52 protein-coding genes (2 of these 52 only partly in view) are annotated in these 57,325 nt (G+C 68.2%); 23 read left to right on the top strand and 29 right to left on the bottom strand.

The window, feature by feature from the left end; all coding sequences use genetic code 11:
* The 3 genes from RHCRD62_RS24825 to RHCRD62_RS24815 all read right to left on the bottom strand — a co-directional run.
* Positions 1 to 223 carry the 5' portion of an ABC transporter ATP-binding protein gene (locus RHCRD62_RS24825; protein ID WP_253277476.1) on the bottom strand. It extends 584 nt beyond the left edge of the window, so the window shows 223 of its 807 coding nt (coding positions 1–223); its start codon is at positions 221 to 223; its stop codon lies off the left edge, out of view.
* The gene (locus RHCRD62_RS24820) at positions 220 to 930 is read right to left on the bottom strand and encodes a FadR/GntR family transcriptional regulator (protein ID WP_253277475.1); all 711 of its coding nucleotides are present in this window, start codon (positions 928 to 930) and stop codon (positions 220 to 222) included. Before RHCRD62_RS24820 ends, RHCRD62_RS24825 begins: the two co-directional genes overlap by 4 nt.
* Positions 931 to 1,005: 75 nt before the next feature.
* Positions 1,006 to 1,383, bottom strand: coding sequence for a VOC family protein (locus RHCRD62_RS24815; protein ID WP_050067420.1), 378 nt, complete (start codon positions 1,381 to 1,383; stop codon positions 1,006 to 1,008).
* A 143-nt stretch (positions 1,384 to 1,526) separates the two neighbouring features.
* Between RHCRD62_RS24815 and RHCRD62_RS24810 the strand changes: the two genes are divergently transcribed.
* The 5 genes from RHCRD62_RS24810 (at position 1,527) to RHCRD62_RS24790 (ending at position 11,342) form a co-directional block, all read left to right on the top strand.
* A complete protein-coding gene (locus RHCRD62_RS24810; protein WP_253277474.1) occupies positions 1,527 to 2,405 on the top strand; it encodes a GmrSD restriction endonuclease domain-containing protein in 879 nt (292 codons plus the stop codon).
* 254 nt (positions 2,406 to 2,659) lie between these two features.
* Entirely contained in the window at positions 2,660 to 5,518 is a 2,859-nt protein-coding gene (locus RHCRD62_RS24805) for an Ig-like domain-containing protein (RefSeq protein WP_253277473.1), read from the top strand.
* A gap of 272 nt (positions 5,519 to 5,790) precedes the next feature.
* Positions 5,791 to 8,403, top strand: coding sequence for a beta strand repeat-containing protein (locus RHCRD62_RS24800; RefSeq protein ID WP_050067417.1), 2,613 nt, complete (start codon positions 5,791 to 5,793; stop codon positions 8,401 to 8,403).
* 120 nt (positions 8,404 to 8,523) lie between these two features.
* Positions 8,524 to 9,870, top strand: a complete 1,347-nt coding sequence (locus tag RHCRD62_RS24795) for an MFS transporter (RefSeq protein WP_050067416.1) — start codon at positions 8,524 to 8,526, stop codon at positions 9,868 to 9,870.
* Positions 9,871 to 9,875: 5 nt separating this feature from the next.
* Complete coding sequence (locus RHCRD62_RS24790; protein WP_050067415.1) at positions 9,876 to 11,342, top strand: pyridoxal phosphate-dependent decarboxylase family protein; 1,467 nt, start codon at positions 9,876 to 9,878, stop codon at positions 11,340 to 11,342.
* Between the two features lie 51 nt (positions 11,343 to 11,393).
* On the opposite strand, the gene RHCRD62_RS24785 is transcribed toward RHCRD62_RS24790, so the two are convergent.
* From RHCRD62_RS24785 to RHCRD62_RS24770, 4 genes are all read right to left on the bottom strand, one after another.
* A complete protein-coding gene (locus RHCRD62_RS24785; RefSeq protein ID WP_050067414.1) occupies positions 11,394 to 11,870 on the bottom strand; it encodes a Dps family protein in 477 nt (158 codons plus the stop codon).
* A gap of 252 nt (positions 11,871 to 12,122) precedes the next feature.
* Positions 12,123 to 12,584, bottom strand: coding sequence for a Fur family transcriptional regulator (locus RHCRD62_RS24780; protein ID WP_050067413.1), 462 nt, complete (start codon positions 12,582 to 12,584; stop codon positions 12,123 to 12,125).
* Between the two features lie 80 nt (positions 12,585 to 12,664).
* Positions 12,665 to 14,125: a catalase gene (locus RHCRD62_RS24775; protein WP_050067466.1), complete on the bottom strand. Its 1,461-nt coding sequence runs from the start codon at positions 14,123 to 14,125 to the stop codon at positions 12,665 to 12,667.
* A gap of 199 nt (positions 14,126 to 14,324) precedes the next feature.
* Positions 14,325 to 16,130 carry an alkyl/aryl-sulfatase gene (locus tag RHCRD62_RS24770; RefSeq protein WP_050067412.1) on the bottom strand — a complete coding sequence of 602 codons (1,806 nt, stop codon included), beginning with the start codon at positions 16,128 to 16,130 and terminating at the stop codon, positions 14,325 to 14,327.
* A gap of 147 nt (positions 16,131 to 16,277) precedes the next feature.
* Here RHCRD62_RS24770 and RHCRD62_RS24765 point away from each other — a divergent pair, with 147 nt between their 5' ends.
* The gene (locus RHCRD62_RS24765) at positions 16,278 to 17,213 is read left to right on the top strand and encodes a hypothetical protein (RefSeq protein ID WP_050067411.1); all 936 of its coding nucleotides are present in this window, start codon (positions 16,278 to 16,280) and stop codon (positions 17,211 to 17,213) included.
* 10 nt (positions 17,214 to 17,223) lie between these two features.
* A complete protein-coding gene (locus tag RHCRD62_RS24760; RefSeq protein ID WP_050067410.1) occupies positions 17,224 to 17,598 on the top strand; it encodes a hypothetical protein in 375 nt (124 codons plus the stop codon).
* Between the two features lie 82 nt (positions 17,599 to 17,680).
* Here RHCRD62_RS24760 and RHCRD62_RS24755 read toward each other — a convergent pair whose 3' ends face one another.
* Complete coding sequence (locus RHCRD62_RS24755) at positions 17,681 to 18,718, bottom strand: aspartate-semialdehyde dehydrogenase (RefSeq protein WP_050067409.1); 1,038 nt, start codon at positions 18,716 to 18,718, stop codon at positions 17,681 to 17,683.
* A gap of 4 nt (positions 18,719 to 18,722) precedes the next feature.
* On the bottom strand, positions 18,723 to 19,991 hold the full coding sequence (locus tag RHCRD62_RS24750) for an aspartate kinase (RefSeq protein WP_050067408.1): 1,269 nt from the start codon (positions 19,989 to 19,991) through the stop codon (positions 18,723 to 18,725).
* 143 nt (positions 19,992 to 20,134) lie between these two features.
* Here RHCRD62_RS24750 and RHCRD62_RS24745 point away from each other — a divergent pair, with 143 nt between their 5' ends.
* Both RHCRD62_RS24745 and RHCRD62_RS24740 read left to right on the top strand, forming a co-directional pair.
* Complete coding sequence (locus RHCRD62_RS24745; RefSeq protein ID WP_050067407.1) at positions 20,135 to 21,346, top strand: low temperature requirement protein A; 1,212 nt, start codon at positions 20,135 to 20,137, stop codon at positions 21,344 to 21,346.
* Between the two features lie 82 nt (positions 21,347 to 21,428).
* Complete coding sequence (locus RHCRD62_RS24740) at positions 21,429 to 22,988, top strand: bifunctional 3'-5' exonuclease/DNA polymerase (protein ID WP_253277484.1); 1,560 nt, start codon at positions 21,429 to 21,431, stop codon at positions 22,986 to 22,988.
* Here the strand turns inward: RHCRD62_RS24740 and RHCRD62_RS24735 are convergent.
* From RHCRD62_RS24735 to RHCRD62_RS24715, 5 genes are all read right to left on the bottom strand, one after another.
* On the bottom strand, positions 22,919 to 23,890 hold the full coding sequence (locus RHCRD62_RS24735; RefSeq protein WP_084734473.1) for a helix-turn-helix domain-containing protein: 972 nt from the start codon (positions 23,888 to 23,890) through the stop codon (positions 22,919 to 22,921). The two genes, RHCRD62_RS24740 and RHCRD62_RS24735, sit on opposite strands and share 70 nt — an antisense overlap.
* Before the next feature lie 81 nt (positions 23,891 to 23,971).
* Positions 23,972 to 24,616 (bottom strand): protein kinase family protein, encoded by a 645-nt coding sequence (locus tag RHCRD62_RS24730; protein ID WP_157051058.1) that lies wholly within the window; start codon positions 24,614 to 24,616, stop codon positions 23,972 to 23,974.
* Positions 24,617 to 24,856: 240 nt separating this feature from the next.
* Positions 24,857 to 25,474, bottom strand: coding sequence for a CE1759 family FMN reductase (locus RHCRD62_RS24725; RefSeq protein WP_050067403.1), 618 nt, complete (start codon positions 25,472 to 25,474; stop codon positions 24,857 to 24,859).
* Positions 25,471 to 26,559: an LLM class flavin-dependent oxidoreductase gene (locus tag RHCRD62_RS24720; protein WP_050067402.1), complete on the bottom strand. Its 1,089-nt coding sequence runs from the start codon at positions 26,557 to 26,559 to the stop codon at positions 25,471 to 25,473. The genes RHCRD62_RS24725 and RHCRD62_RS24720 overlap by 4 nt, the downstream gene beginning before the upstream one ends.
* Before the next feature lie 141 nt (positions 26,560 to 26,700).
* Positions 26,701 to 27,678 carry a pirin family protein gene (locus RHCRD62_RS24715; RefSeq protein WP_050067401.1) on the bottom strand — a complete coding sequence of 326 codons (978 nt, stop codon included), beginning with the start codon at positions 27,676 to 27,678 and terminating at the stop codon, positions 26,701 to 26,703.
* Positions 27,679 to 27,723: 45 nt separating this feature from the next.
* Between RHCRD62_RS24715 and RHCRD62_RS24710 the strand changes: the two genes are divergently transcribed.
* From RHCRD62_RS24710 to RHCRD62_RS24700, 3 genes are all read left to right on the top strand, one after another.
* Entirely contained in the window at positions 27,724 to 28,056 is a 333-nt protein-coding gene (locus tag RHCRD62_RS24710) for a GNAT family N-acetyltransferase (RefSeq protein WP_050067400.1), read from the top strand.
* 211 nt (positions 28,057 to 28,267) lie between these two features.
* On the top strand, positions 28,268 to 30,886 hold the full coding sequence (locus RHCRD62_RS24705; protein ID WP_084734472.1) for a winged helix-turn-helix domain-containing protein: 2,619 nt from the start codon (positions 28,268 to 28,270) through the stop codon (positions 30,884 to 30,886).
* Positions 30,887 to 30,973: 87 nt separating this feature from the next.
* Entirely contained in the window at positions 30,974 to 31,207 is a 234-nt protein-coding gene (locus RHCRD62_RS24700; protein ID WP_050067398.1) for a hypothetical protein, read from the top strand.
* A gap of 24 nt (positions 31,208 to 31,231) precedes the next feature.
* Here the strand turns inward: RHCRD62_RS24700 and RHCRD62_RS24695 are convergent, their stop codons facing one another.
* Complete coding sequence (locus RHCRD62_RS24695; protein ID WP_050067397.1) at positions 31,232 to 31,939, bottom strand: pentapeptide repeat-containing protein; 708 nt, start codon at positions 31,937 to 31,939, stop codon at positions 31,232 to 31,234.
* A gap of 332 nt (positions 31,940 to 32,271) precedes the next feature.
* Here RHCRD62_RS24695 and leuA point away from each other — a divergent pair, with 332 nt between their 5' ends.
* Positions 32,272 to 34,080, top strand: coding sequence for a 2-isopropylmalate synthase (leuA, locus tag RHCRD62_RS24690; RefSeq protein ID WP_050067396.1), 1,809 nt, complete (start codon positions 32,272 to 32,274; stop codon positions 34,078 to 34,080).
* Positions 34,081 to 34,164: 84 nt separating this feature from the next.
* Here the strand turns inward: leuA and RHCRD62_RS24685 are convergent, their stop codons facing one another.
* Both RHCRD62_RS24685 and RHCRD62_RS24680 read right to left on the bottom strand, forming a co-directional pair.
* On the bottom strand, positions 34,165 to 34,512 hold the full coding sequence (locus RHCRD62_RS24685) for an SHOCT domain-containing protein (RefSeq protein ID WP_050067395.1): 348 nt from the start codon (positions 34,510 to 34,512) through the stop codon (positions 34,165 to 34,167).
* Between the two features lie 15 nt (positions 34,513 to 34,527).
* Positions 34,528 to 34,953 carry a DUF6325 family protein gene (locus RHCRD62_RS24680; RefSeq protein ID WP_050067394.1) on the bottom strand — a complete coding sequence of 142 codons (426 nt, stop codon included), beginning with the start codon at positions 34,951 to 34,953 and terminating at the stop codon, positions 34,528 to 34,530.
* 119 nt (positions 34,954 to 35,072) lie between these two features.
* Between RHCRD62_RS24680 and RHCRD62_RS24675 the strand changes: the two genes are divergently transcribed.
* Entirely contained in the window at positions 35,073 to 35,462 is a 390-nt protein-coding gene (locus RHCRD62_RS24675) for an SHOCT domain-containing protein (RefSeq protein WP_050067393.1), read from the top strand.
* Positions 35,463 to 35,511: 49 nt separating this feature from the next.
* Here the strand turns inward: RHCRD62_RS24675 and RHCRD62_RS24670 are convergent, their stop codons facing one another.
* Complete coding sequence (locus RHCRD62_RS24670) at positions 35,512 to 36,402, bottom strand: LysR family transcriptional regulator (RefSeq protein ID WP_050067392.1); 891 nt, start codon at positions 36,400 to 36,402, stop codon at positions 35,512 to 35,514.
* A gap of 72 nt (positions 36,403 to 36,474) precedes the next feature.
* Here RHCRD62_RS24670 and RHCRD62_RS24665 point away from each other — a divergent pair, with 72 nt between their 5' ends.
* From RHCRD62_RS24665 to RHCRD62_RS24650, 4 genes are all read left to right on the top strand, one after another.
* Entirely contained in the window at positions 36,475 to 37,395 is a 921-nt protein-coding gene (locus tag RHCRD62_RS24665; RefSeq protein ID WP_050067391.1) for an EamA family transporter, read from the top strand.
* Positions 37,396 to 37,425: 30 nt separating this feature from the next.
* On the top strand, positions 37,426 to 38,682 hold the full coding sequence (locus RHCRD62_RS24660; RefSeq protein ID WP_050067390.1) for a Mur ligase family protein: 1,257 nt from the start codon (positions 37,426 to 37,428) through the stop codon (positions 38,680 to 38,682).
* Complete coding sequence (locus tag RHCRD62_RS24655; RefSeq protein WP_050067389.1) at positions 38,675 to 39,391, top strand: type 1 glutamine amidotransferase; 717 nt, start codon at positions 38,675 to 38,677, stop codon at positions 39,389 to 39,391. The genes RHCRD62_RS24660 and RHCRD62_RS24655 overlap by 8 nt, the downstream gene beginning before the upstream one ends.
* A gap of 105 nt (positions 39,392 to 39,496) precedes the next feature.
* Positions 39,497 to 40,123 (top strand): maleylpyruvate isomerase family mycothiol-dependent enzyme, encoded by a 627-nt coding sequence (locus RHCRD62_RS24650; RefSeq protein ID WP_050067388.1) that lies wholly within the window; start codon positions 39,497 to 39,499, stop codon positions 40,121 to 40,123.
* A 274-nt stretch (positions 40,124 to 40,397) separates the two neighbouring features.
* Here the strand turns inward: RHCRD62_RS24650 and RHCRD62_RS24645 are convergent, their stop codons facing one another.
* Positions 40,398 to 41,861: a lipase family protein gene (locus tag RHCRD62_RS24645; protein WP_253277472.1), complete on the bottom strand. Its 1,464-nt coding sequence runs from the start codon at positions 41,859 to 41,861 to the stop codon at positions 40,398 to 40,400.
* Between the two features lie 197 nt (positions 41,862 to 42,058).
* Between RHCRD62_RS24645 and RHCRD62_RS24640 the strand changes: the two genes are divergently transcribed.
* Positions 42,059 to 43,264, top strand: a complete 1,206-nt coding sequence (locus RHCRD62_RS24640; RefSeq protein WP_050067464.1) for an MFS transporter — start codon at positions 42,059 to 42,061, stop codon at positions 43,262 to 43,264.
* Here RHCRD62_RS24640 and RHCRD62_RS24635 read toward each other — a convergent pair.
* Together RHCRD62_RS24635 and RHCRD62_RS24630 are read right to left on the bottom strand one after the other, a co-directional pair.
* Positions 43,224 to 44,069, bottom strand: coding sequence for a helix-turn-helix domain-containing protein (locus RHCRD62_RS24635; protein ID WP_050067387.1), 846 nt, complete (start codon positions 44,067 to 44,069; stop codon positions 43,224 to 43,226). The genes RHCRD62_RS24640 and RHCRD62_RS24635 overlap by 41 nt on opposite strands.
* Before the next feature lie 122 nt (positions 44,070 to 44,191).
* Positions 44,192 to 45,619 carry an NAD(P)/FAD-dependent oxidoreductase gene (locus RHCRD62_RS24630; protein ID WP_050067386.1) on the bottom strand — a complete coding sequence of 476 codons (1,428 nt, stop codon included), beginning with the start codon at positions 45,617 to 45,619 and terminating at the stop codon, positions 44,192 to 44,194.
* 106 nt (positions 45,620 to 45,725) lie between these two features.
* On the opposite strand from RHCRD62_RS24630, the gene RHCRD62_RS24625 reads away from it, so the two are divergent.
* On the top strand, positions 45,726 to 46,652 hold the full coding sequence (locus RHCRD62_RS24625; RefSeq protein ID WP_050067385.1) for a LysR family transcriptional regulator: 927 nt from the start codon (positions 45,726 to 45,728) through the stop codon (positions 46,650 to 46,652).
* 25 nt (positions 46,653 to 46,677) lie between these two features.
* On the opposite strand, the gene recR is transcribed toward RHCRD62_RS24625, so the two are convergent.
* Positions 46,678 to 47,286: a recombination mediator RecR gene (gene recR, locus RHCRD62_RS24620; RefSeq protein WP_050067384.1), complete on the bottom strand. Its 609-nt coding sequence runs from the start codon at positions 47,284 to 47,286 to the stop codon at positions 46,678 to 46,680.
* A gap of 12 nt (positions 47,287 to 47,298) precedes the next feature.
* The gene (locus tag RHCRD62_RS24615) at positions 47,299 to 47,598 is read right to left on the bottom strand and encodes a YbaB/EbfC family nucleoid-associated protein (RefSeq protein ID WP_216596665.1); all 300 of its coding nucleotides are present in this window, start codon (positions 47,596 to 47,598) and stop codon (positions 47,299 to 47,301) included.
* A gap of 84 nt (positions 47,599 to 47,682) precedes the next feature.
* On the opposite strand from RHCRD62_RS24615, the gene RHCRD62_RS24610 reads away from it, so the two are divergent.
* On the top strand, positions 47,683 to 48,537 hold the full coding sequence (locus RHCRD62_RS24610; protein ID WP_301280737.1) for an Rv3717 family N-acetylmuramoyl-L-alanine amidase: 855 nt from the start codon (positions 47,683 to 47,685) through the stop codon (positions 48,535 to 48,537).
* Here RHCRD62_RS24610 and RHCRD62_RS24605 read toward each other — a convergent pair.
* A complete protein-coding gene (locus RHCRD62_RS24605) occupies positions 48,534 to 48,968 on the bottom strand; it encodes an SRPBCC family protein (protein WP_050067382.1) in 435 nt (144 codons plus the stop codon). The genes RHCRD62_RS24610 and RHCRD62_RS24605 overlap by 4 nt on opposite strands.
* A 212-nt stretch (positions 48,969 to 49,180) precedes the next feature.
* Here RHCRD62_RS24605 and RHCRD62_RS24600 point away from each other — a divergent pair, with 212 nt between their 5' ends.
* Together RHCRD62_RS24600 and RHCRD62_RS24595 are read left to right on the top strand one after the other, a co-directional pair.
* On the top strand, positions 49,181 to 50,632 hold the full coding sequence (locus RHCRD62_RS24600; RefSeq protein WP_050067381.1) for an FAD-binding oxidoreductase: 1,452 nt from the start codon (positions 49,181 to 49,183) through the stop codon (positions 50,630 to 50,632).
* Positions 50,629 to 51,945, top strand: coding sequence for a class I SAM-dependent methyltransferase (locus RHCRD62_RS24595; RefSeq protein ID WP_050067380.1), 1,317 nt, complete (start codon positions 50,629 to 50,631; stop codon positions 51,943 to 51,945). The genes RHCRD62_RS24600 and RHCRD62_RS24595 overlap by 4 nt, the downstream gene beginning before the upstream one ends.
* Positions 51,946 to 52,014: 69 nt before the next feature.
* Here RHCRD62_RS24595 and RHCRD62_RS24590 read toward each other — a convergent pair whose 3' ends face one another.
* The 5 genes from RHCRD62_RS24590 to RHCRD62_RS24570 form a co-directional block, all read right to left on the bottom strand.
* Positions 52,015 to 52,389, bottom strand: coding sequence for a PH domain-containing protein (locus RHCRD62_RS24590; RefSeq protein ID WP_050067379.1), 375 nt, complete (start codon positions 52,387 to 52,389; stop codon positions 52,015 to 52,017).
* 116 nt (positions 52,390 to 52,505) lie between these two features.
* Positions 52,506 to 54,647 carry a 3-hydroxyacyl-CoA dehydrogenase NAD-binding domain-containing protein gene (locus RHCRD62_RS24585; protein ID WP_050067378.1) on the bottom strand — a complete coding sequence of 714 codons (2,142 nt, stop codon included), beginning with the start codon at positions 54,645 to 54,647 and terminating at the stop codon, positions 52,506 to 52,508.
* Positions 54,648 to 54,678: 31 nt separating this feature from the next.
* Positions 54,679 to 55,893: an acetyl-CoA C-acetyltransferase gene (locus RHCRD62_RS24580; RefSeq protein WP_050067462.1), complete on the bottom strand. Its 1,215-nt coding sequence runs from the start codon at positions 55,891 to 55,893 to the stop codon at positions 54,679 to 54,681.
* A 230-nt stretch (positions 55,894 to 56,123) separates the two neighbouring features.
* Positions 56,124 to 56,762 (bottom strand): response regulator, encoded by a 639-nt coding sequence (locus tag RHCRD62_RS24575; RefSeq protein ID WP_050067377.1) that lies wholly within the window; start codon positions 56,760 to 56,762, stop codon positions 56,124 to 56,126.
* A protein-coding gene (locus RHCRD62_RS24570) for a sensor histidine kinase (protein WP_050067376.1) crosses the window boundary here: on the bottom strand, positions 56,759 to 57,325 show its 3' portion. The gene runs 1,404 nt beyond the window's last position; only the last 567 of its 1,971 coding nucleotides appear in the window; its start codon lies beyond the right edge, outside the window; the stop codon is at positions 56,759 to 56,761. The genes RHCRD62_RS24575 and RHCRD62_RS24570 overlap by 4 nt, the downstream gene beginning before the upstream one ends.

Raw genomic sequence — 57,325 nt, 5'->3', positions numbered from 1 at the left:
GGCCGAGCCGATGTCCGAGGACGTGGACCGTGCCGCGGGTCGGATGCAGGCGCGCCCCGCTCAGCGCAAGGAGCGTGGACTTGCCTGCCCCGTTGGGGCCGAGCAACGCCCACTGTTCACCGGCGGCGACGTCGACAGAGATGTCGGCGATGAGCTCTCTCCCCTGCCGGACGACGGCGACGTCACGCACGGACAGCACGGGAACATTCCCCACACCGGTCACGAGAGCGCTCCGAGGGCGGTAGCGATTCCGAGAAGATTTGTGCGCGTGAGACTTTCGGCCAGCTCGGCGTCACCCGCGAGCACGGCGTCGACGACGGCTGCGTGATCGCCCGCGTCGTGGTCGGCGACGGGCAGGAGCTCGAGGAGACGGGACATCTCGTCGACCAGGCGGGGACGGATGGTGTCGAAGAGCGCAAGGAGGAGCGGATTGTGGGCTGCGGCGACAACCGTTCGATGGAAGACGATGTCCCGGACGGCGAGATCGGCGGGCGACGCGTCGGTGTGCGCGTTCCGCTCCTCCAGTGCACGGGTGATCGCTGCGACGTCGGTGCTGTCGCGGTGGCCGGCGGCGAGCGCCGCCGCGCGAGACTCGATGGCCACGCGCACCTGGACGACGTCGGTGATCGCGGCGAGTTCGGCGAGCCGGTTCCACTCGTCGACGGCATCGACGGCGGCGACGAAGACGCCGACACCCTGGCGAGTGACGAGGACGCGCCGCGCCACGAGTTGGCGGATCGCCTCGCGGATGGTGGATCTGCCGACCCCGAGTTCGGAGGCGAGGGCCATCTCGCCGGGCAGCTGGTCGCCGACGTCCCACGTACCGTTCGCGATCTCGTCGAGCAGCGACTGGGCGGCACGCTGCGACAGCGGCACCCTGGTCAGCGCGTCCATCATGGTCGGGGCGCCCTTCGTCGGAGGTGTCGTCACCGACGATAGCCACTTGTCAGACAAGTAGCCAAGTCACCTCGGCAGCCCTCGGGCGTTGGGTGTCGAAACGGTTGCCTAGTCCTGGTGAATCTGGATCAGGTTGCCGCAGGTGTCGTCGAAGACTGCCGAGGCGCCGGACGGATCGGTGGTCGGCTCGCCGGTGAATCGGACGCCGAGGCCGATCAGCCGCTCGTACTCCGCCCTCACGTCGGGCACCCCGAACACGATCGCGGGCAGACCAAGTCCGTAGACGCCCTCGCGGTACGCGGTGGCGATCGGGTTGTCGCTCGGCTCGAGGAGCAGGCCCACTCCGTCCGGATCCTGCGGGGACTTCACGATGAACAGATTGTGGTCGGGCATGGCGAGCAGTTCCTGGAACCCCAGCGTCTGGGTGTAGAAGTCGAACGCCGCGGCGGGATCGATGACGTGGACACCGCACATCTTGATTCGCATCACCCGAGGCTATCGGTGACCGCCCGACCCCGCAGAACGCCGCGCCACACTGTCAGGGCAGAGTTGCGGGCACCCACTCGACACAGGAGCCTCCCATCGCCATGTCGCGCCGTCGTATTCGCACAGGTCTCGTGGCGATTCTGATGCCGATCCTTGTGTGGTCGTCCGGCTGCGCGAGTGACGATGCCGCGCCGCCTGCGACGTCGACGGACTCGCCGGCGGACGCGGCACTCACGGCCGTCTCCACGCCGAGTGCGCTCGAAAACGCCGACGCCGCCGAAGCACTCGCGCTGCTGTCCGGCTTGCCGATCAAGGGACGGGCACCCAAGACCGGCTACGAGCGTGTGCAGTTCGGTGAGTCGTGGACGGATGACGTCGATGTCGACGGCGGCCACAACGGGTGCGACACCCGCAACGACATCCTCCGGCGCGACCTCACTGCGGTCGTGACGAAGGACGGAACCCGGGGATGCAAGGTGCAGTCCGGGTCTCACTTCGACGAATACACCGGCAATACAAACCCTTTCGTGTCCGGGCAGGACACCTCGCCGCTCGTGCAGATCGACCACGTGGTCGCGTTGTCGAATGCTTGGCAGACCGGCGCCCAGCAACTCGACCTTCCCACCCGCACGGCGCTCGCGAACGACCCACTCAACCTCCAGGCCGTGGCGGGGGCGGTGAACCAGGAGAAGGGGGACGGCGATGCCGCGACCTGGCTGCCGCCGCGAAAGGGCTACCGCTGCACGTACATCGCGCGTCAGATCGCCGTGAAGGCGAAGTACGGACTCTGGGTCACGCAGGCCGAACACGACGCGATGGCGCGGGTGCTGGGGAACTGCGACTCGGCCGAATCCGCCGCGGCGCCGCAGCCGGAGACGGTGCCGACCGATCGCGGGGGCACCTACTTCGCCAACTGCGCTGCCGCGCGCGCCGCGAATGCCGCACCCCTACACGTGGGACGCCCCGGATACCGGGCCGAGATGGACGGCGACGGCGACGGCGTCGCCTGCGAATCCAACTGAATACGTTCCCAATTGTGTCAACAATTGTCGAAGTTAGTGTTAACCATGCGATGGAATTATTACTCGACAGTAGGTTAAACCCCAGGTAGAGGGCTGTTGCCAGAACCAACGTAGACCGAGTAGATGAATCGTCGGATCGCGCAAACAAAATTCTCCCAAACTGCAACGCGTTCTCACTTCCACTGGCATGGTGTGGTGAATTTCGCCCAGCCGAGGCCCTACGGACACGGTCCGGGGGCATGGAGGAGTGCTCGATGCCAAAACCAACAATGCGGCAGGTTGCCGTGCCGGTGACATCAGCCGCGGTCGTAGCGGGGATGATGCTGATCGGAACCCCAGCCAACGCGGCGACCAGCGTTACCAACTTCGGTAGCGCTTGCGTCGCAGGCAGCATCATCGGTGACCAGAACAAGAACGTTGCCGCCTCCATGACGGTCGACGCTCCCGACACGGTCGCCCCCGGGGAGGTGTTCACCTACCGCATCCAGCCGAACGCGTCGTCTTACCCCAACTCCGAGTCCGGCGCGACCACGACGAACATCTCCCGCATCAAGTACGACTACGAGCTCCCCGCCAACACGGAATGGGTCAGCGGCGCCGTGGTCGCCGGCACTGCCGTCGGCCTGGACAACGTCGCCCCGAACGTCCTCCTCGTGAACGACTCCGGCAATGTTGACGCCAACGGACGAGTGATCCGCCTCTCCGGCAACAACCAGGTCGCCGGTAACAGCCCGACCAGCAGCACGAACTCCGAGGGTGGCATCCGTGTCCCCAAGACCAAGAAGAACCTGGACGGCTCCAACAGCAGTAACGGAGACACCTGGTTCCGGCTGCCTGCCATCGACATCACCGTCAGGGCTCTGGCCACTGGAGTTGTCACGCCGCGGGTCCGCATCACCGGCGCCGCCGCCAACCACGGTAGCTACGAGAGCTTCAGCACCTCTCTCGCGAAAGCGAGCTTCCTGGGAACCCAATGGGCCCCGACGCGCTGCACGCCGCGCGACAACAAGGACGCCGCACTCAACGCAGGCGCCGGCCCGCTTGCGACGATCACCGTCGGCAACTCGGGTCCGGTCGTCGTGGACTCCACCACGACCCTGAACGTCCCGGCGACCGCCAAGACCGGCACCGCCGTCAACCTCATCGCCACCGTCGCCCCCGCGGACGCCACCGGCACCGTCCAGTTCAAGGACGGCGGGACGAACATCGGCGCACCCGTCGCCGTCAATAACGGCACCGCGACGCTGAACCACACCTTCACCACCAACGGCGCACACAGCATCACGGCGGTCTACAGCGGCGATGCGACGCGCAACCCGTCGACGTCCGCCGCGGGCAACGTCGAGGTCTCGACCGATCCGGTGATCGTCGACACCACCACGACGCTGAACGCCCCGGCGACCGCCAAGACCGGCACCGCCGTCGACCTCACCGCCACCGTCGCCCCCGCGGGCGCCACCGGCACCGTCCAGTTCAAGGACGGCGCCACCGACATCGGTGCACCGGTCGCTGTCAACAACGGCACCGCCACTCTGAATCACACCTTCACCACCACGGGTGCGCACAGCATCACCGCCGTGTACTCGGGTGACGCGACGAACCACCCGTCCACCTCGGCAGCCTCGACTGTCGACGTGTCCGTGAACGTCGTCGACACCACCACGACGCTGAACGTCCCGGCGACCGCCAAGACCGGCACCGCCGTCGACCTCACCGCCACCGTGGCCCCGACGGAAGCCACGGGCACCGTCGAGTTCAAGGACGGCGCAACGGTTCTCGGTTCCGCTCCGGTGAACGGTGGAACGGCCACGCTCAACCACACCTTCACCACCGACGGCGCGCACAGCATCACCGCCGTCTACAGCGGCGCCGAGGGCTTCGCCACCAGCACCTCCGCTGCGAGCAACGTCGACGTCTCCACCGATCCGGTGATCGTCGACACCACCACGACGCTGAACGTCCCCGGCACCGCCAAGACCGGCACCGCCGTAGACCTCACCGCCACCGTCGCACCGTCCGACGCCACGGGCACCGTCGAGTTCAAGGACGGCGCAACCGTTCTCGGCACCGCACCGGTCACCAATGGTGTTGCGACGCTGAACCACACCTTCACCACCGACGGCACCCACAACATCACCGCCGCCTACTCCGGTGACGCCACCAACCACCCGTCGACCTCCGCGGCCGGCACGGTTGAGGTCTCCACCGACCCGGTGATCGTCGACACCACCACGACGCTGAACGTCCCCGGCACCGCCAAGACCGGCACCGCCGTAGACCTCACCGCCACCGTCGCACCGTCCGACGCCACGGGCACCGTCGAGTTCAAGGACGGCGCAACCGTTCTCGGCACCGCACCGGTCACCAATGGTGTTGCGACGCTGAACCACACCTTCACCACCGACGGCACCCACAACATCACCGCCGCCTACTCCGGTGACGCCACCAACCACCCGTCGACCTCCGCGGCCGGCACGGTTGAGGTCTCCACCGACCCGGTGATCGTCGACTCGACCACCGACCTGAACGTCCCGGCGACCGCCAAGACCGGTGCCGAGGTGGCCCTCACCGCCACCCTGAATCCGAACACCGCGACCGGCACCGTCGAGTTCAAAGACGGCGCAACCGTTCTCGGCACCGCACCGGTCACCAATGGTGTTGCGACGCTGAACCACACCTTCACCACCGACGGCACCCACAACATCACCGCCGCCTACTCCGGTGATGCCACCCACAACCCGTCGACCTCGGTCGCCGGCACCGTGGAGGTCTCCACCGACATCGTCGTCGTCGACACCGCCACGACCGTGAACGTCCCGGCGACCGCCAAGACAGGCACCGCCGTCGAGCTCAAGGCAATCGTGAGCCCGACCGATGCCAGCGGAACGGTCGAGTTCAAGGATGGTGCAACGGTTCTCGGTACTGCACCGGTCGTCAACGGTGTTGCGACGCTGAACCACACCTTCACCACCGACGGCACCCACAACATCACCGCTGCCTACTCCGGTGACGCCACCCACAACGCGTCCACCTCGGACGTCGCGACCGTCGCGGTGACGACGGATCCGGGCACCCCGGGGGGTGGTTCGTTGGAGAACATCTTCGGATCGTGATCGCTCGATGATCGCGTGATCTTCACATCTCATACCGACGGACGCCCCCTCGCGGGGGCGTCCGTTCGGCTTTCTCCGGCCCGCCAACTCGGCGACGGCCGTTGCGACACAGCTGAACACACGCGAACCACCGTCATTCAGTCGATGTAAATTCTCCCAAACATGCTTTGGTACAACCGAACTCCGCTACTGCGAAGGTGATGGCCGGTAGCTTCCAGACTCGTACCGTCGTGGCCGGCGCCCATTGCCCGGCCTCCCCCGAGGAGGTAGCAGTGTCCCTGTCCCTGTCCCGTCGCCTCGCGACACCACTGATCGCGGCGTCGGCCGTGACCGGTCTGGTGTTCGGAGTGACCAGCGGCGTCGCCGCCGCCGATCCACCCCAGTCGTCGAGGTCGCTCCAAGACCAGCAGCTGCTCCTCTCGAAGGAAGTGGTCGGCAGCAATGTCGTCCTCCCCGGCAGCTCCGTCACCTACCGGACCACGATCGGCTACACCACCGCCAACGGCGTCGGTAACGCCACCCTGAACCAGCTGTCGATTTCGTACCTGCGCGAGGTGCCGCCGGCCGGCTGGACCCGTACCGCGCAGTCCCTGAGCTACGCCGGCGGCGGCGGAAGCTTCTCGACTCAGGACGGCGGTGCGAAGGTCACCTGCAGCAGCGGCTGCACCTTCCTCGTCGGTGGTTACGTGATCAAGTCCGGCCAGTCGGCCGTCCTCACCACCACCTACACGGTGCCCGCAAACACCGCCCCCGGCGTCTACGACAGCGGCGCCTTCTCGGCCCAGCCGAACACCTGGAGTGGTGGCGAGCGCGGCAGCAACAACTTCGGTGTCTTCGTTCAGGTCGCCGACCCAACCGTCGCGACGACCACGACGCTGAACGTCCCCGGCACCGCGACGGTCGGCCAGTCCGTCGCCCTCACCGCGAACGTCGGCCCGGCCAACTCCGTCGGCACCGTGCAGTTCAAGGACGGCGGCGTCGACATCGGAGGACCGGTCACGGTGTCGGGCGGCAACGCCACCCTGAACCACACCTTCACCGCCGCCGGGAACCACGACATCACCGCGGCGTTCACCGCAGGCGCCGGCTTCTACAACTCGACATCCGGCCTGCAGACGGTCGCGGTGTCGCTCGCCGAGTCGACCACCACCGTGAACGCCCCGGCGACCGCATACACCGACGAGGCGATCGACCTCACGGCCACCGTCGCCCCGGCCGGTGCCACCGGCACCGTCCAGTTCAAGGACGGCACCACCGACATCGGCGCGCCCGTCCCCGTCAATGGCGGCACCGCGACGCTGAACCACACCTTCACCACGGTCGGCAACCACGACGTCTCCGCCGTCTACAGCGGCGACGCCACCCACGGCCCGTCGACCTCGGCCGTGTCATCCGTCGACGTGTCCGTCAAGGTCGTCGACACCACGACCACGCTGAACGCTCCGGCGACGTCCACGATCGGACAGGCCGTCGATCTCACGGCCACCGTCGACCCGGCCGGCGCCACCGGCACCGTCCAGTTCAAGGACGGCACCACCGACATCGGCGCGCCCGTGCCCGTCAATGGCGGCACCGCGACGCTGAACCACACCTTCACCACGGTCGGCAACCACGACGTCACCGCCGTCTACAGCGGCGACGCCACCCACAACCCGTCCACCTCGGCAGGCTCCGCCGTGGACGTGACGGTCGTCGGGACCACCACCGCTCTGAACGTCCCGGCCACCGCCGTCACCGGTGCGGCCGTCGACCTCGTCGCCACCGTCGACCCGGCCGGCGCCACCGGCACCGTCGAGTTCAAGGACGGCGACACGGTTCTCGGCACCGCACCGGTCACGGACGGCACCGCCACCCTGAGCCACACGTTCACCACGGCGGGCAGCCACTCGATCACCGCCGCGTACTCGGGTGACGCGTCGAACGCTCCGTCCACCTCGGCGGCATCGACGGTCGACGTCACGGTCGCGGTCGTGGACACCACCACGACGCTGAACGTCCCGGCGACCGCCGCCACCGGCGCAGCGGTCGACCTCACCGCCACCGTCGCACCGGCAGAGGCCACCGGCACCGTCGAATTCAAGGACGGCGCAACCGTTCTCGGCAGCGCCCCGGTCAACGCCGGCGTCGCCACCCTGAACCACACCTTCAGCACCGTCGGCAACCACGACATCACCGCCGTCTACAGCGGCGCCGATGGCTTCGCCACCTCCACCTCGGCGGTCTCGTCCGTCGAGGTCGCGGTCAACGTCGTCGACACCACCACCACGCTGAATGTCGCGGCAACCGCCACCACCGGCACTGCGGTCGACCTCACCGCCACAGTCGCACCGGCAGAGGCCACCGGCACCGTCGAATTCAAGGACGGCGCAACCGTCCTCGGCACCGCACCGGTCACGGGCGGCACCGCCACCCTGAGCCACACCTTCACCACGGCGGGCAGCCACTCGATCACGGCTGTGTACGGGGGCGCCGATGGCTTCGCAGGCTCCTCCAGTACGCCGAGCACCGTCTCGGTGACCGACCCGGCACCGGGCGACGTCGCGACCGTCACGACGGTCGAGGCACCGACCTCCGCCGCCACCGGCGACCCGGTCAGCCTCACCGCCACGGTCAAGACCGACGCGGGCGTCCTCGTCACCACAGGCACCGTCCGCTTCTTCGACGGCGCCACCCCGATCGGCGAGGAGATCACCGTTGTCGACGGCAAGGCGGTCCTGACGCACGCCTTCGCTGAGACGGGTGCACGTCAGGTGACCGCCGTGTACTCGGGTGAGGCCGGGTTCACCGGGTCCACGTCGGCGGTGTCCACGATCACCGTCGCCGACCCCGGGACCCCGGGCGGCTCCGGATCGGCCGGTTCTCTGGAGAACATCTTCGGTTCCTGATCGCCGGCAACCAGCAGGACAGAGCGAATGCCCCTCACCCCGGGTGAGGGGCATTCGCCCGTTCCGGACGGTGTGCGCACAACCCTCCCCCAAGCTGGACACGTGTCCTATGTTTACCGAATGACCACGGCACCTCCCCGGCTGAGCAGGCGAACGGTCACCGGATATTCCCTCGGATCCGTCGGCACCGGCGGGTTCGCGACCCTCCCCGGCCTGGTTCTCGCGTACTACCTGACCGACACCCTGGCCGTGCCCGCGATCGCCGCGAGCGTGCTCGTGTTCGCACCCAAGGCTCTCGACGTGCTGATCAACCCGCTGATCGGCGCGCGTTCCGACGGCGACGCGGCCCGCACGGGCACCCGCAGGCGATTCCTGCTGCTCGGCGCACTCACGTTGCCGGTGTTCTTCGCACTCACCTTCGCCGTTCCGTCCGGACTCTCCGCCGCGGCGTCGGGACTGTGGGTCGGCGCGGCATTCATCGCCGCCGCGATCGCGTTCGCACTGTTCCAGGTCCCCTACATCGCGCTGCCCGCCGAACTCACCGAGGACTACCTCGAGCGGTCCCGCTTGATGTCCTGGCGGGTCGCCCTGCTCGGTGTCGCGATCCTGCTGTTCGGTGCGGGGGGCCCGGCGCTACGAGAGATCGGCGGCGGCGGACGGACCGGATACCTCGTGATGGGCGTCGTCGCGGGTGCGATCCTCGGCCTGGGAATGCTTGCGGCGTGGTCGATCGCACCGCGAGGACGAGCACAGAGCCCGGTCGAATCCCCGACGGCACACGGATTCTCCGACACGTTCGCCGCAGTTCGGGCCAGCGCACCCTTCCGGGTGCTGCTCCTGACATTCGCACTGCAAGCACTGGCGACGGGCACCATGCTCGGCGCCGCCCAGTACGTCGCGACCTACCTGCTCGACTCCGAAGGCGCGGTGTCGGTGCTGTTCGCGGCACTCGTCGGGCCCGCGGTCGCGGTGATGCCGCTGTGGATGCGACTCGTACGCAGCTGGGGCAAGCAGCGCACCTTCCTGCTCGCGTCGGCGCTGTTCCTCGCGTCTACGATCGCCCTGCTCGGCCTGCTGGTCGGCGCGGGCCCGTGGATCTATCCGGTGGTCGCCGTGGCCGGAATCGGCTATGCGGGCATGCAGATGCTGCCGATGTCGATGCTGCCCGACGTCATCACCGATCACGAGGAGCGGACCGGTGGCAGTGTCCGCGCGGGCGCGTTCAGCGGGGTCTGGACAGCCGCCGAGACCGCCGCGATGGCATTGGGTCCTGCGGTGGTCCTGTTGATCCTCGCCGCAACGGGATTCGTCTCGTCCTCGGGCGAGGACGTCGTGGCGCAGTCCGACGCGGCATTGGCGGGCATCGCCGTGGCGTTCACCGCTGTCCCAGCGGCCCTCGTCACGGTCAGCATCGTCGTGCTCCGCAGATACCAGCTCGCAGCAGAAGATCGAAACAGGAGTCAGTGAGTCGCATGCAGTTCGAGCAGTCACCCCAGGACGTTCTCGCCCGTCTCGACGAATTGCGGGAGGCGGACGCCCCCACCTCAGGCGGACGTCTGCTGTCGTACGTCTACGACTCCGGTATCGCCGAACTCGACGACCTCGCCGGGGCCGCCGCACGAAAAGCACAGCCGCTCAACGGCCTCGACCCCACCACCTTCCCGTCGGTGGCCGCCCTCGAACGCGATCTCGTCGCCCTCGCCCGGTCAGTTCTCGCCGACGGCGTGGACGGCGTCGTCGGATCGGTGACCAGCGGCGGCACCGAGAGCTGCATGCTCGCCGTGAAGTCGGCGCGCGACACGTGGCGTGCCGTGACGGGACGCGAGGATCGACCGACGTTGGTGATCGGGTCGACCGCGCATGCGGCGTTCATCAAGGCCGCGCACTATCTGGACCTGCGCCTGCGGGTACTGCCCGTCGACCCGGATACCTGTCGTCTGCGGCCGGACGACGTGGCCGCGGCACTCGACGACTCCGTCGCACTGGTGGTCGCGTCCACCCCGTCGTATCCGCACGGCGCACTCGACCCGATCACCGAGATCGCGGAAGTTTGTGCTGCGCAGGGTGTCCCGGTGCACGTCGACGGCTGCATCGGCGCCTGGGTGCTGCCGTGGTGGCCGGGCGCGGACACCCGACCGCTGTGGGATCTTCGCGTGCCCGGGGTCGCGAGCCTGTCCGTGGATCTGCACAAGTACGGCTACGCCCCCAAGGGGGTGTCCGTGTTGTTGTACCGGGACCGGGACCGGCACCGCAGGCAGTGGTTCGCCACGAGCGCGTGGCCCGGGTACGCGGTGGTGAACCCGACCATGCTCGGGTCGCGCACCGTGATGCCGATCGCCGCCGGATGGGCCGTGTCGAAGGCGTTGGGTGGAAACGGATTCGACGAGCTGACCGGGAGGATCGCGCGTTCCGCGGCACACCTGCGGGCAGTGATCGACGACATCGACGGACTCCGGATCGTCGGCGATCCGGTCGGGCCGCTGCTGGCGGTCGCGACGGACACCTCGATCCCCGAGGATCGACGCGTCGACCCGCACCGGTGGGCGGACGCGGCGCGTGAGCTCGGGTGGGTGCTGCAGCCGCAGCCCGGCCGGACCCAGTCCGACGGCACGGTCCTGCCGCGTACAACCCACCTCACGCTGACGCCGGTGACGGAGGCCGTCGCTGACGACCTGGCCACCGCCGTCACCAAGGCTGCCGACGCCGTGCGCGGAGTACCGGGCGCCGTGGCACCGGAGGATTTCATCGCGGCTGCCGACCACATCCGCCCCGAGGACCTCACCAGCGAGAACTGCGCGGCAGTCCTGACGCTCGCCGGACTCGATCCGACGGCGGGCCTCGGCGGATCCATGGCCGACCTACTCGCCCTGATCGAGGCACTGCCGGAGCCCGTCGCCGAACGGCTGCTGATCGAGTTCCTGGCCCGCTTCATGGAGTGAGACAGCGAGTGGCCGGCCCCGCAGGGCCGGCCACTCGCTCACACCACCGGATCAGGCAGCGCGGGCCTGCCACATCCAGTGCAGCTGCTCGAGGCGAGCGGTGAAACCGATGAGCAGGTCCTGCGTGACGGGGTCCGCCTTCTCCGTTGCCTCGATCCGCGCGCGCAGTCGCTCCACGACAGCGGCCAGGTTAGCGACGATCGCGTCGACGACATCGGTGTCACTGGTCCAGCCGGCACCGAAACCGGTGGTTCCGGCGTCGGAGGCGACGGTCGCCGCACGCCCGTCCGGACTGACACCGATCGCGGTGGCCCGCTCGGCAGCGGCGTCGGTGAAGTCGCGCGCGACCGTGACCAGTTCGTCGAGCGACTCGTGGACGGACAGGAAGTTACGTCCGATGACGTTCCAGTGCGCCTGCTTGGCGACGAGGCTCAGATCGATCAGATCGACGACGGTACCCTGCAGCGCGTCACCTGCGATCTGCTGCTGCCCGGCGTCGAGTGTGCTTGCGATGGGGCCCTTGGTCATTCTCTTCTCCTACTCTCGTCGAAGTTCGGTCGGCCGTGTCCGGTCGACACTGTTCTTCGGTCCGCCTTGTGTTCCAAGGCGTTTCGGTTCGAATACATTCCGCCCCACTCGCGATACCCAACGAAACGAATCCGCATACATTGCGCCGCGAATCTCGTTCGGCCGAGTTCTGCGGCGGACACTGGAGGTGTCCGGTCGAACCGAGGGGGCCGTCATGGATTCCGTTGTTCTGTTCTTGCTGGCCTGCGCCGTCTACTGGTGGTCCAACTGGTGATCCGGGCTCTTCGCGCTGCGACACCGGTCGCAACGGCCCCAGAACACCACCTCGGCCTCGTCGATCTCGAAGCCGTGCGACTGCGACGGCTCCAGGCACGGGGCGTGTCCGACGACGCAGTCGACGTCGACGACGCGGCCGCAGTCGCGGCACACCAGGTGATGGTGGTTGTCACCGGTCCGCGCCTCGAACCGGGCCGGTGACCCGGCCGGTTCGATGCGGCGCAGAAGTCCCGCGTTGACGCAGGCCTTGAGTACGTCGTACACGGCCTGGGTGGAGACCGAGCCGAGTTCGGCCCGGACCTCGGCCGCCACCTCGTCGGCATCGGAATGCGGGTTCGTGGCCACCGCTCCCAGAACGGCGAGTCGCGGCGCGGTGACGCGCAGTCCCGCCGCACGCAACTGCGCGCGGGGGTCCGTGTGCGTGCCGTTTTCCTGCATGTCCCGAGTATCCCCGCCATTTCTGGAACAAGTCAAGAAAAGGTCGGTGTGCCGCTCGCCACCCCGAGGCGGCGGACGAGTCAGGCGTCGAGCGCCGCGAGGGCCTTCGACACACCTTCCCCGTATGCCGGATCACACCGGGTGCAGTTGGCGATGTGACGCTGCACGATCTGCGGGTCGACGCCGTGAATGTTGCGCGCGGTGTTGTCGAACAACGCCTGCTTCTGCTCGGCGTTCATCAGGTTGAACAGCGCCCGCGGCTGTGAGTAGTAGTCGTCGTCGTCCGCGCGGTAATCGAAGTGGTCGGCGATGGCACCGACCGCCTGCGCCGGCTCCCGGTACTGCGGTTGTTCCTGCCACTTGCCGTACGAGTTCGGCTCGTAGTGCAGCGAGCTGCCCTGGTTGCCGTCCACGCGCATCGCGCCGTCCCGGTGGAAGTTCGCCACCGGACAACGGGGCGCATTGACCGGGATCTGGAAATTGTTGACACCCAGCCGATAGCGCTGCGCGTCGCCGTAGGAGAACAGCCGTCCCTGCAACATCCGGTCGGGCGAGAAGCTGATGCCGGGCACCACGTGCGCCGGGTTGAACGCCGCCTGCTCGACCTCGGCGAAGTAGTTGTCGGGGTTGCGGTTGAGCTCCCACTCCCCGACCTCGATCAGCGGGTAGTCACCCTTCGGCCACACCTTGGTCAGGTCGAACGGGTGGTACGGCACCGTCTGGGCGTCCGCTTCCGGCATGATCTGCACCATCAGCTTCCACTTCGGGAACTCGCCGCGCTCGATCGCCTCGTACAGGTCACGCTGGTGACTCTCGCGGTCCTGCCCGACCAGGTCAGCAGCCTCGGCGTCGGTGAGGTTCTCGATCCCCTGCTGGCAGCGGTGGTGGAACTTGACCCAGTACCGCTCACCGGCCGCATTGATGAAACTGAAGGTGTGCGAACCGAATCCGTGCATGTTGCGGTACGAGGCCGGGAGCCCACGGTCGCTCATCACGATCGTCACCTGGTGCAGCGCCTCGGGGAGACTGGACCAGAAGTCCCAGTTGTTGTTCGCGCTGCGCATGTTCGTGCGCGGGTCACGCTTGACCGCATGGTTGAGGTCCGGGAACTTGAGCGGGTCACGGAAGAAGAACACCGGGGTGTTGTTGCCAACGAGGTCCCAGTTGCCCTCCTCGGTGTAGAACTTCACCGCGAATCCGCGGATGTCGCGCTCGGCGTCGGCGGCGCCGCGCTCACCGGCCACCGTGGAGAAACGGGCAAACAGGTCGGTCTTCTTGCCGACCTCGGAGAAGATCTTCGCGGAGGTGTACTTCGTGATGTCGTTCGTGACGGTGAACGTGCCGTACGCACCGGATCCCTTGGCGTGCATACGTCTTTCCGGGATGACCTCCCGATCGAAGTGCGCGAGCTTCTCGAGGAACCAGACGTCCTGCAGCAGCTGCGGGCCACGAGGCCCCGCAGTGGCGACGTTCTGATTGTCGGGTACCGGCGCTCCGACCGCGGTGGTCAGGGTGGTGTCAGTGTTCTTCGGGTCGTTCATGGGTGATCCCTTCGCTTTCTCCACGCCGTCGGCGTGGTGCTCGTCCGGACCTCGGTTGAACTCGGCGGTGGCCGTGCCGCGGGGGCTGTTCACGGCATGGGGCCGAACTCGGCCACCGGGTCAACCACAACACCTTTTCTGGAATTAGTCAAAACAAAGCCCGGCCCGGCGTGGCTCACCACACCGGGCCGGACACGTCTCAGGGGGTGACGATCGCGAAGGCCGGGTCGGGCTCGTCGAGCACCGCCACGAGGCGCTTCAACGCGGCCGGGTCGCCCGTGTACTCGACCCCGTCGAGTCCGCCACCGGCCAGGATCGCGAGCAACTGCACCTTGGTGAGCGTGACCACCAGGTCGGACGACGCCTCGGATCTGGGGTCGGGAGTCTGAATCAGCGCACCGTTCGACAGCGCCAGCCTGATCGTGGTGTTCAGGTCGGTGAAATTCCATGTGATGCACAGTGATTCACTGGCCGCGCGCACGCCGTCGACCCGGATCGCCAGGGTGTCGAAGAGTTGCTCGACGGTCAGCGCCGCGGCCATGCCTGCACCGAGATCGATGTCCGGCGGGGTGATCTCCCCCCGCAGTTCCTTCGCACCTGTGAGGTAGAAGTTGCGCCACGTCGGGTTCTCCGCGCCGAAACCGAGCCGGGTGTACACGTCGGCGAGGGCCTCCCGGGCGTCGGTGTTGTCCGGGTCGGCGAACACGGCGTGTTTGAGGAGTTCGGCGGCGAACCGCAGATCGCCACCGTCCGTGTACCCGCGGGCCTTCTCCAGAACAGCGGGGACGCCACCGAGGACGTCGACATACCTGGTGGCGAGTTCCTGCGGCGGATGCTGCCACAGCGACGACGGATTGCCGTCGAACCACCCCATGTAGCGCTGGTAGATCGCCTTGACGTTGTGACTGACCGAGCCGTAGTAGCCGCGCGCGTGCCACGCCGCGTCCAACGTGGGCGGCAGCGTGAACTGCTCCGCGATCTCCGCACCGGTCAGGCCGACGTTGAGCATTCGGAGGGTCTGATCGTGCAGGTAGGCGTACAGGTCGCGCTGCTCGGACAGGAACCGGCGGATGCTGTCGCCACCCCAGGTCGGCCAGTGGTGCGAGGCGAACACGACGTCGGAATCGTCGACGAACAGTTCGATCATCTCGTCCAGGTACCGGGACCAGATGCGCGGGTCCCGCACGAGCGCGCCGCGCAAGGTCAGCAGATTGTGCAGGTTGTGCGTCGCGTTCTCGGCCGCGCACAGGGCCCGCTTCTCCGGAAAGTGGAAGTTCATCTCGGATGGCGCCTCGGTTCCGGGCGTGATCTGGAAGACGATCCGCACCCCGTCGACCGTCTCCTCCTGCCCGGTGTGGGTGATGTCGAGCGTGGGCGGAATCAGACCGAGCGAACCACCCGACACCGCGATGCCGAGCCCCAGCCCGACCTGGCCCTGGGGCCCGGCCTCGAGTGTGGCGCCGTACTGGTAGTTCGCCCGCCGGTTCATCGCCGTGCCCGCGTACACGTTCTCCGACACCGCCTCCGCGAGGAACCCTTCCGGCGCGATGATCGGAATGTCCCCGGCGCCGTCCGGCAACACCCCCATCACACCCCCGAAGTGATCCCCGTGCGAATGGGTGTAGATCAGGCCGGTGACCGGCCGGTCGCCCCGGTGCTCCCGGTACAGCGCGAGGCCGGCTGCCGCGCACTCGGCAGAGATCATCGGATCGATCACGATCACTCCGCTGTCCCCCTCGACCAGGGTCATGTTCGAGATGTCGAATCCACGGATCTGATAGATGCCGTCGGTGACCTCGAACAACCCGCTCCGGTAGCAGAGCTGGGCCTGCCGGAACAGACTGGGATTGACGGTCTCCGGACACTCGCCACCGAGGAAGCCGTACTTGCTGAGGTCGAACACGACGCGCCCCTCGGCGTCGGTGATCGTCACCGGGTCCAGCGTGGCGATGAACCCCCGCCCTGCGTTGTCGAAATCCGTACGGTCCGAAAAGTCCAGGGCCATTGCCGATCAACTCCGTTCGCGTGGGGACACCGGTCCGTCCCCATCGTGTCCACGTCCCCAAGGCCCTGGATCATCCGTTTCGGGTGAATGGCACCCCGCCGAGGATTTGGGGTGCCGCACCGCCCCGACGTCAGGTTGACTTGCTCTGTGAAGCCCACCAAGTTGTCGGTCGAGTTGGCCAAGGAAGCCCTCGAGGTGCGCAAGCAGTCGGCGCACGGCTGGCTGCGCGGGACCACACCGGGACGCACCGTCGCCCGGGCGATCCGCGGACTCGCCGAAATCGAACTCGCCGACCGGGCGATGACGCTCGCCGCGCAGGAGTTCATCTCCGTCCTGCCCGTCATCATCGCCGTCGGAACGTTCAGCAACCTCGACCTCGCCTCCGGCACCCTGTCGTCCCAATTCGGCATCGACCCCGGATCGCTGACATCCATCACCCGCACCACGGCCGACGCCGTCGAGGCGAGCCCGCCGACCTTCGCCGCCTTCGGCGTCGTCGGGATCTTGATGGTCTTGATCAGCGGCACTTCCTTCGCCCGCGCCCTCGGCCGCGTCTACGGCAAGGTCTGGGACGTACCGGCACTGAGCGTGAGCGGGTGGTGGCGTTGGATCGCCGTCGTCGTCGCCGTCGCAGCCGCGATCGGCCTCCTCGGCCGGGTGCGGCACTTCTCCACGGTCGAGTGGATCGGACCTCCACTCGCATTCCTGGGCGAAGCCCTCGTCTGGTTCGGCCTGTGGATGGCGGTGCCGTACCTGCTCACACAGGGCCGGCTCGCCGGCCGGGTGCTGTGGGCAACCGCTGCACTGACCTCGGCGTGCCTCACCGCCATCGGCATCGGCGGCCTCGTCTACCTACCCCTCGCCGTGGCATCCGCACAGAGCAAGTTCGGCGAACTTGGCGTCGTGTTCACCGCCATCACCTGGCTGTTCGTCCAGTCCGCCGCCGTGGTCGGGTCGACCGTCGTCGTCAAGGCACTCGCACTCGACGAGGGGCCGATCGGACGAGCGCTCCGCGGTCCCGTCGCCGACGCCGTGGTCGAAGCGAACGACCGGGACCTTCCACAGGCCGAACACAGCGGCTAGCGTTTCGACCATGACCGACAGTCGGCAGCGGCTCGACCTCGGCGCCACCGTCACCGAGGCGCAGAGACTCCTCGACCACGGATCACCGGAGGAGGCGACCGCCCTGCTTGCCGGGGCCGCGGCGTCCGCCCCGGATTCGGAACTGGAACTCTGGCAGGGCCTGGCACTGCTCACCGAAGGGCTCACGCAGATCGCGCGGAACGATGCCGCGGCACCGAGCACCCTGCGACGCGGCGCCGAACTGTTGGACGCGCACGAAGTGAGCCCGCCGCATGCCCTCGACATCGGCGGGCTCGTCGGGTGGGCACGGCACCTGGTCGCCGAACTCGGTGATGCCGCGGCCTACCCCGACGCGCCCCCGATCCCTCGGTTCCGCCTCCCCTGACCCCAATGCCTGAATGGCCCATTCATACAGTCGGACTGTATGAATGGGCCATTCAGGAAGGGTGGGAAGCAGGCAGACGGCGTCAGCCGACGAGCAGCTCCGCAATCTGGATGGTGTTCAGTGCGGCACCCTTGCGCAGGTTGTCACCGCACACGAACAGCGCGAGGCCGCGACCGCCGGGGACGCCCGGGTCCTGCCGGATGCGACCGACCAGCGAAGGGTCGCTGCCCGCGGCGGCGAGCGGCGTCGGGACCTCGACGAGTTCGACGCCGGGCGCGTCGGCGAGCAGTTCCTTCGCGCGCTCGACGGACAGCGGGTTGCCGAACTCGGCGTTGATGGACAGCGAGTGTCCGGTGAAGACGGGCACGCGAACGCAGGTGCCACTGACCAGCAGATCCGGAATCCCCAGGATCTTGCGGGACTCGTTGCGCAGCTTCTGGTCCTCGTCGGTCTCGCCGCTGCCGTCCTCGACGAGCGAACCGGCGAGCGGGATGACGTCGAACGCGATGGGGGCGACGTACTTGTTCGGTGCGGGGAACGCGACCGCCGAGCCGCTGTGCACGAGCTTCTCGGCGTCGTCGATGACCGCGCGCACCTGGGTGGCGAGCTCGTCGACACCGGCCAGGCCGCTGCCGGACACGGCCTGGTAGCTGGAGACGATCAGCCGCTGCAAGCCGGCCTCGTCGTGCAGCACCTTGAGCACCGGCATCGCGGCCATCGTGGTGCAGTTCGGGTTGGCGATGATGCCCTTCGGCGGGTTCTTCGCCTCCTCCGGGTTCACCTCGCTGACCACGAGGGGGACCTCGGGATCCTTGCGCCACGCGGACGAGTTGTCGATGACGGTGGCACCGGCGGCGGCGAACCGCGGGGCCTGCGCGCGCGAGAGGGTGGCACCGGCGGAGAACAGCGCGATGTCGATGCCCTTGAGGTCCTCGTCGGACACCGCGGCGGCGTCCTCGACGACGATGTCCTCGCCGCGGAACGGCAGGGTGGTTCCGGCCGAACGGGCGGATGCGAAGAACCGCACCTTCTCGGCGGGGAAGTTGCGCTGCTCGAGCAGGCCGCGCATGACGGCGCCGACCTGCCCGGTGGCGCCGACGACTGCAATGGTCAGTGCCATGGGGTTACCGTCCTGTTCCTGCGTGGACGACGGCCTCTTCGTCGCCGCCCAGATCGAATGCCTTGTGGATCGCGCGAACCGCATTGTCGAGGTCGGCGTCGTCAACGAGCACCGAGATCCGGATCTCCGAGGTGGAGATCAGGTCGATGTTGATGCCGGCCTCGGCGAGCGCCTCGCAGAAGGTGGCGGTGACGCCCGGGTGGCTCTTCATGCCCGCGCCGACGAGGGACACCTTGCCGATGCTCTCGTTGGAGAGAACCTCGGAGAACCCGATCTCGCTCTGGAGCGCGGTCAGCTTCTCCACCGCGGCGGGCAGATCGGTCTGCGGCAGCGTGAAGGTGATGTCGGTCTTGCCCGTCTCCACCTTCGAGATGTTCTGCAGGACCATGTCGATGTTGATCTCGGCGTCGGCGACGGCGCGGAAGACCTTGGCCGCGTATCCGGGCACGTCGGGCAGGCCGACGACGGTGACCTTGGCCTCGGAGCGGTCGTGCGCGACGCCGGTGAGGATGGCTTCTTCCACGGGAATGTCCTCCATCGATCCGGACACCATGGTGCCGGGCTTGGTGGTGTACGAGGAACGGACGTGCACGGGCACGTTGTAGCGACGGGCGTACTCGACGCACCGCAGCATCAGGACCTTCGCCCCGCACGCCGCCATCTCGAGCATCTCCTCGAAGGAGACGGTGTCGAGGCGCTGGGCGTCGGAGACGATCCGCGGGTCGGCGGTGTAGATGCCGTCGACGTCGGTGTAGATCTCGCAGACGTCGGCCTTCAGTGCCGCGGCCAGCGCGACAGCGGTGGTGTCGGACCCGCCGCGACCGAGGGTGGTGACGTCCTTGCTGTCCTGGCTGACGCCCTGGAATCCGGCGACCAGCACGATCGAGCCGCGGTCGAGGGCGTCGCGGACGCGGCCCGGGGTGACGTCGATGATCTTGGCGTTGCCGTGCGCACCGGTCGTGATGACGCCTGCCTGCGACCCGGTGAACGATCGGGCCTCCTCGCCGAGGGAGTGGATCGCCATCGCGACGAGCGAGTTGGAGATGCGCTCACCCGAGGTCAGCAGCATGTCCATCTCGCGCGCGGGCGGACCGCCGGGGCATACCTGCTGCGCGAGGTCGAGCAACTCGTCGGTGGTGTCGCCCATTGCCGAAACGACAACGACGACGTCGTTGCCTGCGCGTTTCGTCTCAACGATCCGTTCGGCGACGCGTCGGATTCGCTCGGCGGACGCCACCGAGGATCCGCCGTACTTTTGCACGACGAGTGCCACGCCAATCAACCTCCGGATCTGGGATCTGGTTACGAAGTCCGATTGTCAACCTTACCGACGGTGGCCGGGCGACTTTCATCCAGCCGGGCATCAGCAATCCCGAGGACACTGCGTGTTCATGTGACCACTGCCACGATGGGGTCATGACCTTTCCTCGGCGACTACGCCTGCAGCAGGTGCAGGAGCGTGCCTCGGTTTCCCCGCTGGAGCTGTTCTTCGACCTCGTGTTCGTGTTCGCGTTGACCCGAGTCACCGACCTGATGGCGGACGACCCGAGTGGAACCAACCTGCTGCGCGGGGTTCTCGTCATGGCCGTCGTGTGGTGGTGCTGGGTCGGGTACTCGTGGCTGTGGAACCTGGTCCGTGCCGACGAGGGCGTCGCCCGGGTGGTGATGTTCGCCGCGATGGGCGCGGTGTTCATCGTGGCTCTCACCATCCCCGAGGCGTTCGACGACCTGCCCGGCGGCCTGTCCGGCCCGGTCGTGTTCGCACTCGGCTACTTCGTGGTGCGACTGCTGCACCTGCTGATGTTCTTCGTCATCAGCAGGGAGGACCCCCAACTACGCAGTCAGGTCCTCCGATTCGTGCCGAGCATGGCGGTCGGCACCGTCTGCCTGTTGATCGCGTCCCAGCTGACCGGCCCCGCCCAGACCGCGATGTGGTTCCTCGCCCTGGCAGGCGACTACCTCGGCACAATGATCGGCGGCGCGGGGTGGCGGCTGCGATCGGTGAGCCATTTCGCCGAACGGCACGGGCTGATCGTCATCATCGCGCTGGGTGAATCGATCACCTCGATCGGCATCGGGGTGGCGGCGCTGCCGATCTCGTGGGCGATCATCGTCGCGACACTGCTCGGGCTCGCCGTGTCGGCGCTGATGTGGTGGACGTACTTCGACGTCACGTCCCTTGCCGTCGAGCACGCCTTCGAGTCCGCGACGGGCACCCGGGTGATCAGGATCGCCCAGCACTGCTACACCTTCGCGCACATGCCGATGGTGGCGGGGATCGTGCTCATGTCGCTCGGGTTGAAGAAGGTGCTCTCGTACGTCGCGGACGGAAACCACCACCGCCTCACCGACCCGCTGTACGGCTGGCCGCTCGTGGCGCTGCTCGGCGGCGCCGCCTTGTTCCTGCTGGCGCTGGTCTACTTCAAGGCGTACCCGACCGGGTCGATCACCTATCCCCGGGTCGTGACGGCGGCCGTGCTGGTCGCGTTGATCCCCGTGCTCTGGCACACCCCCGCGCTCGCGACACTGGCAGCGCTCACCGCGGTGCTGGCCGCGATGATCGGATACGAGACGTGGCGGTTCGCCGATCCTCGCGACCGGATCCGGCACCGGGCGGACGAGGGCTGAACGACCGGGACGTGTCGGGCCCGTCCTACACACTGACATCGTGAGAGTCGTGTTGGCACCGGGCCCGGAACGCGTCGTCGCGATCCGCACCGACGACACCGGCGCGGCCACCGCCCCGCCCGCGCTGTTCCCGGACGCGGCGGCCGCCGTCCGGGCGTTCGAACCCGAAGCTCCGCGCTGGGTGTGGCCGGACACCGCGGCGATCTACCCGTCGGTCTTGCGGGCGGGCCTGCGGGTGCAGCGGTGCCACGACCTCGCCCTGACCGGGGCACTGCTGCGCACCCGGGCCGGACTGGCCCCCGCTGCGGTGACGGCGGCGCCCGCCGACGAGCGGCCCGCGCTGTTCGAGACCACCCCCGCCGCCGACCCGGACGCGGTGCTCGCCGAGCATGCCGACCAGGTGGCGCGGACGGGACCCGACGCCCGCCTGCGCCTGCTCGTCGCCGCGGAGTCGGCGGGCGGTCTCGCCGCAGCGGAGATGGGGCACATCGGCATGCCGTTCTCGGCCGCCGCGCACCGGCGCCTGCTCGACGCGGCGCTCGGCCCGCGGGTGCCTGCCGACGTCCTGCCCGTACGACTCCGGGAGGTCGCAGACGAGGTGAGCGCTGCCTTCGGGCGACGCGTGAACCCGGCGTCGCAGCCGGAGGTGGTCGCGGCGTTCGCCCGGGACGGCGTCGAGTTGGCATCGACGCGGGCCTGGCTGCTCCGCGACGTCGACCATCCCGCGGTCGCGCCGCTCCTGCGGTACCGCGATCTCGCCAAGCTGCACTCGGCGAACGGCTGGGCGTGGCTCGACGCCTGGGTCACCGGAGACCGCTTCCGGCCGGTGTACGTTCCGGGTGGCGTCGTGTCGGGTCGATGGGCGAGTCGCGGCGGCGGTGCCCTGCAGATTCCCAAAGCGTTGCGTACCAGCGTGATTGCCGACCCCGACCACAGCCTCGTGATCGCGGACGCGGGCCAGCTCGAACCTCGAATCCTGGCCGCGATGTCCGGCGATCCGCTGATGGTCGCGGCGGCAGGCGCTGCCGACCTGTACGCGCCGGTCGCCGCCGAGGTCTTTGGCGGCGACCGCGCCAAGGCAAAGGTCGCGATCCTCGGCGTGCTCTACGGCGCCACCGCAGGCGAGGCACGATCCCTACTCACCTTGCTGCGCACACGTTTTCCCGTGGCGGTCCGCTATGTCGAGGACGCCGCCAGGGCGGGCGAGCGGGGAGAGGTGGTGCACTCGTGGCTGGGACGCGCCTGCCCACCGCCCGGTGAACGCTGGTGGTCGGAGGGAGACGCGCACGGCCGACCTGATCGGGACGCACGCGCCCGGGGCCGCTTCACCCGCAACTTCGTGGTGCAGGCCACCGCCGCCGAGTGGGCGCTGTGCCTGCTCGCCGAGTTGCGGCGCCGGCTGGCAGACACCGGGTCGGAACTGGTGTTCTTCCAGCATGACGAGGTGGTCGTGCACAGCCGCGATCCACAGGCCGCTGTCCGGCACGTTCTCGATGCGACCGCATCGGCAACCCGATTGTTGTTCGGCGACACCGCTGTTCGATTCCCGATGGACGTCGCGGTGCGCGACTGCTACGCCGAGCCCGCGACCGAGACCGTGCCCTCGCGCCGGATCGCGCGGGGCGTCGATCCGGTGAGCTGACGGACAGCGCGTCCGAACTGACTGGAGCCGACGAACCCACTTCGGGAAGCGACCTGGCCGATACTCAGGTGCGCATGTGCGGGGTCGACGAGCAGGTCGAGGCCCCTCGCCACCCGTCGCCGCCGGATCAACTCGTAGACCGAGTGCTTCTCCCCCTCGAACAGCTTGTGCAGGTACCGAGAGCTGACATTGAGGGCCGCGGCGACCCTGGCCACGGTCAACGTCGGATCGGTGAAGTTGTTCTCCACGAACTCGATTGCACGAGAACGATTCAGACTCCCCGAGGCGGCCGAGTCGGCGGCGCGACCGGACGCTGCGCGGATGAGGGCGACACAGAGGTCGACCACCGCGTGTTCGACGAGCGCCAGCTCCGAGGATTCGCCCGCCCCGAGATCCGACTCCGCGAACTGGCCGAGAACACCGCGAAGCATTCGGGTGAGGGGACCGTCCCCGACGACCGCACCCGCGAGGGCACCCGCGTCGACGGACCGAGCGGCGAGCACGGCGCGCGGCAGGTACGCGAACAGATAGTCACCGCGTCCGGCAAGCGCGACGTCGAACGTCTCGCCGAAATCGAGGAAGCCCAATTCGCCCGCCCCGACACGCCAACAGGTCTGCTGCTGCTCGACGGTCACCTCACCGGACTGCACGACCACGACGGCGAGGAGCTCGCTGTGCGGGTCGGCGAGCGACGCCGACGTCCGCGACGCCGACACCGCGGAGGTTCGCAATCGATTGACACGCACGGCTCCGATGTCGGTGGCGCGCAGGGTTGCTCGAAACCGGTGCGGACGCGGAGCAGCCACCTGGGCTGCGACGGACAGCGTCACGAGACCCTCGGGGCCGCTCAGCCGGACCCCGGCGCGTGAACCAGCTACTGCGGGGACCCCGCTCCCCTCCATGTGCACCCCACCCTGCCGACGAGGACAACCACGACGGGCAGCAACCCTACGCCGGCGTCCCGCACCACGACGGGGATTCGCTCACCACACGGGGGCGCCGTACCCGGCCCCGCCGCCGTGAAGCAGACCGCGCAGCGCGGACGCCAGCCCGCGGACATCCGCCAATCGGTCCGCGGAGGGCAGCGTCCCGGGGAAGGCGACGTACAGGTGTCCTCCGGCACCCACGCGCAGACGACCCGGAGCGTCGAGATGAAGCACGCCGCCGGAGCGGTGTGCGATCCGCATCGCGTCGGTCAGCGGCCGAGCTGACCGCGTCGCCTCGGAGCGCGTCGGAACGACCGACGCTGCCGTCGCCAGAGAACAACTCGACTGCCATTCGGCGACGACGACTCCGCCGGAGTCGGTGTCCACCATGTCGACGATCCGGGCCAGCGCAGGGGTGTTCACCCCGCACATCCACACTGTGCGAGCAAAGACTTCGTCGACGTCGACGGCATCACCCGCGTCGCTGGACAGGACCGTCAGACCGACGTCGCGGTCGGTGACGACGTCACGTCCGTGCCAGAACTCGAATTCCGCACCGCCACCACAACAGTGCAGCAGCCGGTATCGACCCCCGACGACGCTGCCGGGCACCCGCCCGGCAGCCGATCGAAACGCGGGCGGGCGGAGAGGCAAGGGTGGCCGAGCCACCACAGCGGACAGCCGTTCGGTGTCAGAGTGCATGCACCGACGTCCAGCCGCTCGACTGTGAGTCAACGCAGAGCATCACTGCATCCTCACGACAGCGACAGCCCCGTGCAACCCCTGCGCCTCCGGGCCGCGTCCCGACGCCACCGGCTCCGCCGAACCCGGCCGCGCGGACGGCGCAGGTAGCCGACCGGGCGCCGGCGCGGGGCGTCGCCGTCACGGGCACGAATCATCGATTCGCTGTGCGCGAATCGTTCCGTGCCCTGGACGGTTTCGCTACCCGGTTCGTTGCGCGGCCAACATCTCCTCGAACGGCACCGGCTCGTCGAAGGGATCGGGTGCAACGGTTCGCGTCCGCCCGTCGAGCACCGCGGCCAGTTCCCGCGCGACGCGGTCGACCCTGGTGTCCAGTTCGCTGCCGGACTCGACGCCGCCCGCCCAGTCCTCGGACGCCGCGAACACCGCGGTCGGAACGACGGCGGCCCGCAGGTACGCGAACATCGGGCGAACCGCGTATTCGAGCGCGAGGGAGTGCCGGGCGCTGCCGCCCGTCGCGGCGATCACTGTCGGCATCGCGTCCAACGACCCGGGCTCGAGCACGTCGAAGAACGACTTGAACAGGCCGCTGAAGGTGGCGTTGAAGATCGGCGTCACCGCGATCAGGGCGTCGGCCCCCGTGACGGTGCCGATCACCTCCCGCAACGTCGGCGACGGGAATCCGGTGAGCATCGCGTTCACGATGTCGTGAGCGTGGTCGCGCAGGTCGATCACGCGAATCCCGGTGCCGGGCCCGAGTTCCCGAACCGCGGCGGCCGCCAGCCGGTCGGCCAGCAGCCGCGTCGACGACGGCTGCCCGAGGCCCGCCGACACGACGGCAACCGTCCGCGCCGTCACGACGTCGCCTCCAGCTTCCTGCCCTCGACCAGCGTCGCGTGGGTCGGGGCGTCCGGGACGTGCGCGGGCCGCTTGGCGTCGAGTTCACGACGCAACACCGGCACGACCTCCTCGCCGAGCAGGTCCAACTGTTCGAGGACCGTCTTGAGCGGCAGTCCGGCGTGGTCCATCAGGAACAGCTGACGCTGGTAGTCGCCGAACGATTCGCGGAAGGTCAAGGTCCGGTCGATGACCTCCTGCGGGCTGCCGACGGTCAGCGGGGTCTGCTCGGTGAACTCCTCGAGCGACGGCCCGTGACCGTACACGGGCGCGTTGTCGAAGTAGGGACGGAACTCGCGCACCGCGTCCTGGGAGTTCTTGCGCATGAACACCTGACCGCCGAGCCCGACGATCGCCTGGTCCGCGGAACCGTGCCCATAGTGCTCGTAGCGTCGCCGGTACAGGTCGATCAGCCGCTGGAAGTGGTCGGTCGGCCAGAAGATGTGATTGGCGAAGAAGCCGTCACCGTAGTAGGCGGCCTGCTCGGCGATCTCGGGACTGCGGATCGACCCGTGCCAGACGAACGGTGGCGTGCCGTCGAGCGGACGCGGAGTCGACGTGAATCCCTGCAGCGGCGTCCGGAACTTGCCCTGCCAGTCGACGACGTCCTCACGCCAGAGCTTGTGCAGCAGCGCGTAGTTCTCGATGGCGAGCGGGATGCCCTGCCGGATGTCCTGCCCGAACCACGGGTACACCGGTCCGGTGTTGCCGCGGCCCAGCATCAGATCGACACGACCGTCGGCGAGGTGTTGGAGCATCGCGAAGTCCTCGGCGATCTTCACCGGGTCGTTGGTGGTGATCAGCGTCGTGGAGGTGGACAGCACGATCTTCTCGGTGCTCGCCGCGATGTAGCCGAGCATCGTCGTCGGGGACGACGGAACGAACGGCGGGTTGTGGTGCTCGCCCGTCGCGAAGACGTCGAGACCCACCTCCTCGGCCTTCTTCGCGATCGCGACCATCGCCTTGATCCGCTCGCCCTCGGTCGGGGTGTGCCCGGTCGTGGGGTCGGTCGTGACGTCGCCGACGGTGAAGATTCCGAACTGCATGGCCGCCTCCTCCTGGCGCCTCCGGCGCTGGCGCGCGGTTTCGGTGTCCCTCGACCCGAAAACCGCGCACCAGCACGAGGTGCTTGTAATTTAATGTTCAATCAGCTGAACGGAAGGGGCGACGGGAGTATTCCCCGCAGCTCAGCCGCGCGGGCGCAACCGGACGTTGGGGAGGATCGGCGCCGGAATCGTCTCGCTCCACTCCGACGGGAACGGCCCGAACCGGCTCGACCCCGGGTCACCCTGGTCGTCGCGTTCCCGCTGCCAGTCCGCCCGATACGCCGCGACCTCGTCGTGCGTGCGGCCGATGAAGTTCCACCACATGACGATCTGCTCCCCCAACGGCTCACCGCCGAGCACGACGACCCGGACCGGCCCGTCCGACGACGCCACCAACGCGGTGCTCGGTGTCCCCACCGGCAGGTACACCAACTGCCCGACCTTCGCATCGACCCCCGACACCGACACCGCTCCGGTGTCGACCATGACACCGTGTTCGAACGTCCCGTCCAGCGCGACGTCGAGGCGTTGCCCCGGACGCAGCACGATCTCCGCACCGAGGAGCGGCGTGAACGTGCGCACCGGCGACGTCTGCCCGAACAGGCTGCCCAGGAACACCACCACCTCGGCGCCGTCGACGTCGAGGACCGGTGGTGCGTGATGCTCGAACGCGGGTGCAGTGAAACGGTGTTCGTCCGGCAGCGCCACCCACAACTGGACACCGTGCAGGACGTCGGTGCCGGGGGTGGAGAACTCCGAGTGCGCGATTCCGGAGCCCGCGGTCATGAGGTTCACCTCGCGGGGCCGCACCATCGCGTGCGCGCCGGTGGTGTCGCGGTGCTCGATCTCCCCGCGGAACAGCCACGACACCGTCTGCAGTCCGGTGTGCGGATGGCCGGCGACCCGCATCCCGCCGCTGTCGGCGACGTCGTCCGGCCCGTAGTGGTCGAGGAAGCACCAGGCGCCGATCAGGGTTTGGTCTCGCTGCGGCAGCGATCGCCGCACCGTCATCGCACGCGGACCACCGAGCGGGACCTCGCGGAAGTCGAGCAGTCGTGGTGCGGATCCGTCGCGGTTCTCGCAGACGACCTCGTCGGGCGTGGTCTCGAGATTGCTCATGCGTCGAACGTAACCCCGGCGGACTGCTTACGGCACAGTGGATCCATGACAGATCACCAGAATCCGGCCGACACCGCTGTCCGCGACGCCGGCGACCGCTACGAGATCACCGTCGGGAGCGAGGTCGCGGGCCTCACCCAGTACCTCGACCACGACAACCAGCGAATCTTCTTCCACACCGAGGTCGACGACCGGTTCGCGGGCCAGGGCCTGGCGGGCATCCTCGTGCACGACGCACTCGCGGCAACCATCGCCGCGGGCAGGCGCATCGTCCCGATCTGCCCGTACGTCGCGAAGTACCTGACGAAGCATCCCGAACTCGCCGACAGCGTCGACCCGGTGACAGCCGAAGCGGTGTCCGCGGTACAGGCACGCTGACCCGATCGGGCGGGTGCGCCTCACCCGTCCCTCGATCGCTTCCGTGCGATGAACCGTAACCGTTTCGTTGCCTGACCCTCGCTCACCTGACGCGCGGCCGAGGTTCCTTCGCTATAGCCTTCGAAAACGCTGGTCCCTGCGGGTTCACCACGCAGGGAGACGTCGGTGTGTTCAGATTCCGGCGGGCCGTCAGCAGGGAGCGAGGCCAGGGATGACCGTCACGCAATGGAGCACCCGCCGGGCACGGGTGCCCACCTACGGCCGCGCGGTGATCCATCGCCGCCGACTCCACGACGCGCTGTCCGCGGTCGCGGCACCGGACCCCGACGCCCCTGGCACCGTCGCGATGCTCAGCGCGCCCGTCGGATCGGGCAAGACGATGCTGCTGGCCGACTGGGTCACCGAAACCGCTGCAACACAAGATGTCCCGACCATCGCCTGGCTCACCGTCCAGGAATCCGACAACGAACGCGGCACCCTCGCCCCGGTGCTCACCGCGCTCCGCGCCACCGACGACCCTGACGTCCTGAGCGCCCTGTCGAAGTTCCCCGCGGATGCCGCCACCGAGGATCCCAGCGTCGTCGCGGAGGCGCTGAGCGCCGTGGACAAGCCGATCGTGATGGTCCTCGACGACGTGCACCTGCTCCGCGACCCGGACACCCTCGAGGCGTTGGGCTCCTTCCTGCGCTGGGCGCCACCCGCGCTGCGCACCGTGCTCGCCGGACGGTTCGAACCGCCGCTGGCGCTGCACCGGATGCGCCTCGACGGGCGTGTCCGCGACTTCCCGCCCCAGGAACTCGCTTTCACCGAGGACGAGGCAACCCAACTGTTCGCCGGCCACCAGCTGGCGCTCGACGACTCCGACCTGCACACCGTGTGGGAACGCACCCAGGGTTGGGCGGTCGGGTTGCGTCTGGCGGCGATCGTCCTCGGCCGTGCAACCGACCCTGCCGCAATCCTCGCGGATTTCGGCGGCGACCACCGAGTGGTCGCCGACTACCTGGTCGGCGAGGTCCTCGACCACCTCGAGCCATCGGAACGCGCTTTCGTGGTCGAGTCGTCCATTCCCGACAGTTTCACCGTCGAGCTCGCCGAGGAGCTGACGGGCAACTCCAACGCCGGTGCCATCCTCGACGCTCTGGAACGCGAGAACTTTCCGCTCGAGCGGATCTCCGGGCGGCCCGGTTGGTATCGCTACCGGCCCCTCCTGCGCGAGTACCTGCAGGCCGAGGTGAGTCGCCTCGGCAGGAAGGCGGTCACCGATCTCGAGAACGTCGCGGCACGGTGGTTCGCCCGGTCGGGTGCTGACGTCCGCGCACTCGAACACGCACAGCATGCCGGCGACGACCGCGCGCTGCGGTCACTGATCGCCGGACTCGGCCTCGGATCGGTCCTCCGCGGTCACGGCGACCGGGTGATCGACGTCCTCGACCACGCTCCTCCGTCGGTGCGGGCGGGGCGCTCGGCGCGGCTGGTCCGCGCTGCAGCCGAGTTGGCCAGGGGCAACGACGCCGCAGCCGCGTCGGTGCTCGGCACGGACGACGCAGGGACGAGCACCGGGACATCGAACACACAGTTGCTCGAACACACCCTGCGTCTTCAGCTGGCGCTGCGCACGGGCGGGCTCGAGTCCGCCCTCACGCGGCTCCGCGACGATGCGGCGGGCAGGTCGGGCAACCCCGAGCTCGACTCCTTCACACTGCTCACCGCCGGTTCCGCCGAGCTGCGTCTCGGGCAGCTCGACGACGCGACGCGGGAACTCGAGGCTGCCGCTGCCACCGCACGTTCAGCCGATCTGCCCGCTCTCCGGGTCCAGGCGCACGCCTCTCTCGCCGCGGTCGCGGCATGCCGCTGCGCACTCACCGCAGCGGACCGGCAGGCCGCGACGGCGATCGAACTCGGCGTGGCGGGCGTCGTGGGGTCGGACACCGACGTACGACTCGCAGTGCTGATCCGTGACTGGGTTCGGTACGTGCGAATGGATCCGCCGGCACCGGCGTCGGTCGATCACCATCCCGCGCCGGCCGACCACGCCGAACCTGCGATCGCATCCATCGCGGCCTTCGTCGAGGGCCTGGTGGATCGTACGGACGCGGCAACGCCTCGGCAGCATGCCGGCGCCCTCCTCGACCTCCTGGAATCCGCCACCCGCCATCCGGTCCCGCCGGGCATCGTCGCGCTGTTGGCTCCGGCGGTCCAGCGTGCCCTGCTGGACGAGGGCCAGGACGCGAGGGTCGGACAATTGTCGCTCCTGCTCGACCGCATGCTCGGCCGAACTGGCGAAACGGCGCTGGTCACGGCAACCGTCGCACTGCGCCGCGGACGACTCGACCTCGCGAGCACCGAGCTCGCACCGGTACTGGACGGGACATTGCGCTGCGTCGCGCCTCTCACGTCGATCCATGCGTGGCTGTTGGCGGCCACGATCGCGGATCGGCGGGACGACGACATCCACGCACGCTCGGGACTGGCCGAGGCACTGGCTCTCGCCGAACCCGAGCGCATCACGCGCCCGTTCTTCGACGGCGGGGCGAGAATCCGGTCGCTGCTGGACCGGCACACAGGTCGATTCGGTGTACAGGACGAATTCGCCGAACACGTCCGCCTGGCGATCCCGGTCACCGCTCCTGACCGGAGTCCACCCCTCACCGCGAGAGAGCGGGAACTTCTGACGGAACTGCCGTCGTGGCGGACTGCCGAACAGATCGCCGCAGATCTGTTCGTCTCGGTGAACACCGTGAAGACCCACCTGCGTGGGATCTATCGCAAGCTGGGGGTGCGAACGCGGCAGGAGGCCATCGCCGAGGCCCGCAAGCAGGGGCTGTTGTAGCTCGTTTCACCATCGACGGGTGAGGCGCATCACGCGACCGTCCGGAAGGCTGAAGAAATCCAGCCAGACGACACGGAGGTTCGGACGGTGACTCGTACCCCTCACGACCGGGTCCGCTACGAGTTCATCGTGCGCGGAACCCTGTCGGAGCGGGCCGTGGCTGCCTTTCCGGAACTGACAGCCACGGCCGCACCGATCGGGTTCACGCAGTTGACCGGGATGGTGAGCGGAGATCAGGAACTACGCGCGATGCTCGCAAGGTTCGACGCGCTCGGCCTGACACTTGTGGAAATGCGACAGGTACCCGGTTCGGACTCCTAGCCTTCCCCGGGAGGTACAGATCTCCTAGGCGCCGGCAACCTGGCTGTCGTTCACGGAGCCGGTGATGTTCAGCCAGGAGTTCGGATCACCCGACGGAGCGTTCCCACCGCCGTTTGTACCGTCGTTTGCAAACCCGGCACTGTTCGCAGAACCGGTGATGTTGATTCCGAGCGGCACGCCTGCCTCATCCACCGGAACGGAGCTGCCTGCGCCCTGCGGCTCTTCCTTGGTAACTGCTCCGGCCAGGTCCGCGTCGACAGCGCCGGTGAGGACCGCGTCGATCAGCTTGGCGCCGCCGAGTTCGGCGTCCGTCAGCGTGGCCTTCGTCAGGTTGGCTCCGGTGAGGTCGGCGCTCGACAGGTTCGCCTTCGACAGGTTCGCTCCGGTGAAGTCCGCGCCCGTCGCATAGCCGAGGTAGAAGTTCACCTTCGACAGGTTCGCACCGACCAGCTTCGCGCCGGTGAGATCTGCACCGAGCAGGTTGGCACCCGCAAGGTTGGCGTGGGACAGATCCACGCCCGAGAGGTTCGCACCGACCAGGTTGGCACCTGCGCAGTCGGTGAACTCGGCCGCGGTGGGCGCCGAGACGATCGTGCATCCGCCGATGGTCGTGTCCGCGGACGCAAAGGGTGCCGCGAGCACCGCGCCGGCGAGCAGCAGGCCCGCTCCGAACGCAGTGACGCCAGCCCTGGCCGCAGTGTGATTCCGTCGCTTGTTGAGCCCTACCGACATGTCGATCTCGCTTCCAGTGAAACCCCCGGTCAGAGGGCCGAATCCACTCTGACCGGCACACAGTAGCGAAACGGCCGAGTCTACGAGTGACTTTAGTGAAACAAGCGTCCGAGAACGACTATATGGCCGACAATCCCCCCTTGGGGTCTGCCGCCGCCCCCATGCGCACGTTCGGCCCACGGGTCGTGCGAGTAGACTGCTCGACATGCAGCGGGCGCTCCTTCTTCACCGCCGCGACGGGGTCTGATCCAGACCGGCACCTGTCGCGGGGTTTGATGCGCCGGTCGATTCCCCTCCTGGACTACCCGTCCCCACATTTCGGAGATTCGTCAATGTCACCCGCCGACGCTTTCACTTCCGGATCGCGCATCATCACGCCGCCGTCCAAGCCTGCGCCCGCCGACCAGCCTGCCTGGAACACGCAGAAGAACTCCTCCATGCCGACGTACCGCTACCGGTCGTTCGCGGAGGAGGTCGAGCAGGTCACCCTCCCCGACCGCACCTGGCCCGACAAGGTCATCGACCGCGCCCCGCAGTGGTGCGCCGTGGACCTGCGGGACGGCAACCAGGCCCTGATCGACCCCATGAGCCCGGCCCGCAAGCGCCGGATGTTCGACCTGCTGGTCCGCATGGGCTACAAGGAGATCGAGGTCGGCTTCCCGTCCGCCAGCCAGACCGATTTCGACTTCGTCCGCGAGATCATCGAGGACAACGCCATCCCCGACGACGTCACCATCCAGGTGCTGACGCAGTCACGGCCGGAGCTGATCACCCGCACCTTCGAGGCCTGCCACGGCGCGAAGAACGTGATCGTGCACTTCTACAACTCCACGTCGATCCTGCAGCGCCGCGTGGTCTTCCGCGCCGACAAGGACGCGATCAAGAAGATTGCAACCGATGCCGCGGCACTGGTTCTCGACGAGGCGAAGAAGTACCCCGACACCAACTGGCGCTGGGAGTACTCCCCCGAGTCCTACACCGGCACCGAACTGTCGTACGCCAAGGAGGTGTGCGACGCGGTCACCGAGGTTCTCGGCGCGACCCCGGAGAACCCGGTCATCCTGAACCTGCCCGCGACCGTCGAGATGGCGACGCCGAACGTGTACGCCGACTCGATCGAGTGGATGCACCGGAACCTGGCCCGCCGCGACTCGGTGATCCTGTCGCTGCACCCGCACAACGACCGTGGCACCGGTGTCGCGGCCGCGGAGCTGGGCTACCAGGCCGGCGCCGATCGCATCGAGGGCTGCCTGTTCGGCAACGGTGAGCGCACCGGAAACGTCTGCCTGGTCACCCTCGCGCTGAACATGTTCACCCGTGGTGTCGATCCGCAGATCGACTTCTCGAACATCGACGAGATCCGCCGCACCGTCGAGTACTGCAACCAGCTGCCCGTTCCGGAACGGCACCCGTACGGCGGCGACCTGGTCTACACCGCGTTCTCGGGTAGCCACCAGGACGCGATCAACAAGGGTCTCGACGACATGAAGTTCTCCGCGGACGCGCAGGACGCGGACGTCGACGACATCGTCTGGCAGGTTCCGTATCTGCCGATCGACCCGAAGGACGTCGGCCGCACGTACGAGGCGGTCATCCGCGTGAACTCGCAGTCCGGCAAGGGCGGCGTCGCGTACATCATGAAGGCCGACCACGGTCTGGTCCTGCCGCGCCGGCTGCAGATGGAGTTCTCGCAGTCCGTGCAGAAGATCACCGACGGCGAGGGCGGCGAGGTCTCCCCCAAGGAGATGTGGGACGTCTTCCACGAGGAGTACCTGGCACCGGTCCTGCCGCTGGAACGGATGCGGCAGAAGGTCACGGCGTCCGAGGTGGACGGCGGAACGGACTCCATCGCCGCGGTCGTGAAGGTGGACGGCAAGGAGCAGGAGATCTCCGGCTCCGGCAACGGCCCGCTGGCCGCGTTCGTCGACGCCCTCGGCACCATCGGCTTCGACGTCCGGGTCCTGGACTACAGCGAGCACGCGATGTCCGCGGGCGACGACGCACAGGCCGCCGCCTACGTCGAAGCCGCGGTGACGCTCCCCGACGGCACCAGCAAGGTCGTGTGGGGGGTCGGTATCGCCACGTCCATCACCACCGCGTCGCTGCGTGCGGTCGTCTCCGCCGTCAACCGCGCCCACTGACACACCGCACTCACTGACACACAGGGTGAGGGGAACCCGTATCCGGTCCGACCGGGTACGGGTTCCCCTCACCTTTTTCGTGGATCAGGAGAGCAGCTTCGCCTTCGCCGAGGCGAACTCCTCGTCGCTGAGCACACCGGACTGGTGCAGATCGCCGAGCTGCTTCAACTTCGCGATGAGCGGGTCCTCCTCCGCAGCCGGCGGCGGCGCGGCCGCGGCCTGCTGAGCGGCGGCCTGCTGGGCGTACTGCTGCTGCTGATACGCCTGCTCCTGCGCCTGCTGATCGGCGTACGCCTGCTGTTCGGAGTACTTGCGCTGTGCCCGCCGGTCCATCGCGTTCGTCGTCGCACGCGCTGTGCCGGCGACGACGGCGGTCCGCGCGACCGTTCCGAGAAGTCCGGGGCGTCCGACGCGCCCTGCTCTGAAAACCATGTCCGTGTCCTTCCTCTACAGTGCGGCTTCGACCGCGGCGACGACGACTTCGTGCGGGATCTGTACGTGCAGCACGAGCTCGCCGCCCGCGGCCCTCGCCGTCGACGTGAAGTTCCTGGCCCAGGTCTCCTCGTACACGATGATCGCCGCCGAGGTGCCCGGCTCGAGCGCGTCGCGCACGACGTCGAGGTCCTCGTCGCTGATCAGTGCCTTCGCCTCGATCGACAGGATCTCCAGGCCCACGTCCTGGAGGTCCTCGTCCACGTCGACCTGTCTGATGTTCCCTGCCTCGTCCTTGGCGAGGTAGACGAGGTCGAGCAGGGTCACATATCCCTTCGCCACCACGTCCTGCAATGCGGCCACGGTCGCCGGGTCGGCCTGCGCTCCAGGAAACGCCAGTACCACCAGTTCGACCGGCCCGATGTTCACCGTCTCGTCCATGCGTCCACCCTCACGCCGCCGGGCGATGTGCGCATCACCCGCTGCGGATGAGGCGGGATGCCCGCGGACACGCGATCCTCGTATCAACCCGATCCACCTCTGCGAAATGGAGCCGTCCGATGAACTCCGCTGTCGACACGTTCTGGGATTTCCTGTGGCTGATACTCATCACGTTCGCCTTCGTGGCGTACCTGATGCTGCTCTTCTCGATCATCGGCGACCTGTTCCGCGACCACAAGCTCTCGGGCTGGTGGAAGGCGGTGTGGGTGTTCTTCCTGATCTTCGTGCCATTCCTGACCGCGCTGATCTACCTGATCGCGCGCGGCAACGGGATGGCGCAGCGGTCGCTCGCCGCCGCGCAGACCATGAAGACCGAGCAGGACGCCTACATCAAATCGGTCGCGGGCAAGTCACCGGCCGATCAGATCGCCGACGCGAAAGCACTACTCGACGCAGGGACCATCACGGAGGCCGAGTTCGCCTCGCTCAAGTCGAAGGCACTCGGCTAGTACGCCCCACTGCGGCCCGCTCCGACAGGAGCGGGCCGCAGTCGTGTGTTCAGGCGACGGCGGCCGCGGTGGCCCGGAAGGCGGCGAGAACCGCGGCGACCGCGGGGCGCTGCGCGGCGGCGGGGCGGGTGGCGAGTTCGTAGGTTCGGGCGGCCCGCACGCCTGCGAGTCGCGCGCTGACCAGCCCGCGCTGCAACGACACATGACGTGGCATCAGCGCGACGCCGTGGCCCGCGAGCACGAGCTCCTCGATGACGCGGAAGTCATTGATGCGCTGCACGACTCGCGGCCGAACCCCGGTCGCGGCGGCAACCGATTCGAGGACGTCGTCGACGGGGAATCCGCCGCGGACGCTGATCCAGCTCTCGTCCGCGAGTTCGTCGAGCGCGACGGAGGATCGGCCGGCGTAGGGGTGGTCGGACGGCATCACGAGGTCGATGGGCTCGCGCATGAGTGTTTCGATCCGCACCCGCGGGGACACGAGGGTCGGGGCCCGCTCGTCACGGTGGGTGAGGACCACGTCGAAGTCGGCGAGGAGGTGCGGCACGGCGGCGGCGGGTTCGTCGACGTCGGTGGCGTCGACGATCGTTCCGCCCGCCGCGGCGCGGGCGATCACACCGGGAAGCAGCAGTGCTGCGCCGGACGGGAACAGCGCCACCCGCACCCGTCCGCGCGGCGAGCCGGCGTAGGACGCCATCTCGGCGGCGGCCCGGTCGAGTGCAGCGAGGACGTCGTCGGCGCGGAGCACGAGGGCGTGGCCCGCGTCGGTGAGCCGCAGGCGCCTGCCGTCCGGCTCGAGCAGCGGGACACCTGCCTCGCGGGCGAGGATCTTCAGTTGCTGCGAGACGGCGGACGGGGTGAGGGAGAGCGCTGCGGCGGTCGCGGCGACGGTGCCGCGGTCGGCCAGTTCCCTCAGCACCCGCAACCGCTCCGCATCCATGTAGGAAATTTACATCAATCGTGCATTTATATTCGATTGTCCTGATGTTTCGCGGACGCAACGATAAGCGGTATGACGAACCGCGACCGCCTCCTCGGTATCACCGTCGCGCTGCTGTGGGGACTGAACTTCCTGGCCATTCGCGCCGGCCTCGACCGGTTCCCGCCGTTCTTCTTCGTGGCGCTGCGCTTCCTGGTGATCGCCGTCCCGGTCGTCCTGTTCGTGCCGCGCCCGAACGTCCCCCTGCGGTGGCTACTGCTGTACGGCACGGGCTTCGGCGTGCTGCAGTTCACGTTCCTGTTCTGGGCGATGAGCACCGGGATGCCGACCGGGCTAGCGTCGCTGGTCCTGCAGGCGTCCGCACCGATGACGGTTCTGCTGGGAGCACTGCTGCTCGGAGAGCGGGTGAGCCGGCGGCAGGTGATCGGAATCGTCGTCGCCGTCGGCGGCATGGTCGCGATCGGCTGGGACCGGTTCGCGCACGCAAGCCTGCTGCCGCTGCTGCTGACCCTGTGCGGCGCGTTCGGGTGGGCGCTCGGGAACATCGGCAGCAAGCAGGCCAGGACCGACTCCCCGATGCGGCTGATGCTGTGGATGACGGTCGTGCCGCCGCTGCCGATGCTCGCCCTGTCCGCGGCGATCGAAGGCCCGACCGCGGGGTGGTCGGCGCTCGGGTCCTCGTTCGACGCCGACGGCCTACCCGCGCTCGCCGGACTGGTGTACATCGTCGTCCTCGGCACGATCGTCGGGTCGGGCCTGTGGACCGGGCTGATGAGCCGCTACCCCGCGTCGACGGTCGCGCCGTTCTCGCTCCTCGTTCCGGTCGTCGGGATCGCCGCGTCCTGGCTGGTGCTCGGCGAACAACCGACCGTGGCCGCGCTGTGTGGCGGCGTGGTCGTCGTCGGCGGCTGCCTGTACGGACTGACGCGTCCACGCGCCACGGACCCGACACCGACTGTGTCCCTGCCCACCCCCGTACCTGCACGAGTCTGACCTCGGCACCGGGTGTGGAAAACTGCGCGCGTGGCAACTAGCACTCGATTCTCCGCGCGCGGAAGGCTCGCCCTCCGCGTCGCCGCGCTGGCGTCCTGGGCGTCGAAGAAGGCCGGACGCGGTAACGGCTCGATGATCGGCGGGCTGATCGCCCTGAAGATCGACCCGACCGTGATGACGCAGTTGGGTCAGGGCAAGCGGACGGTGCTGGTCACCGGCACCAACGGCAAGTCGACGACGACCCGGATGACCGCCGCGGCCCTGGCGACGATCGGCTCGGTCGCGACGCAGCCCGACGGCGCGAACATGGACGCGGGCATCGTCTCCGCCCTGAGCGTCGGGGTGGACGCGGATCTTGCGGCGATCGAGGTCGACGAGCTGCACACCCCCCACGTCTCCGACGCGCTGAACCCGTCGGCGATCGTGCTGCTCAACCTCAGCCGCGACCAGCTGGACCGGGTCGGCGAGATCAACATGATCGAGCGCAGGCTGCGCGCGGGGCTCGCCGCGCACCCGGATGCCGTGGTCGTCGCGAACTGCGACGACGTCCTGGTCTCGTCTGCCGCCTACGACAATCCGAACGTCGTCTGGGTCGCGGCGGGCGCAGGCTGGGCGAACGACGCCACCAGTTGCCCGCGCAGTGGTGAACCGATCGTGTGGGACGCCGACGGGAACTGGCGCAGCACGGGAACCGACTTCGCCCGTCCGACACCGGACTGGTGGATCGACGACGAGAACCTGTACGGCCCGGACGGCCTGATCCTGCCGATGACGTTGACGCTGCCCGGCCGTGCCAACCGCGGCAACGCGGCGCAGGCCGTTGCGGCTGCCGTCGCGCTCGGCGCCGATCCGAAGGCCGCGGTCGCCGCCGCCGAAGGGGTCCGCGAGATCGCCGGTCGCTACGCGTCCGTCCAGGTGGGCCCGCATTCGCTGCGGATGCTGCTCGCCAAGAACCCGGCCGGCTGGCAGGAAGCGCTGTCGATGATCGACCACTCCGTCGACGGCCTCGTCATCGCTGTGAACGGTCAGGTGCCCGACGGCGAGGATCTGTCGTGGCTGTGGGACGTGCGGTTCGAGCACTTCGAGGGCGTCAAGGTCGTCGCGGCAGGCGAGCGCGCCACCGACCTCGCGGTCCGGCTCACCTACGCCGGAGTCGAGCACACACTGGAGCCGAATCCGCTGCGCGCCATTGCATCCTGCCCGGAGGGGCGGGTCGAGGTGCTGGCAAACTACACGGCGTTCCGGGATCTGAACACCGCGATCGCGAGGAGGTCCGAGAATGTCTGAGTCGACCGTGCGGATCGGGCTGGTGCTCCCCGATGTCATGGGCACCTACGGCGACGGCGGCAATGCACTGATCCTGCGGCAGCGTCTGCGCATGCGCGGGATCGACGCCGAGATCGTCGAGATCACCCTCTCTGATCCGGTTCCGGATTCCCTCGACGTGTACACCCTTGGTGGAGCGGAGGATTCGGCACAGAGACTGGCGACCCGCCACCTGCAGCGGTACCCGGGACTACAGAAGGCCGCCGAGCGCGGCGCGCCCGTCCTCGCGATCTGCGCCGCCATCCAGGTCCTCGGGCACTGGTACGAGACGTCGGCAGGCGAGCGCGTCGACGGAGTGTCGATGCTCGACGTCACCACCTCCCCGCAGGCCACCCGCGCCATCGGCGAGGTCATCACCCGGCCACTGATCGACGGTCTCACGCAGCCGCTCACCGGGTTCGAGAACCACCGCGGCGGAACGGCTCTCGGCGCCGACGCCAAACCCCTTGGGAAGGTCACCCACGGTGTCGGCAACGGTGTCGGCGACGGACACGAAGGTGTCGTACAGGGATCGGTCATCAGCACCTACATGCACGGCCCCGTCCTCGCCCGGAACCCGGAGCTCGCGGACCTGCTGCTGGCGCGCGCGACTGGTGTCGACACACTGCCACCCCTCGAACTGGCCGAGGTCGAGCGGCTGCGGAAGGAACGGCTGGCCGTCGGGCGCTGACAGCGACCACCCGCTGCGGGACCTGCTCGACCGACCTCGCAGCCTGTCGCTTCCCCTCCCGGACGGGTGTAGCTTCCGAAGTACACACCCACCCCGGGAGGGGACATGGCGAACGCTGCACCCTGGCCTGCGATCCACTCCGAACGCGCGGCGCTGGCGGAGGATCTCGCCGCACTCACCGACGACCAATGGTCCACACCGTCCCTGTGCGCACAGTGGTCGGTGTGGGAGGTCCTCGGACATCTGACCGCGACCGCGAAGATGACGCCGTACAAGTTCGTGAGCGGCATGGTCGGGACGGGCCTGCGATTCGCGGTCTTCGCAGCGAAGAACGTGGCAGCCGAGACCAGTGGCACACCGGCCGACACCCTCGCCGAGTTCCGGTCCGTGCTCACCGCGACGACGAGCCCGCCGGGGCCGGTGGACTCGTGGCTGGGGGAAACCCTCGTCCACGCCGAGGACATCCGCCGCCCACTCGGCACCGGACACGACTACCCCATGGACGCACTGGTACGCGTCGCGGACTTCTACAAGGGCTCGAACCTGTTGATCGGCACGAAGAATCGGATCGCGGGTCTGTCCCTGCGGGCGACGGATACCGCGTGGACGATAGGCTCCGGCCCCGAGGTCGCCGGGCCCATGTTGGATCTCGTGATGGCCATGACGGGCCGCGAGGCCGGACTCGACGGACTCACCGGCGATGGCGTGGACAGTCTCAGGGAACGGATCTGACGGTGACGGGAATGGGCCTCACCCGACTCGAACGCGTGCTCGTAATCCGGTGAGCGCAACCCCCGACCGCGAACGGGCCCAGACAGGGGTTCGGCCGGGAACGTAGCGATGAATCGCGTTCTCGGCCGGATCTCTGCATTTCGAGGTCTGTCGAACCATTACCAATTCGCTTTTCCTCGATCCGCACTACCGACGGTACGCCGACCGGGCAGCACTGGCAATAGCCCTGACCTGGCGATTCTCCCGGTCCGATGACGACTGGGAACCCGCTCCGTCAGCACTCGTCCGGCGCCGGCTCGCCGCGCAGTCGCGCGTCAACCCAGTCGAATGCGCCGGGGTTGCCGGTGATCTCGCCGATGATGTGCTCGCCTGGCACCTGCCGGTACACGGTTGGCACACCGAGCCCGCACTGTTCGGCGTACAGGTTCTGCGTGCCGAGCGCCGGAATCCAGAACTCCTGACCACCGTTGTAGATGTACAGCGGCGTACCCGACGGCCGGTCCGCCATCTTCATCTCCGCGAAAATTCCCTGCGCCACAGGAGAACTCAGCACCTGTTTGATGTTGGCCAGTGCCTCGACCGGGATACCGGGGACACCGGCGAGCGCCAGCGTCATCACGCACGCGTTACGAAGACCGGATGTCCCGAGTCGTTCACCCAGATCATTCATCAGGGGGAGAATCTCGGTCTGCTGCCGCGCGACACCGAGGACCGCGGCCATGAACAGGCCTCCGGCCAGGTTGCCGTTCATCGTGCGGCCGAGCATGTCGTAGTCGGCGGGCACCCCGCCGATCGCGGCACCGAGGATGTCGCTTTCGAGTTCGGGCGCGTACTCGTCGAGCAGTTTGACCGCACCGCTGGTGGCGATCGCACCGCCGGAGTAGCCCATCATCGCGAGCTTGGAGGACCCGAACTCGGCCGGATACAGATTCCGCATCCCGCGGATCGTGTCGAGGATCGCGTGCCCGGCGACGAACGGCTCGCCGTACGCCATCTGCGGGCCCTCGTGGTCGGGGATGAGGACGGCGTACCCGCGCTCCTCCGCCTTCGTGGTGACGGGGCGCACCAGTTCGAACGGGTTCGTGGACGGGGTGATGCCGTGCGCGAGGGTGTGTGACGGCGTGCAGTCGCGGCCGAGTCCGTTGATCGGAACGTTGTTGACCAGTACGGGGCGGGGGCCGGGCCCGTCCCACGGCGTGGCCGGGACCACCAGCGTCGCGGTAGCGAAGGACGGTCCGCCGTGTGAGTCGGTGGTCTTGACCTTGAACTGCCGCACCTCGCGGACCGGGCCGCGGAGGAACTGGACGGCGACGGGTGTCACGTCGCGGACCTCGATGATCTGGCCGTTCGCCATGCCCGGCAGGCCCGGCGGGAAGTTGTCGAAGAACGGCTCCCCGATCGGGGACGGCAGGATCGCCCGCCACAGCGCGTCGAGGTCCGGGTACGGCGGATTCGGCGCGGGCACGATTGCGTCGACCAGTGGTGGCAGCACGGACCCGAGTGGCGACCGGGCCACCGAGGCGGTTCCGAGCGAGCCGGTGATGAGCGTGGTGCCGTTGAGCGGCTCGCCGTCGGATCCGGTGCCGTCGGTCAACGAACCGGTGCCGACGGACCCCTCGCCGCCGGCACTGCCACTGGACTGCGCCGCGGCCGTGGCGCCTCCGCCACCGACCACGACCGTCACCGCGAGCGCGGCGACACACATTCGAACCCAGAAACCCCCGTGCTGGATGCGCATTGCGGCACGCTAACACCGGCGGGTACCGGAAACGAGGAAGCCATGACTCCGGATCACGTGTCGACACTTAGGATTTCGAACTTACAACGTCGACAGAACCACCGCTTTGTCCGGATTCCCGACGATCTGGCGTCTGGATCGAGTGGTGTGGCGTCTGGGTGGGCGTGAATCCCACGGCCGCGTTGTTGACATCGAACATGACAACCAACCTGATCGCCGACGACCGCGCGGCGACCCCGACCCGACGCGCCTGGCCCGCGTTGGCGACGATGTTCCTGGGCAGCTTCGCCCTGGTGACCGCCGAGTTCCTGCCGCCCGGCGTGCTGACCCTCGTCGCCACCCAACTAGGTGTCACCGAGGGTGTCATCGGGCTGTCGGTCAGCGTCACCGCGCTCACCGCACTGGTCGCCGCCCTCGGGATGGGGTCGCTGTTCCCCCGGCTGGACCGGCGCACCCTCCTGGTCGCACTGACCGTCGCGGCCGTGGCCTCGAACATCCTGGTCGCGGTCGCGCCGAACATCGCGGTGTTGATGCTGGCGCGACTGCTGCTCGGCCTGGCGATCGGCGGCTACTGGTCGATGGCGTTGGTGATCGTCACCCAACTGGTGCCCGCCGACCGCGTCGGGAAGGCGATGATGATCGTCAACGCGGGCACCACACTCGCGACCGTGGCCGGGGTGCCCCTCGGAGTGCTCCTGGGCACGTTCGCCGGCTGGCGCATCGTCTTCGCCGTCGCCGCGATCCTGACGCTCGCCGCGGCCGTCGCGGTCCGACTGACGTTGCCACCGATCGCACCCGCCGCAGGAGTCGGGTGGGCGGCGATGGGACGCGCGCTCCGATCCCCGGGAGTGACACTCGGCCTGATCGGGTTCGTTGCCGTCATCGCCGGACACTTCACCGGCTTCACGTACATTCGGCCCGCGCTCGCCGAGCTGCTCGGCGCCGATCCGGAATCCGTCGCGATCCTGCTGGCCCTGTTCGGCGCCGGGGGCGTCGTCGGCAACTTCGTCCTCGGCAGCCTCGCCGACCGATGGCTGCAGCCGCTGCTGGTGGCCGTGCCCGGAGCGATCGGGCTGTCCGTGCTGGCGGTAGCGGTGTCCGCCGGACTACCCGCCCCCGGGTATCTCGCGGTCCTAGTCTGGGGGGCGGCGTTCGGCGGACTGCTGAACCTCGCCCAGGTCTGGGTGACACGAGTGTTGCCGGATCGGGTGGAGGCGGGGAGCGGGCTCCTCGTCGCCGGCTTCCAGACCGCGATCATCCTCGGCTCCGCGGTCGGCGGGCGCGGGGTGGACGAACTCGGAGTGGCAGTGACCTACGTGGTCGCCGCGGTGGTCACGGTGGCGGGCGGACTGCTCGTCCGGGTCACCCTCGGCCGCGTTGACGCTGCCACACGGACGGCGTGACCCCGGTGTGCCTGCGGAACGCCCGGCCGAAAGCGGTGTCGGAACCATAGCCGAGCCGGTGTGCGACCGCGGCGACCGAGACATCCCTCCGCGCCAGCATCCGCTGCGCCTGTTCGATTCTGACGGCGGACAGGTAGCGGCCCGGAGGTTGTCCGGTCGCCGCGGTGAACCGGGCAGCGAACCCGGACCGGGACGCGAGCGCCACACGGGCGAGCGCTTCCACGGTCCACTCGCGGCCCGGCTCGGCGTGTATCGCCGCGACAGCACGTGCCAGCCCGGGGTCGTCCACTCGCAGCAGCCACCGGTTCGGCGCGCATCCGCGGGCATGCCACGACGACACCGCGATCGATGCGATCAGGGTGGCGACGCGGTCGCGGAGAACGCCGTGTGGGTGACCACCGCCCTCGACCAGGTTCCGCAACAGTGTGTGCGCCGTCGGCTCGTGCTCGGCGAACTCGGTGAGGATCACCCGGCGGGGCAGGGCGTCCAGTGCACCCGAGGTGCCGGCCGGGACCATCCGCACGCGCAGGATCGTCGCCTCCGACAGCGCCCGCATCGTGTGGCCGTGACCGTGCGGCACGAAGAGGAAGTCACCCGGCGCCAGGTCCTGCGGATCACCCAGGTCCTCGACACGGACCAACCCGTCCACGACCAGCGCGGCACTCGACTCGCCGTCCTCGACTCGCCGACTCCGGCAGGCCTCGAGGCGCACGACCTCCCCCCTCGCGCATCGCCACCGCAACCCGGCGAGCACGTCGTCGACACCGAGTGCCTGAGTTCCGACAGGTGCGGAATCGACTGTCATGCGGCTCCTTTCGCGACAGTCCCGGACAACGGCAGGCACACCCGCGATATTCCCCGCCCGGTACGCGTACGGCCGCGGCCCCGAATCGGGGACGCGGCCGTACGGCGGACTTGGCCGGGTGGTCAGGAGACCGTCACCGGCTCCTTGCGCTCGGCGGGCACCACGCTCGTGATCACCTCGGGTGCGATCGCCTCGACTGCCTCGTCGTCCGACGCAGTCGGTTCCGCGATGCGCTGCGGCTCCTGCGCGTAGTGGAAGTGCGGCCGACGGTGGCCGAGGAACGACCCCATCCACGACATCACGGCGACGTAGCGGTTACGGAAGCCCACCAGGTACACCATGTGCACGGCCAGCCACAGCACCCACGCGAGGGCACCCGTCAGCTCGATGTTCTTGACCTTCGTCACCGCACGGAACCGGTTGATGATGGCCATGCTGCCCTTGTCGCGGAACTTGAAGGGGGTCCCGCGCTTGGTCTTGCCGAGGATGGTGCGTGCGACGTGGCGTCCACCCTGCATCGCGACCGGCGACTGACCGGGCAGGTTGTTCAGCGAGGTCATGTCGCCGACGGCGAAGATGTCGGCGCGGCCACCGACGGTGAGGTCGGGGTTGACGAGCAGTCGACCGGCGCGGTCGGTGTCGCACCCGGTCTGCTCGGCGAGGACCGCGGCGAAGTCGTTGGCCTGCACGCCCGCCGACCAGATGACGGTCTCGGCGGTACGCCGGACGCCCTCGGTTTCGCCATGCGCCTTGAGGGTGGCGCCGTGCGCGTCGATGTCGGTGACGAGGGTGTTGAGCACGACCTCGACGCCCGCCTTCTCCAGCGAGGCCTTGGTGTATTCGCTGAGCTTGCCGCCGTAGGCGGGCATCGCGACGCCCGCACCCTCGACGAGGGTGACGGTGACGTCGGCGGCGGTGATGCCGCGGATCGACTGCTCGAAGTAGCGTCCGGCGAGTTCCTTGATCTGGCCCGCGAGCTCGACGCCCGTCGCGCCCGCGCCGATCACGATGAAGCTCAGCAGGTTCTTGGCGCGCTCGGCGTCGGAGGTCGTGTGCGCCTCCTCGAAGCACCGCACGATCTGGTCCCGCAGCCGCTTCGCGTCGTTGACGGTCTTCAGCGCGTAGGTGACCTTGGCGAACTCGTCGCGGCCGAAGTAGGACTGACGGGCACCGGTCGCGGCGACGAGGGTGTCGTAACCGATCGTGTGGCGCTCGCCTGCGGCCTCGTACACCAGCTCCTTGGCCTCGGCGTCGACGCCGACGACCCGGCCGAGCCGGACGTCCGCCTTCGGGTAGTCCTGGAGGATCGCGCGCACCGACGGGGCGATCTCGCCTGCCGAGAGGACGCCGGTCGCCACCTGGTACAGCAGGGGCTGGAAGAGGTGTTCGGTGGTCTCCGAGATCAGCACGAAGGGCCTGCCTGCCTTGGCCAGCTTCTTCGCCGTCGCGAGGGCGCCGAATCCGGACCCCACGATGACGGTTTCTGTGTGGTCCTTGTCGACCTCGGCGGCCACTGCCTCACCCACGGTTTCCTCCTGCTGAATCGCCATTGAATCAGTTATGAGAGCAACGCTAAGTAGTTCCGAGTCGGTTCCGCCATGTAACCGTGATATACGGCAGACAGTTATCTCGATTGCTCATAAGTAAGATCGTCTGGTGGACTTCCGTCAATTGCGCTACTTCCTCGCAGTGAGCGAGGAATTGAGCTTCAGTCGCGCGGCCGAGAAGTGCTTCATCTCCCAATCCGCGATCAGCCACCAGATCGCGAAGCTCGAACAAGAGCTGGGGACAACCCTGTTCGACCGGTCGACCCGCGTCGTGAAACCGACCGCGGCCGGATTACGCCTGGTCCCGATCGCGCAGGAGGTGCAGCACCTCGAGGTCCGGGCGCTCGCCGTCGCGAAGGAACCGCGCAACCGCATCCGGATCTGCGCGAACATGAGCTTCGCACCGCAAAGCCTCGACGCGATTGCCCGCGTCCGCAGCCGCTACCCCGACCTGGACATCGAGTTCGTCATCAAGAGCTTCGCGGACCGGATCGACGCCGTCGCGTCGGGCGACGCCGATCTCGCTCTGATCCGCGGCGACCTGGACAGGCCGGGTCTCGAAACGGTGGAGCTCGGCATCGAGGACCTCCTGGTCGTGACCTCGAGTCAGCACCCGCAGTCCGCCTTCTCCACCGTCGATCTCGGCGACCTCGCCCACTACCCGCTGCTGCTACCGCCGCGGAGCAGCCAGGTCCTGATCCACAGCGTCGTCGAAGACGCGTTCGTCGAGGTCGGGCGGCGGGTTCAACTGGGACCACCGATCGCCCGCGACCACACCGCGACGCTCGACGTCATCACCAACCCACGGGCGTGGACGGTGCTGTTCGCCTCCACGGTCAGCGCCAACGCGCCGCGGCCCGGGCTGCGGGTGATGCGGGAGGCGAACAACCGGCTGCGGGTGCCCGTGTGCGGCGTCGTCCGCAACGGTGCGACCGAGTCGGCCGCGCTGTCGTTCCTGGTGAACGCGCTGCGCCTCGCCATGGACCCGACGACCCCGCCCGCACCGCCGCCCGATCCCGAATCGGACGGCCCCTGACCCGGCACCGAGCCCCGGGCAGGCGTCACATCGTGCGTCGGCCCGACAGCGCCCGACCCAGGGTGAGCTCGTCCGCGAACTCGAGGTCGCCGCCCATCGGCAGACCGGACGCCAGCCGAGTAACCGTCAGCCCCGGGAAGTCGCGCAGCATCCGCACCAGGTACGTGGCCGTGGCCTCGCCCTCCGTGTTCGGGTCGGTCGCGATGATGACCTCCGCGACGTCGACGCCGTCCTCCTGGTTCCCGATGCGCGCCAACAACTCCCGGATACGCAATTGATCCGGCCCGATGCCGCTGAGCGGGTCGAGCGCGCCACCGAGCACGTGGTAGCGCCCCCGGAACTCCCGCGTCCGCTCCACGGCCTGGACGTCCTTCGGCTCCTCCACCACACAGATGACGGTGCGGTCGCGGCGGTCGTCGGAGCAGATCCGGCACCGTTCCTTGTCGGACACCGTGCCGCACACGACACAGAACTGCACACCGTCACGAATCCGCTGCAACGCGTTCTGCAGTCGCTCGATCTCCGGCGGTTCGACACCGAGCAGGTGGAAGGCGATCCGCTGCGCACTCTTCGGGCCGACCCCCGGCAGTTTGCCGAGTTCGTCGATCAGATCCTGAACGGGACCCTCGTACACTCCCCGCCTCGCCTAGAACGGGAGGCCGGGCATGCCACCCGCGAGCGGACCGAGCTTCCCCGCCGCGATTTCCTGGGCCTTGCTCGACGCGTCCGCGATCGCGCCGATCACCAGATCCTGCAGGGTCTCGACGTCCTCGGGATCGACGACCTTGGGATCGATCGCCAGTGCCACGACCTCACCGGTGCCCTTGACGGTGGCGGTCACGAGCCCGCCACCGGCCTGACCGGTGACCTCGGTCTGGGCGATCTCGGCCTGCGCCGCCATCAGCTGCTGCTGCATCTGCTGAGCCTGCGCGAGAAGCTGCTGCATATCGGGTTGTCCACCGGGCTGCACGTTGTGGTCCTTTCTGCGTGTTTACACGCCAGCGTAGACGCACCCGGCTACGGTGAGCGCGTGCAAGCGACGTCCCGGCCTCGCGGTCCGAGCGCCGCCACCCTCGCCCGTAACCTCGGGCGCGCCGTCGCGTGCGGAGGCGCGATCGTGTTCACGCTGTCCGCCTGCACCATCCCCACCGACGACGTGGTCACCGCGGCCGAACCCGCCGCACCCGCACCTCGCATCGGGTCCGAACGCGGAGCCACCGGCACCGCGGCCGACCGGGCCCTCGTCGGCAAGACCGTCTTCCTGGACCCCGGACACAGTGGGTCGCACGACGCGGCGATCACCGCGCAGGTCCCCACCGGTCGCGGCGGCACCAAGGACTGCCAGACCACGGGCACGTCCACCGCGACCGGCTATCCCGAGCACACCTTCACCTGGCAGGTTGCCGGGCTGATGCGCACCGAACTCGAGTTCCGGGGCGCCCGTGTCGAGATGAGCCGGCCGGACGACACCTCCGTCGGCAGTTGCGTCGACGAGCGCGCCGCAACCGCGAACGCGTCCGGGGCCGACGCCGTCGTCGCGATCCACGCCGACGGCGCAGACACCGACGACCAGGGATTCCATGTCAGCTATTCCGCGCCACCCCTGAACGACGTGCAGGCAGGCGCGTCCGTCGAGTTCGCCGAGACGATGCGCGACGCGCTCGTCGACCGCGGACTGGTACCGGCGACCTACATCGGTGACGACGGACTGCTGCCGCGCTCCGACCTGGCCGGACTGAATCTGTCCCAGCGGCCATCGATCCTGGTCGAACTCGGAAACATGCGCAATCCACTGGAAGCAGTGCAGATGACTGGCGATGCCGGGCGCGAGCGCTACGCACTCGCCGTGGTGCACGGCATCGCCGAGTATCTCGGGGGGAGTTAGGCCAGTTCGCGCGCGAGATTCGCGAGAACAGCAGCCTGGATCTTCTTCAGGCCAAGCGGCGCGAAGATCTTCTCGAAGAATCCGCCGATGCCGCCCGCGCCCGTCCACGTCGTGGTCGTCGTCACCGTGGAACCGGACCCGTTCGGGGTCACCGTCCAGGTGGTCACCATGCTGGAGTTGGCGTCGGTCTCGGTGACGGTGTCGCCCGCGACGGTGATCGTGGCCTTCACGTGGCGGGTCCGCTTCTCCGTCGCCTTGAGCGACCAGGCCACGACAGTGCCGGTCCCCTGGCCGCCCTCGACCACCGAGTAGTCGTAGTAGTGCTCGCTCAGGATCCGCGGACGCACGGTCTGGTAGTCCGCGACCGCGGCGAGTGCCGCCTCCGGGGCCGCTCCGACGTCGACCGAACTGCTGGCGCTGACCTGTCCCACGTGCTCTCCTCATCACTGCGGGCGACCGACCGACGCCCTCGAATGCACTCCATCGTGCCCGTACCGCGGCAGTCGCGGCCAGCCCCGCCGGAGCCCCTGTGCGCCGTATCACAGCGCGCGACCACGGCATCCGTACGCGTGAGCGCGACTCGCCGGGCGCCTTCGTGCGCGCATCTGTCGCCTCGACGGCAACCAAGGGATAGTTTCGGAGGGTGGCAGCCACGTCGAGTGCATTCCGCAGGCGATCGACCACACCGCGCGAAACCGGGCCACAGGCCCATCGCGTGGGGGTCGAGCGACTTCTCGCGAGCTATCGCGCCATCCCGCCGAATGCGACGGTGCGCCTCGCGAAGAAGACATCCAACCTGTTCCGGGCGCGCAGTGCGACCGACGTCCCCGGGCTCGACGTGAGCGGGCTGACCGACGTGATCTCCGTCGACCCGCACAGCCGCACGGCCGACGTCGCGGGCATGTGCACCTACGAGGACCTCGTCGCGGCGACGCTCCCGTACGGCCTGGCACCCCTGGTGGTTCCGCAGCTGAAGACCATCACCCTCGGCGGCGCCGTCACGGGGCTCGGTATCGAATCCACGTCGTTCCGCAACGGCCTTCCCCACGAGTCGGTTCTGGAGATCGACGTCCTCACCGGCAGCGGCGAGATCGTCACCGCGATACCGGACGGCGACCACGCCGACCTGTTCTTCGCCTTCCCCAACTCCTACGGCACGCTCGGCTATTCCACCCGTATCCGAATCCGGCTCGAAACCGTCAAACCATATGTGGCGCTGCGTCACCTGCGGTTCGACGACGTCGAATCGCTGCAGTCCACGATGGACGAGATCACCCGGACGCGGACCTACGACGGCATCGACGTCCACTACCTCGACGGGGTCGTCTTCTCGGCGAACGAGTCGTACCTGACGCTCGGAGTGCAGACCGACGCCCCAGGCCCCGTGTCGGATTACACCGACATGGACGTCTACTACCGGTCCATCCAGCACGAGTCGGTGAATCATCCGAAGGTCGACCGCCTCACCATCCACGACTATCTGTGGCGGTGGGACACCGACTGGTTCTGGTGCTCGCGCGCCTTCGGCACCCAGAACCCGAAGATCCGACGCTGGTGGCCGAAGCGCTACCGCCGCAGCAGTTTCTACTGGAAGCTCATTGCCCTCGACCGGAAGTACGATATCGGCGACCGTCTCGAGAAGCGCAAGGGCCTGCCTGCGCGCGAACGCGTCGTCCAGGACGTCGAGGTGCCGATCGAGCGCACCGCCGACTTCGTCGACTGGTTCCTTCGGGAAGTGCCCATTGAGCCGATCTGGTTGTGCCCGTTGCGACTCCGTGAGCCCGCACCCGCCAACGCCGCAGCCGACCGACCGTGGCCGCTGTACCCCCTCGAACCGAAACGCACCTACGTCAACATCGGATTCTGGTCGTCGGTGCCGATCGTCGCCGGGCAGCCGGAGGGCGCCATGAACCGACTCATCGAGCGCACCGTCACCGACTTCGACGGACACAAGTCCCTCTACTCCGACTCCTACTACGCGAAGGACGAGTTCACCGCCCTCTACGGCGGCGAACGCTACGACGAACTGAAAACGAAGTACGACCCGGAATCGCGTCTCCACGACCTGTATTCGAAGGCGGTGCAACGTCAATGACCACGTTCAAGGATCCGAAGCCGACACTCGCGTCGACAGGCCCCAAACTGTCCATCGCGGAGATCCTCGAGATCGTCGTCGGGAAGGATCTTCCCGTCCGCTTCACCGCATACGACGGCAGCTCGCTGGGCTCGCCCGACGCACGGTTCCACCTGCACCTGCGATCACCGCGCGGCACCACGTACCTGGTGACCGCCCCCGGTGACCTCGGGCTCGCCCGCGCATACATCTCCGGCGACCTCGAGATCTTCGGAAGCCATCCCGGAAACCCGTACGAGGTGCTCCGAGTTCTCGGCGAACACCTGCACTTCAGCCGGCCCTCCGCACGGGAACTCGCCCAGATCACCCGTTCCCTCGGCTGGGACGTGCTCAAGCCCGTCGCTCCCCCGCCCCAGGAGTCGCTGCCGCGGTGGCGACGCATCGCCGAAGGCCTGCGGCACTCCAAGACCCGCGACGCCGAGTCGATCCACCACCACTACGACGTCTCGAACGCCTTCTACGAGAAGGTGCTCGGGCCGTCCATGACGTACACCTGCGCCGCGTACGAGTCGGAGGACCAGTCACTCGAGGACGCGCAGGACAACAAGTACCGGCTCGTCTTCGAGAAGCTGAACCTCAAGGAAGGCGACCGTCTTCTCGACATCGGTTGCGGCTGGGGCGGAATGGTCCGCTACGCGGCGCGACGCGGCGTCAAGACGATCGGCGTCACACTGTCCGCGGAGCAGGCCGAGTGGGCGCAGAAGGCCATCGTGGACGAAGGGCTGTCCGGCGTCGCGGAGGTTCGGCATTCCGACTACCGCGACATCACCGAAACCGGGTTCGACGCGGTGTCGTCGATCGGTCTCACGGAGCACATCGGGGTGCACAACTATCCGTCGTACTTCGAGTTCATCAAGTCGAAACTGCGCGATGGCGGCATCCTGCTGAACCACTGCATCACCCGCCCCGACAACAAGCACCACGCCCGCGCAGGCGGATTCATCGACCGCTACGTCTTCCCCGACGGTGAACTCACCGGTTCCGGCCGGATCATCACCGAGATCCAGGACGTCGGACTCGAAGTCCGCCACGAGGAGAACCTGAGGGAGTCGTACGCGCTGACCCTGGCCGGTTGGTGCCGCAACCTCGAGGCCAACTGGGACGACTGCGTCGCCGAAGTCGGCGAGGGCACCGCGAAGGTGTGGGGCCTCTACATGGCAGGCTCCCAACTCGGATTCGAACGCAACACCGTTCAGCTGCACCAGGTTCTGGCCGTCAAGCTCGACGATCGGGGCCGTGCCGACCTCCCCCTCCGCCCCTGGTGGCGGGCGTAGCCGCTCCCCCGACACACGACGAAGGTGCCCGCCGCTCGCATCGCGCGAACGGCGGGCACCTTCCTTCGGTCACAGGACGAAGCTGCCGATCAGCTGTCCGATCTGCCGAATGTCGACCTTGCCCTTGAACTCGAGCCGAACCTTTCCCAGCCCGCTGAACCACATCTCCAGCTCCGCATCGCGATCGAACGCTCCCGCCGTCTCGATGCTCCACGACTGAATCTTGCTGTAGGGCAATGAGGTGTAGTCGCGCTTCTTGCCTGCCATGCCTTGCACGTTGATCGCGATGAACCGCTTGTTGGTGAACACGACACTGTCGCGCATTCCCCTGAATGCGAGGTGTATCTGCTCACCCTCGACGAGAAGCGGAGCGATCTCTCCTTGCAGGTCGGCCGGATTGACGGGACCGAGCTTGGCGTACGCGGCGTTCTCGAAATCGATCACACGACAACGCTAGCCGTCGGCGCCAGGCAGCGCCACGACCAATCTCCCCCGGAAACGCCGAAGGTGCCTGTCGCTCGGTCGAAACCACGCGACAGGCACCTTCGGTCGGTGCGGTTCTAGCCCTTCAGCGAAGCGGGCGGGGTGAAGCGCTCGCCGTACTTCGCGGCCAGCTCCTCGGCACGCGCGACGAAGCCGGCGACGCCGCCCGGGTAGCCCGTGACGAACTGGCTGACGCCACCCGTCCACGCCGGGTAGCCGATGCCCATGATCGAGCCGATGTTGGCGTCGGCGGTGGACGTCAGGACGCCCTCGTCGAAGCACTTGACCGTCTCGATCGCCTCGATGAACAGCATGCGATCGATCAGGTCCTGGATCGGCGGGGTCGCCGAGCCGGAGTTGAACTGCTCCCGCAGGCCCTGCCACAGGCCGGCGCGCTTGCCCTCCTCGTAGTTGTAGAAGCCCGCGCCGCCGAGGCGGCCCTTGCGGTCGTTGCCCTCGACGAGGAAGTTGATGACGTCACCGGCCGGGTCGGCGGGCAGGGTCTTGCCCTCGGCGATCGCCGCCGCCTTCGTCTCGGCACGGATCTTCTGCATCAGCGTCAGGTTCAGCTCGTCCGACAGCTGCAGCGGCGCTGCCGGGTAACCGGCCTGCATGCCCGCCTGCTCGACGGTCGCCGGCTCGATGCCCTCCGAGACCATCGCGATGGCCTCGTTGACGAAGGTGCCGATGACGCGCGAGGTGAAGAAGCCACGCGAGTCGTTGACGACGATCGGGGTCTTGCGGATCGCGAGCACGTAGTCGAAGACCCGGGCGAGAGCCTCGTCGGAGGTCTTCTCACCGCGGATGATCTCCACCAGCGGCATCTTGTCGACGGGCGAGAAGAAGTGGATGCCGATGAAGTCCTCGGGGCGGTTGACCCCGGTCGCGAGACCGGTGATCGGCAGCGTGGACGTGTTGGAACCGAGCAGCGCGTCGGCGTCGACGACGTCCTCGATTTCCTGGAACACCTTCTGCTTGAGCTCGACCGACTCGAACACGGCCTCGATGACGAAGTCGACGCCCGCGAAGTCGGCGGCGTCCGCGCTCGGGGTGATCCGGTCGAGGAGAGCCTTCGACTTCTCCTCCGTGGTCTTCCCACGGGAGAGGGCCTTGGCCTCGATCTTCTCCGAGTAGTTCTTGCCACGCTCGGCAGCCTCGAGGGACACGTCCTTGAGGACGACCTCGAAGCCTGCCTTCGCCGAGACGTAGGCGATGCCTGCGCCCATCATGCCGGCACCGAGCACGCCGACCTTCTTGATCTCACGCTTCGGTACGTCCTTGGGACGCGAACCGCCACCGTTGATGGTCTGCAGGTCGAAGAAGAACGCCTGGATCATGTTCTTCGCGACGGTGCCGGTGACCAGCGAGGTGAAGTAGCGGGACTCGATCTTCAGCGCATTGTCGACGTCGACCTGGCTGCCCTCGACCGCGGCCGCGAGAATCGCGCGCGGTGCGGGCATGTTGGCGCCCTTGAGCTGCTTGCGCAGGTTCGCCGGGATCGCAGGCAGGTTCGCCGCGAACGCCGGGGTGGCCGGGGTGCCACCGGGAATCTTGTAGCCCTTCACGTCCCACGGCTGCACGTTCTTGTCCGGGTTCGCCTTGATCCACGCCTTCGCGGCGGGCACGAGCTCCTCGACCGAGGACACGACCTCGTCGACGAGGCCGACCTTCTGCGCCTCCACCGGCCCGCGCTGCTGACCCTGCAGCAGCATCTGGGTCAGCGCGGTCATCAGACCGAACATGCGGACGGTGCGGACGACGCCGCCGCCGCCGGGCAGCAGGCCGAGAGTGACCTCGGGCAGACCGATCTTCACGCCCCTGACGTCCGCAGCGATGCGGTGGTGAGTGGCCAGCGCGATCTCGAGGCCGCCACCGAGCGCAGCACCGTTGATGCAGGTGACGACCGGCTTGCCGAGGGTCTCGAGGCGACGCAGGTCCGCCTTGAGGGCGAGGCTGTGGTTGTAGATGTACTCGGCGTCCTCGGGACCCGACTTGATCATGTTCTTCAGGTCGCCGCCGGCGAAGAAGGTCTTCTTCCCGGAGGTGAGAACGACACCGGTGATGGAGTCCTTCTCCGCGTGCAGCCGGTCGACGGTCTCCTTCATCGAGGAGATGTACCGGTCGTTCATGGTGTTCGCGCCCTGGTTCGGGTCGTCGATGGTGAGCACGACGATGCCGTCGGCGTCCTGCTCCCAGTTGATGATGTTCTGATCGCTCACAGTGCTGTCTCTCCTGATTGTCCGGTGAGCGTCAGACGCGCTCGATGATGGTGGCCACGCCCATGCCGCCGCCGATGCACAGCGTGACGAGTGCGTAGCGGGCGCCTCGACGCTCGAGCTCGTCGACCATGGTTCCGGTGATCATCGCGCCGGTCGCACCCAGCGGGTGACCCATCGCGATCGCGCCACCGTTGACGTTGAGCTTCTCGTCGGGGATCTTCAGGTCCTTCTGGAACTTCATCGCGACGGACGCGAAGGCCTCGTTGATCTCGAACAGGTCGATGTCGTCGACCGTGAGTCCGGCCTGGGCGAGCACCTTGTGCGCCGCCGGGGTGGGACCGGTGAGCATGATCGTCGAATCGGCGCCGGAGGTGGCGGTCGCGACGACGCGAGCCCGCGGCGTCAGACCCATCTCCTGGCCGGCCCGCTCGGAACCGACCAGCACCAGCGCGGCACCGTCGACGATGCCCGAGCTGTTGCCGCCGTGGTGGACGTGGTTGATCTTCTCGACCCAGTGGTACTTCTGCAGCGCGACGGCGTCGAAGCCGCCCATCTCACCGAGACCCGCGAACGACGGAGCCAGCTTGCCCAGCGCGTCGACGGTGGTGCCGGGACGCATGTGCTCGTCGTTGTCGAGGACGGTGATGCCGTTGATGTCCTTGACCGGGACGACGGACTTGGCGAAGTAGCCGCCCGCCCACGCCTTGGCCGCCAGCTCCTGCGAGCGGACCGCGTACGCGTCGACGTCCTCGCGGGAGAAGCCCTCCATCGTGGCGATGAGGTCGGCGCCGATGCCCTGCGGCACCAGGTAGGTGTCGAAGTTGGTGGCCGGGTCGAGCATCCAGGCGCCGCCGTCCGAGCCCATCTTCACACGGGACATCGACTCGACGCCGCCTGCGATGACCATCTCGTCCCAGCCGGAACGCACCTTCTGCGCGGCCATGTTCACGGCCTCGAGGCCGGAGGCGCAGAAGCGGTTGATCTGGACGCCGCCGACCGTCTCGGGCAGGCCGGCAACCGTCACCGCGGTGCGGGCGATGTCGGCGCCCTGGTCGCCGAGAGGCGAGACGACACCGAGGATCACATCGGAGATCCGATCCTCGTCGAGATCGGGGAACCGCACCCGCAGCTCGTCGATCAGTCCGGTGACCAGGTCGATCGGCTTCACCGAGTGGAGCGACCCGTTGTTCTTGCCCTTGCCACGTGGAGTTCGGATGGCTTCATAGATGAAGGCCTCTGTGGTCACGGTGTTCCTTCCTGTGCACGGCTGCGCCGCGTGCGAGCGGTTCATCTTCGGATCCGGTGTGCTTGCCGGTCGCCGTACGGCGACCGCCGGCAGACACCCCCAGTCACCGTAACCATAGAACCCGTGTCAGTTTTGGATCTAGGACCGAAGCGAGCGAGGTCCGTGACCATTGCGATCAGGCCGAGTCCCCGAGCAGCACCGCGATCAGGCCGAGTCCCCGAGCAGCACGATCAGCCGAGCCCAGCCTCCCGCGCCCGCACGATCGCCGCCGACCGATCCGGGACACCCAGCTTGGTGAGGATGTTCGACGTGTGATTTCGGACGGTCTTCGGGCTGAGCACCAGACGCCGCGAAATGGTGGCAGTGTCGTGACCGGCGGCGACGAGGTCGAGGATCTCCCGTTCGCGGTCCGTCAGCTCGGGAAACACCGCGGGCGTCAACCCCCGCGGCGACGCCAGGAAACCCATCGCCCGCTCCGCGACCGCCGCGCCGAGAAACAGGTCACCGTGCGCAACCGCGCGCAGCGCCCGCTCCACCTCCTCCGGTCCCGCGCCCTTGACCAGGTAACCGCGGGCACCGGCCCGGACCGACGCGAGCAGGGCGTCGTCGCCCTCGTGCATCGTCACCATCAGCACCCGGACCGAGGGCAGGCGGGCGAGCAGGTCGCGGGTCGCCTCGATCCCCGATCCGTCGCCGAGTTCGATGTCCATCAGGACGACGTCGACGTCGGCGGTCACCACAGCGGCGGCCTCGGCCGCCGAACTGGCCTCCGCGACCACCCGAATTCCGTCGAGGGTGGACAGCAGTGCGACCATCCCGAGCTGGAACACGGGATGGTCGTCGACGACGGCAACACGGATATCGGTCATGATTCGGCCAACGGTAGCCGGGCGGTCACCCGGGTGCCGCCGGGAGGAGGCGAGTCGATGACGAGGGTGCCGCCCAGTTCGCTCGCCCGCTCCAGCATCGACCGGGTTCCCACTCCCCCGGTGTGGCCTGCGGCGAATCCCGCACCCCGGTCGAGCACGATGACCTTGAGCTCGGACGCCGCCGAACCATCTGAGGCACAGACCACTTCGACTCGACAGCCGTCGGCTCCGCTGTGCCTGCGCGCATTCGACACCGCCTCGACCGCGATACCGTACGCGGCGGCCCCGGCAGCCTGGTCCAGGGTCGCGGGGACGTCGGCGTGCACGTCGAGGACGAAGCCGGCGCGGGCATGCTGGGCGGCGAGTTCGTGGAGTGCGGCAGCGAGACCCAACTCGTCGAGGATCGGCGGAAAGAGCGTGCGCGACAACGACCGGACGCCGTCCACCTGATGGTCGAGTTGCTGCTGCAGCGACTCCAGCAGTCGCGCCGCGGCGTCGGGGTCGACCGCGATCAGGTTCCGCACACCCTGTAACCCGAGCCTGATTCCCGCGAGCGACGGACC

This window comes from Rhodococcus sp. RD6.2 (genome assembly GCF_001040705.1).
Classification (GTDB): Bacteria; Actinomycetota; Actinomycetes; order Mycobacteriales; family Mycobacteriaceae; genus Rhodococcus_G.
This window is presented reverse-complemented; position numbering and strand designations above follow the sequence as displayed.

Bases quoted from the DNA above. Each gene is read 5' to 3' on its own strand.
- RHCRD62_RS24815 (WP_050067420.1), bottom strand. From the start codon at position 1,383: ATGCGAATCAAGATGTGCGGTGTCCACGTCATCGATCCCGCCGCGGCG.
- RHCRD62_RS24810 (WP_253277474.1), top strand. From the start codon at position 1,527: ATGCCGATCCTTGTGTGGTCGTCCGGCTGCGCGAGTGACGATGCCGCG.
- RHCRD62_RS24805 (WP_253277473.1), top strand. From the start codon at position 2,660: ATGCCAAAACCAACAATGCGGCAGGTTGCCGTGCCGGTGACATCAGCC.
- RHCRD62_RS24575 (WP_050067377.1), bottom strand. From the start codon at position 56,762: ATGACCGATATCCGTGTTGCCGTCGTCGACGACCATCCCGTGTTCCAG.
- RHCRD62_RS24705 (WP_084734472.1), top strand. From the start codon at position 28,268: ATGACCGTCACGCAATGGAGCACCCGCCGGGCACGGGTGCCCACCTAC.
- RHCRD62_RS24760 (WP_050067410.1), top strand. From the start codon at position 17,224: ATGACCGACAGTCGGCAGCGGCTCGACCTCGGCGCCACCGTCACCGAG.
- RHCRD62_RS24695 (WP_050067397.1), bottom strand. From the start codon at position 31,939: ATGTCGGTAGGGCTCAACAAGCGACGGAATCACACTGCGGCCAGGGCT.
- RHCRD62_RS24630 (WP_050067386.1), bottom strand. From the start codon at position 45,619: ATGGCGATTCAGCAGGAGGAAACCGTGGGTGAGGCAGTGGCCGCCGAG.
- RHCRD62_RS24735 (WP_084734473.1), bottom strand. From the start codon at position 23,890: ATGGAGGGGAGCGGGGTCCCCGCAGTAGCTGGTTCACGCGCCGGGGTC.
- RHCRD62_RS24685 (WP_050067395.1), bottom strand. From the start codon at position 34,512: ATGGTTTTCAGAGCAGGGCGCGTCGGACGCCCCGGACTTCTCGGAACG.
- RHCRD62_RS24650 (WP_050067388.1), top strand. From the start codon at position 39,497: ATGGCGAACGCTGCACCCTGGCCTGCGATCCACTCCGAACGCGCGGCG.
- RHCRD62_RS24640 (WP_050067464.1), top strand. From the start codon at position 42,059: ATGACAACCAACCTGATCGCCGACGACCGCGCGGCGACCCCGACCCGA.
- RHCRD62_RS24635 (WP_050067387.1), bottom strand. From the start codon at position 44,069: ATGACAGTCGATTCCGCACCTGTCGGAACTCAGGCACTCGGTGTCGAC.
- RHCRD62_RS24595 (WP_050067380.1), top strand. From the start codon at position 50,629: ATGACCACGTTCAAGGATCCGAAGCCGACACTCGCGTCGACAGGCCCC.
- RHCRD62_RS24780 (WP_050067413.1), bottom strand. From the start codon at position 12,584: ATGCAGGAAAACGGCACGCACACGGACCCCCGCGCGCAGTTGCGTGCG.
- RHCRD62_RS24670 (WP_050067392.1), bottom strand. From the start codon at position 36,402: ATGGATGCGGAGCGGTTGCGGGTGCTGAGGGAACTGGCCGACCGCGGC.
- RHCRD62_RS24720 (WP_050067402.1), bottom strand. From the start codon at position 26,559: ATGCAGTTCGGAATCTTCACCGTCGGCGACGTCACGACCGACCCCACG.
- RHCRD62_RS24710 (WP_050067400.1), top strand. From the start codon at position 27,724: ATGACAGATCACCAGAATCCGGCCGACACCGCTGTCCGCGACGCCGGC.
- RHCRD62_RS24730 (WP_157051058.1), bottom strand. From the start codon at position 24,616: ATGCACTCTGACACCGAACGGCTGTCCGCTGTGGTGGCTCGGCCACCC.
- leuA (WP_050067396.1), top strand. From the start codon at position 32,272: ATGTCACCCGCCGACGCTTTCACTTCCGGATCGCGCATCATCACGCCG.
- RHCRD62_RS24790 (WP_050067415.1), top strand. From the start codon at position 9,876: ATGCAGTTCGAGCAGTCACCCCAGGACGTTCTCGCCCGTCTCGACGAA.
- RHCRD62_RS24795 (WP_050067416.1), top strand. From the start codon at position 8,524: ATGACCACGGCACCTCCCCGGCTGAGCAGGCGAACGGTCACCGGATAT.
- RHCRD62_RS24745 (WP_050067407.1), top strand. From the start codon at position 20,135: ATGACCTTTCCTCGGCGACTACGCCTGCAGCAGGTGCAGGAGCGTGCC.
- RHCRD62_RS24675 (WP_050067393.1), top strand. From the start codon at position 35,073: ATGAACTCCGCTGTCGACACGTTCTGGGATTTCCTGTGGCTGATACTC.
- RHCRD62_RS24615 (WP_216596665.1), bottom strand. From the start codon at position 47,598: ATGCAGCAGCTTCTCGCGCAGGCTCAGCAGATGCAGCAGCAGCTGATG.
- RHCRD62_RS24655 (WP_050067389.1), top strand. From the start codon at position 38,675: ATGTCTGAGTCGACCGTGCGGATCGGGCTGGTGCTCCCCGATGTCATG.
- RHCRD62_RS24715 (WP_050067401.1), bottom strand. From the start codon at position 27,678: ATGAGCAATCTCGAGACCACGCCCGACGAGGTCGTCTGCGAGAACCGC.
- RHCRD62_RS24680 (WP_050067394.1), bottom strand. From the start codon at position 34,953: ATGGACGAGACGGTGAACATCGGGCCGGTCGAACTGGTGGTACTGGCG.
- RHCRD62_RS24645 (WP_253277472.1), bottom strand. From the start codon at position 41,861: ATGCGCATCCAGCACGGGGGTTTCTGGGTTCGAATGTGTGTCGCCGCG.
- RHCRD62_RS24755 (WP_050067409.1), bottom strand. From the start codon at position 18,718: ATGGCACTGACCATTGCAGTCGTCGGCGCCACCGGGCAGGTCGGCGCC.
- RHCRD62_RS24785 (WP_050067414.1), bottom strand. From the start codon at position 11,870: ATGACCAAGGGCCCCATCGCAAGCACACTCGACGCCGGGCAGCAGCAG.
- RHCRD62_RS24665 (WP_050067391.1), top strand. From the start codon at position 36,475: ATGACGAACCGCGACCGCCTCCTCGGTATCACCGTCGCGCTGCTGTGG.
- RHCRD62_RS24775 (WP_050067466.1), bottom strand. From the start codon at position 14,125: ATGAACGACCCGAAGAACACTGACACCACCCTGACCACCGCGGTCGGA.
- RHCRD62_RS24770 (WP_050067412.1), bottom strand. From the start codon at position 16,130: ATGGCCCTGGACTTTTCGGACCGTACGGATTTCGACAACGCAGGGCGG.